The following is a 57,671-nucleotide window of genomic DNA, read 5'->3' on the forward strand; positions in this document are numbered from 1 at the left end:
CAGGTGGATTTCAGCGATGTCTATTTTGAGGCCGGCCAATCCCTGCTGGTGAAGAAGGGCAGCCCGATCACGGGTCTGGAAAGCCTGAACAAGGATACGAAGGTGCTCACGGTAAAAGGCTCCACGTCCGCGCAAAATATCCGCGAGAAAGCGCCTGACGCGGTTATTCTCGAATTCGAGAATTATCAGGATGCCTTCACCGCGCTCAAAGCCGGACAGGGGGATGCCCTGACCACCGACAATTCCATCCTGCTCGGCATGCAGCAGCAGGACCCGAGCTTCGAGCTGGTCGGCGGCAACTTTACCGATGAGCCGTACGGCATGGCGATCAAGAAAGGAAACCCGGAATTCGTGAAGACCGTCAACGAGCTGTTGAAGGAGCTGAAGGACAGCGGCGAATACGACAAACTGTATGAGCAATGGATGGGCGTAAAGCCGGAATAACCGCCGCAAGACTTGGCCTGGCCGGGCCGAAGGAGGCTTGCCCCTAACCGGGAGCCATCACGGTTTCCTCCCAGAATGGCCCGGCCTTCATTCGACCGGCCGAACGATCATCATCCCCATTGGAGGTGAAGCCTTGTGACCTTGTGGGATTTCAACATTCTGGTCGAGCATTGGGATCAATTCATGGCCGGCCTGGGCCAGACCATTCTCGCCAGCCTGCTGGGACTGATCGGCAGCTTGGTGCTGGGCACCTTCATCGCCATTATGCGGATTGCTCCATTCCGCGTCTTGAAGGCGATCGGCACCATTTATGTCGAGTTTATCCGCAATATCCCGCTCCTCGTGGTTGTCTTTTTCTTTTTCCTGGGCCTGCCCGCCCTCGGCATACCGGTCGACCCGTTCACCTCGGGCACGCTCGGGCTGATGGTGTATACGGCTGCCTTCATCGCCGAAGCCATTCGGGCAGGCATTCAGGCGGTACCGTCAGGGCAGTCGGAAGCGGCTCGCTCCTCCGGGCTGAGTTATATCCAGAATATGCGCTACATCATTCTTCCGCAGGCGGTCAAAATCGTACTGCCGGCCATCGGCAACCAATTGATCAACCTGGTCAAAAACTCCTCGGTCCTGGGCGTTATCGCCGGTCTCGACCTGATGTATTATGCCGATCTCATAAACCTGAGCACCTTCAAAGGCATACCCGTCTATACGTTTGTAGCCCTGTTCTACCTGCTTCTGACCGTTCCGCTCAGTCTCGCGGTCCACTATATGGAGCGACGATTCGCGAGAAGCAATTGATGTTACGTTCGAAGTTTGCCTAATATACAGGAGGTGGCATGAGATGGATTTTATCGGTGCATACTCCTGGCCAAACCTGCGATATCTCCTTCAAGGCTTTTGGATCACGGTGCAGGTTGCCGGCTTATCCATTATATTCAGCTTCATCATCGGAACCGTGCTCGGGACCGTGAGGTATACGAAGACCCCCTTCCTGTCGAGGACCACGGCTTTTTTGGTGGATATTATCCGCAATCTGCCGCTGCTGCTGATCATATTCTTCATCGGCATGGTGCTGCCCCAGACCGGGATTCGAATCCCGACCTTCTGGGCGGCTGTTGTCGGACTGAGCATTTTTGAAGGGGCCATGATCGCCGAGATCGTCCGCAGCGGCCTCGTATCGGTGGATAAAGGCCAAATCGAAGCGGCCCGGGCCTCGGGCCTCTCTTATATGCAGACACTGCGGCACGTCATTCTTCCGCTGGCGCTGCGCCGGATGTCCCCGCCCATGGTGAGCCAGTTCATCTCGCTCATTAAAGACACGTCGCTCGCCGTGATCATTTCGCTGCCTGAGCTGATGCGCAACGTGCAAATCCTAAGCGGTTCCAGCTATTCCTATGTCATCCCGGCCCTTGTCTTCGCATCCTTGCTGTACTTTACGCTGAATTATCTGCTGTCCATCATCGCCAAGCGGCTGGAAGCAAGGCAGATATAGCCCCTGCTAAGCGTTTGGCAACTTTCTGCATGGACTGCCACCATCATGTTACAAAAAGGGCGCCTGCCCGCCATACGCGTGTACGTCCAATCTGCTCCGCAGCCAATTATGGCTTGCGGGGTATTTGCCGTTTCTGCAGCATCCAGCCCCCTGCGCATTCTAAACCAGGCTCTCCCCCTCCCATCCATTCTTGGGCAAGCACCTGCAACAATGGCGATACTCTCCTCGTCTAAATACATAATCATCCCGAAAGGAGACGCCGATATGAAAAAAGGCTTTCTCGCCATGATGGCTCTTTCCCTTACGATTGGACTATGGCTTGGCACAGATCACTCCACGGCATCCGCCTTGTCATGCGCGGAGCCTCGCAAGGTTACCGAGGAGTTAAAAACCTCGGATGCGGTATTCAGGGGCACGTTGGCCTCATCCCACCCTAAAGCCGATATATCCAAAAGCAAATATGTATTCCAGGTTTCCGAGTGGTGGAAGGGAGAATCGGATGCCCCTGCCGTTACCCTATATTCCAATGGCTGGGAATCCTTTGAAACAGGCAAGGAATATATCGTGTTCGCCGACAAAAGCGGGCAAAAGCTCAAACCCCATCTATGCGGGAATACAGGTCCTTCCTCATCCGTTGAAGTAACTTCCCTGGGAGAAGGCATCCAGCCCGAGAAGCCCGCTTCATCAGCCGAAAGCCCAAGGCCGGGCGGCATTCTGGCAGGTTTGATTGAACTCATTCGTTTCCTGCAGGGCAAATATTAATCCTGCCGGCAACCGGCGTTCTGCTTAAGGCTGCCTGAAAGCACCTGCCCGCTCACGCGAAAAAAATACAACCATTCTCCATGTCATCCGTATAACACGTAAAAGAACTGCGTTTTACACGACAGGAGGATGAGAAATGATCAAACGATTATTGCTGATTTCACTTGTACTGGGAGTTCTCTCCGGATGTTCCTTGGTGGACAGCGTGAACAATTCCTTGGATTATACGAAGGAAGCAACGACCTTTATCAATGAAGCTTCCCAATTTGCCGAGTCCATCCCGGAGCTCGCCCAGCAGGCAGCCACTAATACGGATGCCAAGGAAACGCTGACCCAGCAACTCGAAGCGATGAAAACCCGGATCTCGGAGTTTAACGGCATCGAGGCCCCTGCCTTTGCGCAGACGATCCATGAACAGCTGGTCGGATTAAACGACACGCTGCTGACCGACATCAACGGTTATATGGATCAAATCCAGAACGGAGTGACCGACTTCCAGAATTCCAACATCGTTCAAACCGTCAATAAAATTAACGAAACGATGGATATGCTCCAAAATCTCCAGCCATAATCATGCAATTCCTTGCCGACAGCATAGCAGCCCTGCTCTTCAGGAGCAGGGCTGCTATGCTTGCTTCGTTATGTATGTGTTTCGTTCCTCACTCAAAAAAGGATTCCAGATTGGCGGTAAGCGTCTGCTTTACGACATAACGCGTCCCGTCTTGGCTTGGGGCCATAATCCAGGATGTCCCTTGATAGCCTGCTTCATCCCGAGGGTCCCAGGCCACAATGAACTGCCAACCGTCGCCGAAGCGTTCATCGTATTCTTGGCTGTAACCGTCTGCGATATTCTCGCGCGAAACCGATTCGATGGACATATGCTGAACGCTTTCAAAAGATTTCATCCATTCCGTAAATTCCACCATGTCCCGGTCATACTGACCTGAGAAATATCCCTCGCCCCCGCCCGATATCGCGTGAAAGGTTTCTGCATCCTCCGCCTGCGCTGCCTGATACAGCAAGGAAACGGTCTGCACCGGGTTCCATACGGGCTGCTTCGCTTTCGCGGCAAAGAATGCCCTGTCTTCAGCGGTATGCTGGATTTCTACCGCGATAAGCTCTTCCATCGTCGCTTCCCTTCCAAGCTCGTAAGCCCCCGGATAAACCGTGGATTGCTCCACCACTTTAAGCCCATCCGCGAACGCCGTCACAAACCACAGATTCTGATCGCCCTGGCTGAGCTCCTCCAGTACGATTTCGGCCTGGCTCCCGTACGTAAGGGATAATAACCGGCTGCTTACCTCATCCAGCCCTTCTTTATCAAACACCTTGAAGCGTTCCGCTCTCACTTCACGTTTGCCCGCCTCTTCGAACAGCACCTTCAGCATGGCGGGGGACATTCGGACGCTCGGAATGTCGGCATGACGGAAATACGAAGCGGAATCGTTAGCCTGAAGCGATTCGTACATGTCGAGAACCGCTTTGACGGGATCGCGATTAGACTCTCCCTTCGGCTGCTCAGCCTCTTGCTTGACCTGGCGATGGTCCGGATCTTCCTGCGGGAATGCCGTACGCAAACTCTCCTTAGCCGCCGACGGCATTTCCGCTGGTTTCGCGGCTTCCCCTGCTCCCGGTGCGGTGACAGTCGATGGCGCTGTCTGAACGGCTATCGGCGCCTCCTTCGCGCAAGCTGTCAGCATCATCATGATGACGGCCAGAACCACGAGCTGTCCATTCCGCCGATATGGCCGCTTCCCCCTTTTCATTTCGTTCACCCCCGTTATATAACGAAAAACCGGTATAACACCGACACCGACCTCTTTATATTCATCATCGTCATTATGGAGTGGAATGTTTATCATGGACATAAAAAAAGCTCCCGCCAGGTTTAAAAACCTGTTCGAGAGCTTCTGTTCCTATCTTGCATCCCTTAAAATCGGTTATAGCTCACAAATTCCAATACCGGCTTGCGGTAGCCGCGGGGACGCGGTTTGCGCGCATCCTCCTTGCCGATCGCGATCAGCATGGCGGGCACATAAGCGTCCGGAATGTTCAGTTCCTTCTGCAGGGCATCGGGGTCAAATCCGATCATCGGGCAGGTATCCCATCCCTTGTCCTTGGCCACCATCATCAATAACATCGCGGATAGGCTGGCATTCCGAATGGCTTCATCCCTCATAAAGGTTTCTCCGCCCGCTTCATAAAAGCTCGTGACCGATTCAACCGTCATGTCATATTCAAGCTTGTCGATCACGCCCAAATTCAGAAAGCCCTCGTTCATTCTTCCGATATCCTCGTAGGCCTGCTTATTCCCCAGCACCACGATGACGGCCGACGCGGTGAGTATCTTATGCTGCTTGTTGGCGGCTTCGTAAACTGTGTGCTTGATATCGGGATCCTTAACCACCACATAGTGCGTATGCTGTAAATTAAAAGCCGAAGGAGCATATTTAACCTCATTAAAGATATCGTTCAAATCCTGATCCGGGATTTCAATCCCTTCCATAAACAGATTAGCCGACCTCCGGCTCTTAATTAATGCTGTCAGATCACTCATATCTGCACGCCCCCATCATGATTAGTTAAAGATTACCGCATCGAGCGAATATGCGCCTGCACCCGTGAGTGCCAATGCAACGGCCACTGCGATCAACAGCAAATTATACTCGTATCCATTCGCTGTGGACCAATACCCGTTCCGGCCATGCACCTTCACGATTGCGCCCAGCATCGTCAGCGTGATCAGCGCTGCGCCGAGCACCGTGAGAAATCCGGCTGCCAGCAGCAGCCCGCCAACCAGCTCCATCAGACCTGACAACACCGCGATCGCAACGCCGGGCTTAATGCCCACCGATTCCATCCAGCCGCCGGTCCCTTTCGGCCCGTAACCGCCAAACCACCCAAACAGCTTCTGCGCGCCGTGCGCCATGAACGATAACCCAACCACCAAACGAAGTATCAACAATCCAATATCTATAGCCATTTTATACGCCTCCATATTCATGTTCATTATTTATAGAAATTCATCGACACGATCCATCGATATCTTAATATAAAGATATATAGGTGTAGAATGATTAACCTGGTTTACTTCGCTAACGTTTATGCACTTTATACTTACTCCTTTCAATCGACTAACTTTTATATAGTCACTTAACTTAATATTAAGATATATGATGCGGGCTCTCCTGTCAACCGTTATTTTTAAATACACGCTCAAAAAAAAGACCCGCCAAGTGGCGGATCCCCTGAATATATGAGCGGCTGCCGCGATGGAGCCTCATTACGACGGCCGATTACTCGGCCAGCTTCTTGATTTCACTGTCGGTCAGCGCCTTGCTGTACATCCGCACCTCATCCAAGCTTCCGTTAAAGTAAGGATCGGCCGCGAACCGGCTTTTCCCTAAATAAGCTTCCGTTGTCAGCAGCCCGCTTGGATTCAGCTTCATGTGATCGCCCGAGGCAACCATTTGTCCGTTCACGTATAATTTGCCCGTATCCCCCTGAAGGGTCACGGCTATATGCGTCCACGCATTCACCGGAAGCGGCGCGCTGCCAAGGAGGCTCTGGTCTCCGCCGCTGCCGTGAATCGTAAACTGAAGGACGCCGGCGTGCTGGGATGGCGTCAGGAACATATGCCTGGCAAGCCCGCTGCCGGCATCCAGCACCCGCTGCCACGGGGCTCCTCCCTTCCAGTATACCCAGGCCGCAAAGGTGAAGTCCTCTGTATCGGTGACCCGATTCGGCAGTTCAATATAGCCGTCCGAGCCGTTAAAGTCCATGCCGCCTCCCTGCCGGCTCTTCTCATTCCACCGGACTCCGCCAAGGACCTTTCCATGAAATCCGTTTTCCGAGACGTCGAACGCCGCGCCTTCTTTATTCTCGCTGAACGGATAGCTCAGCAGAAGCGGCCCTGCCGACTGCTGCAGCACGGTTACGTCAAACGCTTTGGCAGCCTTTGCTTTACCGCTCGTAATCTGAGCGGTCAGCGTAACCCTCGCGTCCCCCGCCCCGGCAGCAGGACGATTCAGCTTTCCCTCCGCCGATATGACTTCGGGATGAGAGGAGGTCCAGCGAATGACGGCGCCTCCGGAAGCCTCGGACGGCAAAGCCAGATCGTAGAAAACTTCGCTCACATCCCCGAGGGAAAGGTCTCTCTTCACGGCATCCACGAGTTCCCTGTCGCTGCGATCAAGCTGACGCGCGCCCCACACCGCGGTACCGTCCGCCGAAAGGGCCGTAAAGGTCATCGTCTGCCGCTTCGCTTCGGGGTCCCATTGCGGAGTCATTACGCCTTTATAACGCTTTCCATCCAGCGTAAGCGTCACATCCCGCTTTCCGCTGATCTTCCAAGCCCCCTCGGCTGCACCTGTTACTTTGCCGTTCTTATGAAGCTCGATCGGCACCGATTCTTTGACGACGGACGAAATATCTTTCCCGTGTTGGATCAGCTTATAGTCTCCGTCCGCATCTTTCGGCGTGATTTTCTTAGCCTCCTTGGCCTCCTCGCCTGCATAACGGTATGGAGCCGATACCGGCCAGCCGTCCTGATTCATATACAACTCATGCACCCGGATCTCATGCTCTTCCCCGCGCTGCGGGAAGCGGCTGTGAAAAATAAGGAATGTTCGTTTGCTCCTCTCATCGTAATAGACGGAGTTATGGCCAGGCGACACGGCCCCGGTGCCGATCCCCGTTCCCGGATCGCCGACCAGGCGCTTGAACAAGTAGTTCCCCATCAGCTTCACGCCATACGGCTCAATCGAACGGTCGTCAAAAAGCGGAAGGGAAGGATCGGCCTTCACCTCTCTCATATCGTTGCCCTCCGCATCGTAGAAAGGACCATCCGGGTTTTTGGATCGGACCACCCGCATATTGTAGCCGCCAACCGCATCCAACCCCCCGTACGACAGGTATAGGTAGTAATAGTCCGTGGCCGGGTGATAAACCATGTAAGGCCCTTCGATCCGGCTGTGATTGCCTCCCAGCAGCTTCTTCCCGTATCCTTGCCCAGGCAGCGGTTTTCCGGTCTTGGGATCCATCTCCATAATGAAAATGCCGCCGGAATAGGAGCCGTATACCATCCACAGCTGGCCGTTCTTATCGAAGAACACATCCGGATCGACGACATTCGGGTGCTTTGTTGCATCGTAGATGGTTCCATCCTCACTGATCTCGTCCCACATGCCGGATTTCAGAATGATGCCGGTGTCCTTATACGGGCCTTCGATTCGATCGGCAACGGCGATCCCCATGGCGGATCGCGGGGAATCCCCTTTGCAGGCGTTATAGTACATATAGAATTTACCGTCTGCCAGCTGAATCACGTCGGCCGCCCACAATGTGTCGCTTTGCGCCCATTCCAGCGTTTCTCTCAATTCCTCCGTTACGTTCGGAATCAGCGGATTGCCGGTCGCGACCCCGGACGCGACCATGTCCCAGCTCATCAAGTCCTTCGATTTGGCCGCGGCCAGATGGGAACCGAACACATAGTAGGTATCCCCTGTTTTGATCACGGACGGATCGTGCACGGAAGCCTCCCGGAAGACCGGTGCCTTCTCCCCCTTCTTCAGCGGAGCCGCTTCCGCGTACACGTCAGGAACGCCGGCCGCAGGTCCTTGGCCTGCCGTACTTAAGCCTCCTGCCATTAACATTGCGGCAATTCCTGCGGCAGCCGTCTTACGCAGCATGTTCTTGTTCATACGATTCTCCCTCGCCTCGATTTTTTGTAAACCCTTTCATAAATAAAAAAACAAGATGTCCATTATGGCGATACCTCTGGCTGTTTAATTTAGTATAATATAAAACATTTTATATTTGATAAGATATTAACACTGAGCCTTATGAAATATCAATGCTAATTCTTCATGTTTTTCTCCATAAATTAATTAATGGTAGGAAAGACCCAAAAAAACCTGATCCAACACGGATCAGGTTTTTGTTTTATGTTTATATAAAGTTAAAGGGCGTTATGCGTTAATATGTCCACCAATTTCCCGACATGACCATCATCGAGAACAGCTTGATGCTCTCCTCATAATATCCCTCTGCCGATGCGTTCGCCGTATAATTCCATACCGAATTCAGCCAGCTCTGGTGACTGGACGAAGTCATCGCGCTTACGCCGAACGGTGCATAGAACGCTCCGCTGTTATAAGTCACCAGCGCGGTCCCGTTCAGATTATACCCTGCCTTGATATTGGCAGGATTGCTGTTTGCAGCCGACTTAATGAACGTGTTCATTTTATTCAATTGATTCAGCGCGCGCGTATCGCCGGTCATCAGATAGTCGGTCGTAATCCGCCATGGAGTCCGGGCCGAGTTGTAGTAATATTTTCCGTCGTTCGCCCCCTCCAGGAATCCCGCTGCCGCTGGCTGATAATTGCCGCCCGACATGACGACGAAATCCGGAAGCAAACCGGTATTGGAGCTGTAACCGTTATAGATGGAGTTGATGATCGTATAGGTTTTGTTAATGACGTTATCCCAACGGGCATCGCCGGTAGCCGCACGGAACGCCTTCATATGGTTCAGCATGAAATCCGATGGCCGCGTGGCGGTATTGTAGTTGCCGCTGGTAGCCCAATCGCCCAAACGCAGCGTCCATTGCGACTGATTGACGTCATTGCTCATGATGGCATTGATGATATCCTTCGCGGCCTGCAGGTAATTGATCGATCCGCTGCTTCCCCACTGCTTGTCCGCAAGCAGGAGTGCGTAAGCAATATCCATATCGCCGTCCGTTGCCGAGTTGGCCCCCTCTATATTCTGGAAGCTGCTGTTCTGTTTCCACGCCATCAGATACGGATTGTTATCACTCGGATGCGCCTTGTAATAGCGATATAACCCATCGAAATACGACTGCGCATTACTGTCGTATCCCGCCATCAGAACGGTGAAAATCATTCCGTAACCGTGAGCCTCGGATACCGTCTCGCCCGCGGAATTGTATTTGACGTAATATTGCCCGGTTGCAGCCGGCTTCAGAAAAGACCCTTTCCAGCTGTTCCATTTGCTCTTGACCGCATTGTCCATCGCGGTCTGCGTTACGTTGTTCGGCTTAATCGAACCGCTCGTATAGGACGTATGCTGGGGAAAGGGCTTGTTGGCCGCCAGGGACAACCCGGCCGGCAAGATCAGCAGAACAGCGCAGAAAAGCGCCGCCGACTTACGGATAATCGAATTTCGGAATACTTTCATCAACGTTTCGCTCCTTTGGTTTTCGGATTGGAAAGCCATGACCGCTACAGCCTGGTAAACCGGTTTCGGTATAAACCACCACCCTTCCCATGATCGATGGAAACGAGGAGACTGCCCGTATGTAAAGTACCACGAAGTAAGCTGATGCCCGATATGCAACTGCCTCCATATATAAAGAGGTAGGATCCATATCTACTACAAGTATAATAGAATTGTATATTATTGTAAATTAATAGTTTGCCGGTCATGATTCGTCTACCAGCACGAATAGCCGTCTTTCCGCAAGCAGTATCCCACTGCCCGGAAAGACGGCTATCGTTATTTCGGTAGGCATTCCCCTTATTTCCGACAAGACGTCAAACGGCATGAACGGACGGCCATGACCGTTCGATCCCCTGTTCCGTCAATCGCCGCTGAAAAGCTTCCAAGTGGTCCGGGGTATTCCGTACTTCCCGCGGCTTCAGTCCATGCTCTATGCAGTAAGCGGCTAAAAAACCGGCTGCCTCGCCGATGTTCCATTCCACAGGATGCAGACGATAACACCCATTCGTGATATGCGTCGTGCCGATATTCTTGCAGGCTGCCAGCACATTGGCTACCCGTACCGGAATCAGGCTCCCCATCGGAATTTGGAAGGGCAGGCTCGAAATATCGATATACGTCCGCAATCCCGTGCTTGGATGCAGATCGATACGGTAGCAGCCGATGCCAACGGAATCGTGGAACGTCTCCGCCCGCCCGTCCGGACGGCATTCGGCGGCAATATGCTGCTCCTTCACGGTAAATTCGGCGCGGATCCGGCGGGATTCACGGATATAAGGGGCTTTTGCCAAGCCATCTTTCGTTCCCATCACGTCCGGCCGAAGCCGGAGTCCGGGATACCCCTTTCCTCCATCGGGCCGCGGGGCTTCCGTCTGCATCCAATAGAGCAGGGACAAACTCAGCTGCCTGGATTCCTCCAAATGCCGTTCCCGCTCTTCCGGGCCGACATCGATAATGGAGCCGAGCCAATAATCGTTCTGCGGCCAGTTCACGACCGTGACGCTGCTGTCAAACAACCCGCCTTCGAAATGCTTCGGATTCAGGATCTGCCGGTATTTCCACAGGGAAAACGATCGGCCGTCCGGAAATAAGCTGTAGGTGACCGGCTCCAGCGTATGCGGTACTAGCCCCGTCCAGCTCAGCATGGCATCGGGCCAGAAATCCGCCCGGTAGCTCTTCCAGAAATCGTACCGAATCGGCTTCGGGATGGTATGATCCTCGCCCTCCCGGTAATCCATCGCGAAGCACCAAGTGAAAGCCTGCATGTCCGCCCGGTCCGCCGGACCGGATAATGCATGCGGTTCACCGGTCTCTTCCGCCGACTCGGAACCCGTCACGTATTCGATGCCGGCCAGCGGAAGCAAATCCCCTTCCTCGGTAGCATCGAGGAAAAATGCGCCGGTCAGCTTGACGATGTCGCCGGATCTGCTGTCCCGCAGCCGGACGGATGTTACCTGATCCCCGCCGGACTCCGCTTCCATCAGCGCATGCTCCGTAAGGATCGTTAACCTTCCGCTGTGCACGTAAGGTGCCAGCATCCCCTGCAGCACGGCCAGCGCCGCTCTCGGCTCATGGGCAATGCCGCTGACCAGTGCGCTGCCTGGATTCAGATAACGCTCTTGCCGCGATTCGGCCCGGAGCGGAAATAACTCCTTATAATAATCGCGGATCCGATTCCGGAATTCACGGTAGCTGGCCGTGCAGCCAAACTGCTCGATCCAGGGATGCTCGTCGGGCGGTACGCCCTGACTTGTAATCTGGCCGCCGAGCCAATCGCTCTCTTCGGTCATAATCACGCGTTTTCCCGCCTTCGCCGCCGCAAGCGCAGCGGCACAGCCGCCGAGTCCTCCGCCCAGAATGATGATATCCGCCTCTATATGATTCTGCATATGCACCGCACCTCGATATCGCTGTATTCTAGTCGGCCTTGGCACCAACCGTCTCATGATCGTATTTGAATATCGTTCCGAGCGTCGTTGACCCGGGGCCGTACCGCTCATAAGCCTTGCCCGCCTCATCTACGGGAACCACATGGGAGATCAGCGGTTTGATCGAGATTCTCCCTTCGGCCAGCAAACGAATATATTCCGCAATGTTGCGGCCTTCCGTCCAGCGCACAAAGCCGATCGGATAATCCGTATTGTTGAGTTCATAGCTTGCGTCGTACCGGCCCGGACCGCCGGCCCGCGATATGAGCACCTGCGCTTCCTTGCCAAACATCAGCCCTCTGGAGTAGGTTGTAGACAAATCGCCGACGATGACGATTTTCCCCTTATCCCGAATCCATCCCATTGACGCGTTGATAAGCTCTTCACCGGGACCGCTTGCGCACAGGATGACGCTGTCGGCTCCATGTCCGCCCGTCATCCGCCCAACCTGCTCCTCAAGCTGCTCCTTGTTATCATAAGCATAGGCAATATGCTGCCTCATCCCCTGCACCCGCTCCGGGTTCAGGTCAAATCCCGCAACGGGGCAAGCCGCCGCATGCGCGATCTGGGCAATGATCTGCCCCAGGATGCCCAGCCCGACCACCACGGCCGATTCGCCGAAGCGCAGATCCGCAACCCGCAGGGCATGGATCGCAATCGCTCCCAGCCCCGCAAAAGCGGCTTCCTGCGGATCCACCCCGTCCGGGACGATGGCCGTCAGGTTCGAAGGCACGGTAAGCCACTGGGCATGGCGCACGTAAGGTGCTCCATAGCAGGCCACCCGTTGACCCACGGCAAGCCCCTTCACGCCTTCACCCAAGTCTTCGACGATACCCACCGCGCTGTAACCCATAATGACTTTTTGATCCGAAGCCTTTCGTATAAAGATCATTTCCGTACCCGGACTGACCGCCGAGTATTCGGTGCGAATCCGCACATGACCCGCCGGCAATTCCGCCGGCCTCTCGATATGATCAACGATCACGTTTCCATGAATCGTGGCAACAGCCTTCATATGGACCCTCCTGCTCCACCTTATTTTCCTGATGCTTTCCGATATTCGCTCGGCGAGACGCCGCTGTATTTCTTAAAGGTCGTCGTAAATGTGGAAGAGTTCGAATACCCTGTTTTCTCTCCGATTTCCGCAATGCTGAGGTCCGTGTTCCGCAGATATTCACGCGCATGCGATAATCGGACTTTGTTCAAGTACTCCACGTAATTGACGCCGAATGTTTTCTTGAAATAATTGGAGAAGTATTTCGAGCTGGTATCCAGCACTTCGGCCATATGATCCAAATAGAGGTTCTCCATGTAATGCAGTTCGATGTATTGGGAGATGAATGCGGGATTCAGCTTGCTTCGCGGATCGTGGTTCCGCGTATTGGCCACCACGCGCATCACTTCCATCAGCGCCTTCTGAATCTCTTCATAGGTGAAGGCTTGATCGACCTTGCGGATGAAATCACTCTCCAGCCGGAACAGCTCGTTGCGGTCAACGGACGGCGAATCCGCCTGCTTCATGACGAGGAAGAACATGCTCTTCGCAATATGCACCATCTGATGGTGATGGATGCGAAGATCCGCATTCTGCTGGAAAATATCGCTCACGATCTGCAGTCCCTCATCCACCTTGCCGCTTAGCATGCAGTTGCTCAGCTTCTCGATCTTCTGAAGCGGATAATAAATATCCGGGACGTACCGAATCTGCTCCGCATCGACCATGTCCGTGTCCGCATTCACATTCCGGTACAACCGCCCATCCTTAATATTCCGGTATGCTTCGGAGCAATTGCTGATTTTGGATTCGTACGTTCGGCTAACGCAGCCCCACACCGTGAACGTATCATGATAATCCTCGTTGCACCGCCTAACATACTCCTCGAATTTCCTGACCAGCTTCTTGCGCTCGGACGGCTGATCCAGACCGATTAACGCTAGGAATTTCAGTTCTTCGACATGATAAACCACCACATGTCCATAGCGCTCCTCCAGGCCGCCCCGGATCTGAGACGTCAGCTCTTCCAGGACAAAATCCGACTTGGCCGCCCCCTTGCCGGCAGGCTGCAAATACACGGCCGCCATCATGAAATGCCGGCACTGGAAGAAATGCGTGTAGTGCTTCTGCATCTGCATTTCCTGCTCGCGCGAATGGTGATGGCCGTCCAGCGTTTGCAGGAACACGCTTCGGCGGATATCCTCATCCACCAGATCCATCTGCTTCTTGAGGGATTCGTTCTCCCGCTGCACCTTGACGATGCCGCTCTGGATTTTCACGAAATCATTCCCTCGAAGAGAACTTCCCCCGAGCAGCTGCACGATGTTCTTCACCGGCCGGTACAGATAAATGCTGAGCAGCACCGACAGCATGACGTTTAACGCAATCGCCCCGTACATAATCCACGTATTGGCATCGGTGACGGAATCGATATTTTGAAACTTGTACGGCATTTTATTGATATATATAAATCCGTTATAGTCCGATTTGTAGAAATTGTACTCAAAATCGTCGTGCGTGAGGGAGGCTTCCTGCGACGGGTTAAAGTACACGTCGTTCAGAATGCCCACCAGATCCAGATCCTTCTCGGTGCTCAAGATGACGTTCCGGTTCGCATCCAGCACGATGAGCGAGGCCCCGGGAATCATGGAATTCAAATCGACCCCCTTAAGCAGCCGGTTCACGTTAATCAGGATCATCAGGTTTTTGTTCGACATTCTGACCTTGTTGCCGTCTACGGCAATCATCAGGTTCCGGCCGTACCCGCTGCTCTGATCCGCATAAACCTCCGCTGGAAAAACCGTGAGCTCGTGCTCCGATCGGGTAAACGTCTTCCAGAACATCGAGTTGAACTTCTGGGATTTATACCGCCTGTCAAACAATGCGTCCAGATTGCTGGTTCCGCGTGTCGTAATGGCCAAATCGTGATTGTCGAACGAAATGACCACATCTTCCACGATATCCACGTTGGATACGATGCTGGTGACGCTGTCCTGCAGAGAGATGACTTTCTCCATGTCAAGTTTGCCGTTATCCAGCTGCATCCGGTCCGAAGGAAGCGCATGAATGTTAAAAATCAAATTGTTAATGGAGGAGAAACTGGTATCAAACGACTGAATAATATTTCTGATCACCATCCGGTTGTTCTCGCTCACCTTGTCGTAAATTCCGGTAATGGAATTCTTGTACACGATGTAATTGAATATGAACATGATGCCGATGACCAGTTGCAGAGCGAAGAAAATCTGGAGCAAGCCTCTGTTGGCGATCAATCGATTCATACGGATTCACCTCTCTTGGATGTCATCCCTTCATATTCAACATGATAGCCCCCGGCACCTTCCCATCACCCCTTTTCGGAACCGAGCATGACCCCTTTGGCAAAATACTTCTGGGCAAACGGATAGATCAGCAGCACCGGAATCATCGACAACACGATCGTTGCGTTCTTCATGGCCTGCGGAGCAAGCGCCGACGCATCCACCAGGCTCGGATTGCTTCCGTTCTCGCTGAAAATCAGCATATCCCGAAGCACGACCTGAAGCGGGTACATATTCGCGTCGTTCAGGTAAATCAGCGGGATAAAGAAGCTGTTCCAATGGCCCATGAAATAAAACAATCCGATCGAGGCCAGCGCCGGTTTGGACAGCGGAAGCACAATCTGGAACAGGATGCGGTACTCGGAAGCGCCGTCGACGACGGCTGCCTCGCGCAGGGATTCCGACATGTTCTCGTAGAAGCTTTTGAGGATTAATAACTCAAAGGTCCAGATCGCATTCGGAAGCACGAGTGCCCATACGCTGTCCAGAAGGCCAAGCTCGGATACGATCAGGTAGTTCGGAATGATCCCCGGGTTCAGGAACATGGTCATGATGATTGCCAACAGGAAAAACTTGCGTCCGAAGAAATTTTTGCGAGCGAGCGGATAAGCCGCTACCGCCGTAAGCAGCAGGTTAATGGCCGTACCGAGCGCTGTATAAAAAATCGTGTTCAGATAGGCGCGCGGCACCCGGTCGTCGTTCAGCACCTGGGCATAAGCGTCGAGATTAAAACCCTTGGGAAACAAGGTGACATTCCCTTGCACCACTTCGGAGGTCGCGCTGAGGGAAACGGCGGTGATATAGACGACGGGGTACACGGTAATAATGGCAAGGCATGTCAGAATCAGCGTGTTGATAATGCCGAATAACGAGATGTTTCGAAGGCTGAATCGTTTGTTGTTTACCATAGTCCGCTACCTCCCAGTCGCTTGCTGAAGTAGTTGGAGGACAGCAGCAATATCATGGCGACAACGGCTTCGAACAAGCCTACGGCCGCGCCATAGCTATAATTGCTCTCCAGAAGGCCTTTCCGGTAGACATAAGTCGAGAATACGTCCGCCACCTCGTAAGTCATCGGATTGTAAAGCAGCAATACCTTTTCGTATCCGATCCGAAGCATCGATCCGGTCTTCAAGACAAACATGATAATAATCGTTGGAAGAATGGCGGGAATCGTGATTTTAAAAATCATGTGGCGCCTTTTGGCACCATCCACCTTAGCCGCTTCGTAAAGCGACGGGCTGATCCCTGCAATCGCAGCCATATAGATGATGGCTTCATAACCGACGGTTGCCCAGATATCCGATGAAACATAGATGGTTCTAAACCAGCTCGGCTCAATGAGAAAATACGTCTTCTCGAAACCTAACGCCGCGATCAGCTGGTTAATGATCCCCTGATTGGGCGACAGGAAGTCGATAATCATGCTGCTTATAATGACCACGGACAGGAACGAAGGCAGATAGCTGAGCGTTTGAACCGACTTTTTGAACCATTTCACTCTGACCTCGTTAAGGAGAATCGCCAGAATGATGGGAAAAGGAAAGCCGAAAATCAGATTGTATACGCCAAGAAGGAGCGTATTCTTGAACAGCAGCCAGAAATCCGGACTGCCGAAAAATTTCTCGAAATGCTTGAGCCCTACCCATTCGCTCTCCATGATGCCGGTAAATACGCTGTAGTCCTTGAAGGCAATGATCAAGCCGTACAGGGGCCCGTATCGGAAAATAACGTAAAACAACAGGCACGGGATAAACAGAATCAACAGCTGTCTGTCCCGCTTCATATGCTGAAAGGCCGAAACCATTCTTCTCCCAAACCCGCCGCGGGGTTTGGCGAGATTTGTCTCTGTCCCTGCACTTGACATGGTGTTCCCTCCTTAAGATGATGAGCAGCACCCGAGCGTCGTACCCGGATGCCGCCATCACTCTTATTTCTTCTGCGAATTATTTCGTGGCTTCATCCAATCTCTTCTGGGCTGCGTTGAAAATATCGACGATCTGCTTGGCTCCCTGCTTCTCAGCCTGCGCCTGCCATTGCTGCCACTGCGCATCGCCGTAGTTTTTGTTGAGAATGTATTTCGCGTTAAATTCATCCGCCAATTTCTTCAGGGAGGTTTGGATTTCCGCAATCTTTGCGGTTTCGTCATCCGTAAAGTTCACGACCGGATCCAGCGGCTCGAATTTATTGCCGTTCAGGAGCTTATCCTGAGCCTCCTGCTCCTTCTCCGTATAGTTGAAGTACACGCTGCGCTTGTCGGAATTGACATACAATCCTTGCAGCCACAGGCCATAGCGGTCCTCCAGCACGCTGATATCCACCAGCGGCACGTCGGTCAGCTCCGGATAGACGGCTTTATCGCCTTCCATCTTGAACGTCTCGCCTTCCACGCCCATCGTCACCAGCGTGGCGCCGGACGGGCTCGTCAGGTAATCGAGCAGCTTCAGGGAAGCTTCCTTGTTGTCGTTGTTGGCTACCGCGATGCTGAAGCCGTTCGTGATGCTCTCGATCGTCTTGCCGTTGCCGGTCGGTCCGACCGGATTGCCGTATCGCAGGTCATAATTCGGATTTTGGTCCTTGACCTGGTTGTAGAACAGGTCCAAACGTCCGATCCAGTCATAGGTGACAAAGGATTTATTGCCTGACGTCATTTTCGCCGTCCAGGAATCGTCGGTGTCCGTCATGAATTCCGGATCGAGGAGCCCCTCGTTGTACAGCTTCTTCATGAAATCGAGCATTTCTTTGTGCTCAGGCTGTATGGTCGCGTACTTCCATACCTTGGCCGTCTCGTCGTAATACGTCGGATAGTTGGCTCCGCCGATTCCCCAGCCGAAGGCCCAATCGCGGAAAATGTTCTCTTTCGTTTTCGAGGCGTAAGGATAGGAATCCGGATAGGCTTCCTTCAACTTTTTGAGGGCCTGATAGAATTCGTCGGTATTCGTCCATTCCTTGATGCCCAGCTCATCGAAGATGTCTTTGCGGTACAGGAAGCCGTGGTTCACGTCACGGTTGATGTTTGCAACCGGCCAGGTATAGATGTTGCCGGATTCGTCTCCGTAGGACGGAATGACCCAAGGATTCTCGTCCACATACATTCTTTTGAAGTTCGGCAGCATGTCGACATATTCGTTAATGGCAACGACCGCTTTCTGCTTGCCGATCTTCTTCAGCTCCGGAGGCGTCAATCCGTGGATGATGTCCGGGAGCTTGCCGGATGCAACGGTTACTTTCAGCTTGTCTTGAAACGTAGCCGAAGAATAGGGTTGGAAATTCACTTTGATGCCGGTACGCTTCTCGATCTCCTTGGCAAGCAAGGAATCGTTCAGGTTGGTCTTCTCGCTGACGACCATCCAATTGATCGTTGTCGGTTTATCGACCAGCGGAAGCGCGAGACCGCCAGTATCCCCATATTGATCCGGATCTGCCGGTGCCGTTGGAGGTGCTGTTTCTCCGTCCGTTCCGGGAGCTGCCTCTTTATTTCCTCCGCTGCATGCGGCCAAGATTGAAATGATTAATGTGAACACGAGTGCCATACGAAACCATTTTTTTGTCATTTGCGTTCCTCCTCTAAATCCATCATTTGAATGCGGCTGACTGAATCTGTGCGATCGCTACTCTACCCCCGTCATTTCTTCTCATCCGTGTGTCTGCTTACTCATCCGGTCTACGTTTGTAAATCAAGATGCTTCCTATCATGCCTCCTTGTTGACGAAGATCCCGGCCTGTCGCAGGAATATTCTAAAATGATCGGGCATCCGCTGCCGAGGGTCCGGCACGGAATTTTCTACCCATCCACATCATAAAAACGCTTCCACGATTCGTAAAGAAGCGTATTTCTGTGAGATGGCGTTTTTTCTTCTTCAAGCGGGCGAAATGCCGAAAACCCGCATAACATCGGGCTTTTTGAGCATGTGGAAAATGCTAAAGCGGTAGAAATAGATAAAAAAATAGAGGGATTTCATCACGAAATCCCTCACGGAAGATGTTAAATTTCTTCTCTTCCCCATCGTATATTCATGAAGCAGAACGTCATCGGCGATCCATCAAAACGGGTGTGAATCCAATCACTCGTTTCCGTCCTTCTTCGCTTTGACACCCTTCTCCCGCAATTTCTTGCCTTCCTTGCCGTATAGATCCTTCAGGATTTTCTTGCCGGTCGGCGTCTGCGCAAGTCCGCCCTTCGCCGTTTCCCTGTGCTTGGACGGCATGGCCGTGCCAACCTCCAGCATCACGTCGATCACTTCGTCGGATGGAATGACGCTGCGCACGCCGGCAAGCGCCATATCCGATGCCGCCAGCGCCGTCACGGCGCCGAAGCCGTTGCGCACGATGCAAGGAATCTCGACAAGCCCGCCCACCGGGTCGCAGATAAGTCCCAAGGAATTCTTTAGCGCAAGCCCGACGGCGTGAACGGCCTGCTCCGGCGTCCCTCCCCGCAGCTCCGTCAAAGCGCCTGCCGCCATACCGATAGCTGAGCCGACTTCAGCTTGGCAGCCGCCCTCCGCACCGGAAATAAACGAGTTGTTGGCAATGACGTAGCCGATCGCGCCAGCGATGAACAGCCCCATCACCAAATGCTCGTCTTCCCAGCCGAAGCGTTCCTGCGTGCTGACGAACACCCCGGGAATAATGCCGCATGAGCCCGCCGTCGGCGTCGCCACGATGCGCCCCATGGAGGCATTCACCTCGGACACGGACAGGGCGTAGGCCAGCGCCGTGCAAGCGTCGGTACCAAGCGCGGGTACCCCGGTGCTCATATATTGATGAACGCGCACGGCATCGCCGCCGGTCAGGCCGCTTTTGGAAGGGACGGGTTCATGGATTCCCCGGTGCACCGCTTCCTTCATGATGCCGTAGTAATCGGCCATTTGCTTGAACGTCTCGTCCCGGCTTTTCCCCGTTTCCTTGATCTGTTCATTCAGCATCAGCTGGCCGATCGTCACCTGATCCTCCCGGCAGCATGCAATGATCTGCTCCAGCGTAGAAAACTTCATGACTGCGCCTCCTCTACTGTCAAATCCGCGATGACGACCCGATGCACGCTCGGCAGTCCTTCGATATGCTTCATCAATTCGGCCGGAACCGCTTCGTCCGACTCCACCACCGTCATGGCATCGCCGCCCCTTCCCTTGCGGTCCACGTCCATATAGGCAATGTTGACGCCGCCGGCCTCCAGGAGCCGGGTGATATGCGCGACCATGCCCGGCGTATCGTCATGAAAGACCAGCAGCACCGGATAATTCATCGTAAACTTGACGTCGAAACCGTTCACGCGCAGCATTTCCACGCTGCCTCCGCCAATGGAAGCGCCCGCAATGACATCGGTATGATCGCCGTCGGTCAGCCTCAGCTCCACGGTATTCGGGTGAAAGGCCACATTCTGTGCCGTCTTGAAGGTAAGTTCAATGCCTGCCGCTTCGGCAAGCTCGATCGAATTCCGGATGCGCATATCGTCCGTGGCAAAATCAAGCAGCCCGCCGACGACAGCCAGATCGGTGCCGTGGCCGCGGTAGGTTTCGGCAAAAGATCCATAGAACACAATTTCCGCCTGATCGGGGAATGCTCCAAATATGCGCCGCGCGGCTCTTCCGATCCGCACGGCCCCAGCGGTATGGGAGCTGGAAGGCCCCACCATGCTGGGCCCAATAATAGAAAACACATCTTTAAACCGCATGCGCGATTCCCCACTTTCGACTATTCTGCCCTCATTGTATCAGTCTGCCAGCCAACTTTCCAAGTGCTCCCGAATAAAATCGTCATCGTTTAAATGGGGATAATCCCGGTAGACCCGATCTATCTCTTCCGATTGTCCGGGAGACAGCGTTTCATGCGGATTCAGGCACCATGTGCCTAGCAGCAGCCCCTGTCTGCGGAGCACCTCATGAATGCCCGGGATGCAGCCCGCAAACTGATGGGCGGGATCGAAGAAGGCCGCATTGGAGTCGGTAATCTCGACGTTGCGCGTCAGCCATTCCTTCCCGAACTGCTCCTGCTTGCGCGCCTCTTTGATTTCCTCCAGCAGCTCCACCGCTTTCCTGGTCCAGACCGCCCAGTGACCGAGCAGACCGCCGACGATAGGCTTGGCGACCGGCGTTCCGTCCACCTGGAATCGATAGGTCGTCAGCAAATCGTTGACGATGTTATCGTCATTCCCCGTATAGAGCGCAATATCGTCTCTGCGGCTCGAATAACAGACGGCACGAACGACGTCAATCGTCTGATAGCGGTTGAAGGGGGCCATCTTGATCGCTACGATATTCGGAATTTCTGCGAAGGCACGCCAGAATTCGAAGGAGAAGATGTTGCCGCCAACCGATGGCTGAAGATAGAACCCGATCACCGGCATTCTCTGCGCGATCTCTTCCGTGCGCTTCAGAATATCCTCTTCGCTCCAGCCGCTTAACCCGCCCATGCTGAGCAGGACGGCATCATAGCCGAGCCTGCGGGCGATCTCCGTTTCCTCCACGGCTTGCTCCGTGGGGCCGCACACGCCGGCCACCATCAAGAAGGGGCGGTCAAGCTCCGCCCTGCGGACCTCTTCCGCCGCGAGCCGCAGCACCGGTTCATACAAGTCGATGCCTTTATCGCGGATCTCGAATTGGGTAGAGTGAACGCCAACCGCCACACCGCCCGCACCGGATGCGGCGTAATAGCGGGTCAATGCCCGCTGGCGGCGTTCGTCCAGCTTCCGGTTCTCGTCCAAAGCCAGCGGATGCGCCGGTATGACGAGCCCTTCGTGAAGAGCTTTCAGCTTCTCGGGGGCCAACCTCTGCATTGCAGGAATCTGTCCGCTCATTAGAATTTCCCCTTTCTCTCTTGGAAGTGTGTCGGCTTGTTCCAGCTCTGGCCGCCGGATTGCACCCATGCTGCCGTCCAATCCAGCATCTGCAGCAGCGACACCTTCGGATAACCGAAGAGCTGGTGGGATTTCGAGGCGTTGTTCAGGAGTGCGGTCTCGGATTCCGTACCTGTAAAGGTCACTTCCTTGCCCATCCGTGCCGCCAATTCCTGTGCCGCCCAGCGGATCGACATCGTCTCCGGTCCGGTAATGTTGATGATTTCGGGAGGCGAGCTGCAATGCAGGAGCGAACGGAGCGCCATCTCGTTGGCATCCCCTTGCCATATGATATTCGCATGCCCCATCGCCAGGTGAATCGGCCGGTCCTCATGGATCGATCTGGCAAGCTCATGCAGAACGCCGTACCGCATATCGATGGCGTAATTCAGACGGTAGATTGCCATCGGCGTACCATTCTGGTGGGAGAAATATTCAAAGACGCGCTCTCTGCCGAGACAGGATTGCGCATATTCCCCGACCGGCTCCGGCGCAACGGATTCGTTGACTCCGCCGCTGCCCACCGGCGAGAACGGATACACATTCCCCGATGAGAACACCACCATGCGGGATTGCTTGAATTTCTCGGCCACCCGGCCCGGCAAATACGAGTTCATCGCCCAAGTAAAATATTCGCGGCCGGTCGTGCCGAATTTGTTGCCGGCCATATAGATCACGTTTGGAGCCTCGGGCAGCTGCTGCAGCTCCCCGTCGTTCAGCAGGTCGCACGAAATCGTCTGTACGCCCGCCTCCTCCAGCTCGCGCCTGGCCTCCTGGTTCGAGAACCGGGATACGCCGATGATCCGTTTGCCGCCACCGCCTTCGCGCACGGCGTTGGCGGCCAGCCTTGCAAGGCTGGGCCCCATTTTTCCGCCGACGCCAAGCACCAGGATATCCCCTTCCAAAGACGCCAAATCGGCAACAAGCTGTGCTGAAGGCTCCGCCAGCTTCGCTTCTAATGCTGCAACGGTTAACATGAACAATCTCCTCCTCCGATTGATGATTCTTCTTCATCATACGGCCCCGTTTGATATAAAGACAAATCTTTAAATCGTCTTTAAATAAACGACACACAAAAAAAGCCCCCTGATGTCAGGGAGCAAACGAAACGTTCAGCACAATATATCGAAGCACGAAGAAGGCAGCGATAAAAAGGGAAGCCAGTCCGAGCAGCGTAAAAATGAAGATTTTCTCTAAGCGGGAAAACGGGGCTCTCGTTCGCTTCAAGTCCATCACCTCATCTTCCATTATAGGAAACGCCTGATATCTTATTCCAAAAAGGTGAATCGGAAGATTTGCCTCGGCCTTCCTCTCGGCACCTTCTCGATCCCCGAAATCTCCACCAACCCGTTGTCGGTCCAAAGCTGAAGCAGCCGATGCGCGCTGCGGACGGTAATGTCCAGCAGGTGGGCGAGCTCATGTACCTTGTATTCGTATTTACCCGAACGGGCGCGCTGGTTCAGCAGCTTGCTCAAATAGGCGCTCGTCATGCCCGCATCCTCTGCTCGCTTGATCAGCCCTGCATCCGTAAAAGACAGCACCTCCAGCACGGGATCGGCCATCTCCAGCGGCCCTATCAGCGTACCATCCTCACGCACGATAAAACAGGCGTTGCCGCCAACCTCCTTGGACTTCCGCATCGCGATGCGCGCATGGGTTCCGGCCATACTGGCCGACCTGCCGAATCCCATGCCGATGCTGAGCGAAATGCCGTAGGTTTTGTTCACGTCTTTGGCCAAGGGAATCGTTTTGTAACCTCCGGTTTCCCGTTCGAAGATGCCGCGCGTCGTGAAAAACAGATACTCGTCCCCGCCCAGATGGGTCAGATAACCATCCAGGGATTCCACATAATCGAGCACCATCCGGTGAATATCGAGCTTCAGCTTCTGCACCTCATGCTCATTGTTCCGTCTCAGCGCCTGCGTGCCGAAATCGTCTATATTTATCATCCCGACCACAATCTGGCCTTCCCAGCTGCGGCGGGATGCCGTGGACAGCAGGGCTCGCTCCAGCGATACCACGATATCCTGATCGGAAGGAAGCAGCCATTCATTGGGTATTCCGAGCCGCGTCAGTTCTTGGGCCACGGATTCCACGCCCGTGAATGCAACAGAGCAACCGCCGGATTCGTATTGATGGCGATGAAACGCGATCAGGCTGCTCTTCGGGGCGTAAGCCGGCCCGTCGTAGACGACAGCCTGTACAGCAGGGATGCCCAGATCCTTCATGGTCCGAACCACCATCGTCTCGGTTAGGGTGTCCACCGATATGCCTCCATCCAGTCGTTCCTGCTGTCCGGCATGGAACAGCGCTTTATATAAACCCGCGTCCGTGACGGGAACGTAATGTACAGGGATCTTGACCTGACCGAGCTCCTTCACCTTGCGCTGGGACAACGGATCCGAGAGGAACAACACTTCGACTTCGCTCCCGATCCGCTCCGCCAGTGCAGGCGCTTCGTCTTCATCCTGGAAAACCAGCGGCGCAGGGTCAAAGGAAGGAAAGGTTTCAATGACCTTCATGATCTTGTCAACGATCGTCCGGGTTCCGATAATACCGATGCGGATTTGCTGGACAGGGGGGCGGGTCCGCTCCGTCATGATGCCTTCACTCCCATCTTTCCCATTTCCGAGAAGCCGTGCATGAGCAGGCCGGTACGGATACCTAAATCATACCCGCTATCGAAAATTTGGCAAGCGGAAGCTGGACTCCCCCTAAACAGGCCCCTGCCATTTCACAGCAAAAAAGAGCCGTAACGGCTCTTTTCAGGATTGCTTCGCACCATTTATACGGCAGGGCGAAGCTGTTGTCCTTGAGACTACCAGCCCAGATCCAGGATTTTTCCCGTATCCGCATAGGTCTTCAAAATGCTCATGACCATCCACCAGCTGTCCGCCGCCTTGGCGCGAGACGGATGATCGGGCGTGTACTGATCATTGACGAGCGTCAGCTTGGTACAGTTCCCTACCGGCTCGAGGGTGAACGTGATGCGGGACTCCAGTTCCTCATGGTTCGCATAATACGACGGACCGGGATGCTCGGACAGGCTCAGCACCTTTTGCGGCTCATAAGCCAGAACATTCCCGTAAACATGAACCGTCTCCTCCCCGTCATTCCCCGGGCCTACATAAGCGAAAGGCTCTCCAACTCGGAAGGAAGACCTCAGCTCGCTCCCGAAAAAGGTAGCTCGAGTCCCCTCCGGCGAAATCAAGACTTCCCATACCTTCTCCGGCGAGGCTCCGATATAAAACTCATATTGCAGCGGCTCCATGCAGTTTCCTCCTACCTTCTATATAATGCGCAGGAAGACCGGCTTGTCCTCCTGTGATAAGATGATGTTATCAAGCAGCCGCAATCCAAGTATTGTAAAAATGCGACGGGTTGCTTCCCGCGAACATGGCGTGCAGCAATCAAGTCCCGTACGAGGACCGTGCCGTGCCAAATCAAGCCTGCTGCGGAATTATCGGAGGTGGTTATGTCATGATACGGCGTTCTGATCAGCCCAGCCTCGGCATCTTGAACATGAGAAAAGCCGGAGAGAAATTCCAGCTCTTGCGCGTCCCTCCGTCGGAGGACCTTTCCCATTTCATCAAGCATTACTGGATCATTCATTGGGATTTAACCGGCCAGGAGCCCCATCAGCAGGATGTCGTTCCCAACCCTTGTGCCAATCTGGTCGTTCAATCCCGTCGGACCGCTTTTTACGGCGTATCGAGCACGAGACATTCCCACCATCTGGCGGGCAGGGGGCAAGTATTCGGCGTCAAATTCAGACCCGGCGGATTCCATCCGTTCGCGAACATGGCCATGGACCGTCTAACGGATTCCTCCATAGGCACCATGGAGATTCTCCAGGTTGAGCCTCAAGTGCTGGAAGACCAGCTATTGACTGCAGAGCAGCCGGATCACAAGGTCCACCGCATGGAGGAGCTCTTTCGCCGCATACTGCCCGACAAAGATGAATCGATTGAACGAATCAACGCGATCGTGGATGAGATTCATCGAAACCGCGACATCCTCCGGGTGGAACAGCTTAGCGATGGGTTCCGGATGAGCCCGAGATCGCTTCAACGTCTATTCAAGTCATACGTCGGGGTGAGCCCCAAATGGGTCATCCGCCTGTACCGGCTGCAGAATGCCGCCGAGATGCTCGAAGGCCCCGATCATCAGGATATGCTGAAATTAGCCATGGACATGGGGTATTATGACCAATCGCATTTTATACGGGATTTCAAAGCGGTGATCGGTAAGACGCCGGAAGTTTATGTTAGGGAACGATAAATCTAAGGGAGGTAACAGCATGTTTACGATACAGGCGATCGGAACGATCCATAACGAAAGAAAGGCGATTCAGGATGATTACTGGGGGGATGTCATCTCGAAGATCAAGCTGGGCGAAGAATGGAATGAAAGCTCCCTGGATGGGATTGAGACGTTCAGCCACCTTGAAATCATTTATGTCTTCCATCTCGTCCAGGATGACAGCATCCAATACACGGCGAGACATCCGCGAAATAATCCGAGCTTTCCCAAGGTCGGTATCTTCGCCCAGCGCGGCAAGAACCGTCCCAACAAGCTAGGAGCCACCATAGTGGAGCTGGTAAGCAGAGAGGGCAGGTCCGTTTTCGTTAAAGGGCTGGATGCCGTAGACGGGACTCCCGTCGTTGATATCAAGCCTGTCATGAAAGAATTTTTGCCGAAGACAAAGACCAAGCAGCCCCAATGGGCTACGGACATCATGTCCCGTTACTGGGAATAATGATTAAGATTCTTCATAATTACCAAAAAACAGCGCTGCCGCCTGTCCTTTGAGGTTCAGGGACCGGCCTAAGCCAGCGCTGTTTCTGTTGATCCGCATCATGCTGCATAACCTTAATGGTTAATCAGATTAATTAGAAAGGCTCTGACCCGAGACCGGCAGACGGATCTCAACCGATGTTCCCCGCTCTTCCTCGCTCCGGATGACGATCCGGCCATTGTGGCTCTCCATGATGCGGTGAACGATCATGATGCCCAGCCCATTGCCGTCCGGCTTGGTGGTATGGAAGGGTTCCCCAATCCGCCGAAGCACGTCCTCCGTCATGCCGGAGCCGTTATCCGTAAAGGTCACGCGCTGATATTCATCCTCCACATCCATCTGAATGTGAATGTTTCCGCCATACGGCAGGGCCTCCATCGCATTTTTCAAGATATTGAGAAAAACTTGCTTGATCTGGTTCCGGTCGCATAGAATCGTTGCATTCCGGCCGAAACATTGAGTCATCTTTATGCCGCCAAGGCTTGCCTGAATGGCAAACAAATGAAGCACTTCCTCCAGAATCTCGCCGCAATTCTCAAGCTTAAACACAGCCGCCTGGGGCTTGCCCAGGATCATGAATTCCCCTACCATCAGATTGGCCCGCTCCAGCTCGGACATGATCAGGTCATAGTGCCGGAGAGCGGCATCCTTATTGGCCAGCTGAAGCATTCCTTTTACCGTCGTGAGGGGATTGCGGACTTCATGGGCGATGCTGACGGCAACCTGGCCGGCAAACACCAGCTTCTCCGTATTCCGCAGCACTTCCTCCGTACGCTTCATCTCCGTAATGTCGCGCAGGGAGCCCACGACCCGCATAAGCTGCCCTTCCCGGTCAGACACCGGCTGAACATCCAGGATATAGTGGTGCATGCTTCCGAATAACTCAAGGGACAGCTCTTCTCCTATGCAAATCTCCTGTCCGTGTATCACCCGCTCATAATACTCGCCAATCGGCTTGATGCCGAACACCGGGCGGCCCACGTATTTCGTCCGGTCACGGTCACCGGCATCCGGGGACAGCAGGCTTACGCTGGTTTCGTTCATCTGCAGGATCTGGCCCTCCGCATCGGTGATGATCACGCCGTAATGCTTCGTTCCCAGCAGCACCTGGTTCAAGGTTTGCAGCTGCGTGTTCTGTTTGCGGGTCACCATCTCCCGTTCCAGGGAATCGGCCATCGTGCAGAGCAAGGCATATAAATGCGGGTGAACAAACTCCTTGTTCGTCATTAGGGAGATCGTCCCTATGATCGCCTTCCCGTCTTCGCCGTGAAAGGGAGCCGAATAACAGGCCATGCGGTGAAGAATGTGATGAAAATGATCTTCTCCTATCAACGTAAACGGCCGTTTGTACCGAAGGCACAGATCTATCGAGCTGGGGCCGTCTTCTTGGGAATACCCGCTGCCCTCCATGATGCCCAAATAACGGGCCGTTTCTATGATGGTCGGGTCCCCCTCCATATCAAGAATGAAGCCCTCGTTATCCGTCATCGTAATCACGACAGGGTTCCCGGATCCGGAGGAAAGGAATTTATTCACGAAGACTTGGATCACTTCGATATATTCGTTATATTTGGCACGCCTTGCAGCCAGTGCTTCAGCATTCAATCGATAAGTATGTGTTGGAAGAAGCTCCGGGTTCATCCCCTTGTCTATACACTGCTGCTTTGCTTGTTGAATGATCTCCTGATCGGTTATCACACCAAATCGATTGTTCAAAATCACATACCCCTTTTTATCATACTGCCACTTTCATGTCACATATGTTTATTCTAACACTTTTATCGGCAAATGGAGCCCAACCGTAAACTTAATGAGCATGCGAATATGCAGCCTTCATCTTATCATGGGAAAGAGCTCTATATCTCCCTCCTTTTTATGTAACTATTTACAGGAAATATCCGTTTAGACTATAAAGGAGATGAGAATCCATGTTCAAACGTCATGCAGCTTATTACGGCTTCGCTCTTGCTCTTCTGATTCTTGTAACAGCCTGTTCGAGCACCTCATCCAAAGCGCCGGCTTCGTCGCCCTCCGAAACTGCGAAGAGTGCAGTGACGGACCATGAAAGTCCGGCGGAGCGCGTATTATCATTGTTCGAAGGAGAGGACATGAGTGCCGAGGATAAAGCCACGAACATGCTGGCTCACTTGGAGGGCATGGACTGGAAGGAATATAACCGCCTGAGCAGCGGCAAAACGCTGGAAACGCTGGAGCTGCTGTATACCCACCGGTCCCTCATCCAGCCCGAGCATTATACGAGCCTGTTCCTCGCAACAACGAATCTCGACGGTGCCTCTGCCGAGCAATATGCCGCCATCGTCGGTGAATTGTTTACGAAAGACAGGGAGGGCGTGGTGCAGGCACTTGCTGATTTGGGTGACGAAGCAAGTAAGCAAAGCGTCATCTCAAGCATAGCGTACCATCTCGGTTACCAGGATGTTGCCCAAGTGAAACAAGAAATCCATCAGTGGCAAACGAACAAGGTGCTACATGATGCCGAGAAGGACGTCATCGCCTCCCTTATAGCGGCACTCGACAATCCATAAATGCAAAAATAGAGCTGACCCCGAATGGAATCGGGGTCAGCTCTATCACTCGTTATCGTTAAAGACATCCTTATTGATTCAACAGGAACTCTTCTCCCGCAATGCCCGGCGATGTCATGTGGTAAGGATCCAGAATGACCAGAATCTGCTCCTCTGTCAAAAGCCCCTGTTCCAGGATGATCTCCTTGATGCTTTGACCTGTCTTCTGCGCTTCCTTTACCAGCCTGGAGGCTACGTCATAGCCCAAATGCGGGTTCAATGCCGTAATGATGCCATAGCTGTTATCCACGAAGTATTTGCAGCGTTCCTTATTGGCTGTAAGATCAACCATCAGATTCTTGTAGAACACGTCCATGCCGTTCTTCAGGATTTTCAGGGAGTGCATCAGATTGTTGGCGGCGACCGGAACCATGACGTTAAGCTCGAATTGCCCGGCTTCGCAAGCCAAACTGATCGTATGGTCATTGCCGATGACCTGGAACGACACCTGGTTCATGACCTCCGCCATCACGGGATTGACCTTGCCCGGCATGATCGACGAGCCCGGCTGTCTCGGAGGCACGTTCAGCTCGTTCAAGCCGGCTCTCGGTCCGGAAGCCATCAGGCGGATGTCGTTGCACATTTTCGAGAAGTTCACCGCACACACTTTGAGCGCAGCCGACAATTCCATGTAAGCATCCGTGTTCTGGGTGGCATCCACCAAATCCTCGGCTTGCTTCAGGGAGAAACCTGTCTGCTCAATCAAATGCTGGACGACGCTCTGCATATAGTCCGGCGTTGCATTTAATCCCGTGCCTACGGCCGTCGCGCCCATATTGACAACCAATAACCCTTGCGCTGCCCGCTCGATGCGGTGGATGTCCCTTGTCAGCACGTTGGCATAAGCCCCGAACTCTTGTCCAAGCCGGATCGGTACCGCATCCTGCAGATGCGTGCGTCCCATCTTGATGACATCGTCGAATTCCTTGGCCTTGTCCTGAATGCCGGCGACCAAGGTCCGGAACACGCCAAGGAGATCCTGGGTCAGACGGTACGACGCAATGCGGATCGCCGTCGGAATGGCATCGTTCGTGGATTGCGACATATTGACATGATTATTAGGATTGCAGTAGAAATACTCGGCCTTCTGTTTTCCCAAAATCTCCAGCGCCCGGTTCGCCAATACCTCATTCATGTTCATATTGATCGAAGTGCCCGCCCCGCCCTGAATGGAATCGACAATGAATTCGGAACGGAGATTCCCTGCGATGATCTCGTCTGCCGCCTCTATAATGGCGCTGCCTATCTTTTTCGGCAGCAGGCCAAGTTCCATATTAGCCAGCGCGGCCGCTTTCTTTACTTCTCCGAGAGCCGAGATGAGCTCGGCATGAATGGGCACCCCGCTGATCGGAAAATTCTCTACCGCCCGGACCGTATTGATGCCGTAATAGGCATCTGCAGGAAGCTGCTTTTCCCCCAGAAAATCTTTCTCCACTCGATACTGCATATCCATGGACAACATCACCATCGCCTTTTGATTATTTTGTATCATGCTTGTCACCTGTTATCATCCAGCTTGCCCGGATATATACAGAATTCTGCCTACTAACTTGAAATCCTCTATAGCTTACGCGTTTTGTTAGGGAATATTGAATAATATGTGTGATTGCGCAAAAAATGAGGCTTTCTCTAAGTATAATTACCCAGAAAAAGCCCCTCTTACCCCAAACGGCTTGATTTCCATTGACGTCCGTCACGATGGATGGTTACAAACTCTAAGCCATGGAGGTCTTCCTATGCACCGGGAAGCCTAACGAAATCACAGCGCCTCCCTCTTGGCGATTCCCCGCCGTGATCAGGCCCCCGCAGCGCTCCACGATGGCCCGGGCAATCGCCAAACCGAGTCCCGTCTCCCCGTTCTTGCCCTTCACAAACCGATGGAACAGATAAGGCAGCAGCTCCTCGGAGATCCCTTCGCCGTCATCGGATACGGTGAGCACCACCCGACCTTTTTGGAGACCGGCTTGAATGTAAATATGCTTGCTTGCATGCCTCGCCCCGTTCGAAACGATGTTCAGCAGCGCCTGCAGCAGCTTATCCCGGTCGGCATACACCGTTAACGATTCGTTATCCCCGTACGAAAGATGCACGAACAGCCCTTTTTTCACCAGAACCGGATTGATCCTCTCGATCGTTTCCTCTACAAGCTCTTTCATATTGACTTCTGCGGCCTTGAAAATATCATCTTCGCTGTCCAGCTTGGCCAGCAGCGTCATCTCGGTCACGATATTTCTCATCCGGCCGCTCTCGCTCATAATGATATCGAGCCCTTTGCGAATATCCTCCCCTTCGAATATGCCGTCCCGGATTCCCTCCGCATATCCGGATATGGACATGAGCGGCGACTTCAGCTCGTGCGAAGCATTCTGGAAAAATTGTTTCTGCACATGATTGTACCGCTCCAGCTCACCGGCCATTTCGTAGACGGACTCTGCCACGGCGCCGAGCTCCCCGCTTGCCGACACGCGCCGGACTTCGGAGAATTGGCGCTCCTTCACCTTCTTCAATTCTTCCCGCAGATGCATCAGCGGCTTAATCAGCCGCTTGGTGATGAATAGGCTTAAGATCACCATGACCACGGCCCCTGCGCCGAATACGAGCATCAAGCGCCCCAGCAGCGCTTGCTCAATCGCCTTGATTTTGCTCACTGGCGTAATCAGCGTCATCGTCCCTTGGGGAACCGCCGTAACCTCGGTTAGGAATTGCCCGTCCACCGATGAGGATTTAAACGAAGCTATGCTATCGGGTCTGGCTGCTGCTATGCCCATGTACTGGGCGGTAGGGGTTACAGGAGTCGAGCGAACTATATTCCCTTGGCTGTCCTGAATAATAACGCCTACCTCGGCAACCTGCGCAGAGGCAAACCCGCTAACGGTCAAAGGCTCGCTCTCGATAGGGATGCTCTGTGCAGCCGCTGTTTCCAGCTTTGCCGTTAGCGCCGCCCCAATGGACTGCATGTCCTTTCTTTGCGTGCCGATAAAGTGGTCCAGCAGCACATAATGAATGACGACGGCCGTCACGGACAGCACGAGTATAAGCGACAAAGCGAACGCAAGATTGATCTGATGGACCAGCTTCATATCGATGATTCCTCCCCATCCGTTCTCATTCGGTATCCATGTCCCCATATGGCCTCGATCGGCAGCTGCTCCACTTTCTTGCGCAGCCGTTTAATGAGATGGTCAACCGCCCGGTCGCTCCCAAAATAATCGTCCCCCCATACGGAGGTCAGCAGTTCGTCCCTGGTAAACGCACGGTTCGGATGCTCGGCAAACACTCTCAGCATCTCGAATTCTTTGTTGGTCATATCCACTTCTTCCCCGTTCCAGAACACGCGCCTCTCCTCCAGCAGTAACTGAAGCCGCCCATTGCTAAGCTCCGGGGAAGCGGCCGCAAGCCGCGGGACATTCTCCGCTCGGTTGAATTTGTACCAACGGCTCAGCTGCCGTTTGATTCGGGCGACCAGCTCGCGAGGGCTGAACGGCTTGACCATATAGTCGTCGCTTCCCAGCTCAAGCCCCAATATTTTATCCACCTCGCTGTCCTTGGCCGAGATCATGATGATCGGGACCTCGGCTTCCGCGCGGATCCGCCGACACAATTCGAAACCGTCCATGCCGGGCAGCATAATATCGAGCACCCACATATCCGGCGGATTCGTTCTCCACATGTCCCAGCCTTCCTCCGCCGTGCCAAGGCCCACCGTCCGGTAACCCTCCTTGCGCAAATAAGCCTCCACCAAATTTCGTATATGCAAATCGTCATCCACAACGGCGATGAGATAGGTTTGGTTCATATCATTACCTCCGAGCTTCATCTCCTCTTTAGTATACCAATCGGCACAAAGCGAATGGGGAATGCCATTGTTTTTCCACAAATACACCAATGTTCTGCCAATGCTGATTCGTACACTGGGTACTGTAAGACAAACCAACCCCGATAAGGAGTGTTAATACGATGAAACACAAACTATTTGGCAAGCTCGCCCTATCCGCTGCCCTTCTTGGAACAGCAGCTCTTCCCGTCCATGCCTCGGGTGCCGAAACCCCAGCCGTTGCACCGAACCAAACAGGTAAAAGCGCGCCCGTTGCTACCACGGCAACCATTTCCGTTATGCCGAATCCGTTGGAATTGGCTGAAAAATACGCGCCGGAAACGGTTCAAGACTGGAAGGATACGCTGGCGAAATACGGGAAGCTTGCCGGAACCGAGGGAACCTTCTTTTTCTCGGAGGCCGCGGCTGTCACTGCAGATAACGGCAAGGTAAAGCCGATCGCGGCAGAAGGCGAATTCGGAATATCCATTGCCGTGAAGGCTGTCCCGGCTGAAGCTGTCAAGGGATTCGTGGACAGTGGCGATATCAAGGATATACAGATTACCAAGATCAAGGAGCTTGCCCCTCTCGAAAGTACCGCCATCAAAGCAGGGGAAGCCGTGAAAACTGATGCCGGCACCGGGAGACACGACGTGATCCGTTTCGAGACAGCCAGCGTGAAGGCAGTGAAGCTCAGCGATGCAGAAAGTTTGGAAGTGAAGATCGACGATGAGGATCTGGCGTTTATCCATGCCAGAATCGACCTCTTCAAAGCGATGGATTCCAAGGACGCCGATGCCATTAAAAAAGCGCTGGCGAAACTGCTGGACCAATACAAGGCACAGATTGCCAAGCTGGAAGCTGAAGCGAAGTAACGTCGATGCGAGACCGTACATGACAGTGCGAGCCCAGCGTACTTAACCGAAAACAAGCCCTGCCGGTGCCGCGGCAGGGCTTGTTTTTAGCATAGGCTTACGTTTTTTTGGCCATTGTCTTCATCAGTTTCACCGCCGAGCGCACGCGGGGACGCTTCAAATGCTCCTCCACGTAGCGGTAATCCGTCAGGATCACCTTGGCATCCCGCAAACCGTAAGCAAAATCATCATCAAACAGCAGGCGGTACTCCCATACCCGCTTCTCCCAATTCGGAATATTCGCCAGCATCCATTCATCCTCCGCCCCCGGGTGAACGTACGTTTCGCTGACCCCTTCGGGGAGTCTGTACAGCTTATCGATCAGCGACTGCTTGAAGCTCTCGTAGGTCTCTCCCTCGACGACGGGAAACGGATGCGAGAGCAGATAATCCGGGATCGGCACGCCGAACGTATCGGCCAGGCTGGAGGCAAGCGCCACCGGCCGCTCGATATTCGGCAGCGTGCTGAGCAGCGGATCCTCCGGGTGAATATAGCGAAACAAGCGCGCGGGGAGGCGCCAGCGGGAAGTCTTCCACAACATCTGCGGAATAAGGCTCCGCCCCGTTTCCATCCCGTAAAGGCTGCCCATGTGGTTATCCGCATGGCTGATGCGGATGCCGGCCTTCTTCGCCAGCCGGTATTGCGCCTCCAGCTCTTTTAGCACGGCGCCCGTCTCCGCCCCCCGTTCAAACTCCTGAACCGTCCGGTATTGATGACCGCTAGCGTCATGCAACGAAGAATGACCGGTCAAGCTCTTCCACCGCAAAGCTTCGAATTCGCTCGTCAAGGTGAGATGCAGCCCCACATTGGGTTGGCGACGGCGTGCGGCCCAGGAGGCTGCCTCCTCAAAGCCGGGGGCCACGGTCATGATGGTCGCCGATGAAACTTTATTCTCCTCCAGCAGATGCCGGATCGCCTCATTCATGGCCTTGCTCTGTCCGAAATCGTCACAGTTGATGATCAGTCTTCGCTCCATGGTCATGCCCGCCTCCTATGGATTTTGAGAATTCGATTTTGGTTGCATACGACAGCACGAAGGAAATGGCCAACAGGCATAAGGGAACGACACTGATTAAGTACCGAAAGGTCGATTCCGGATCGCTTCCCGGGTTGTCACCGCTCTCATATCCGAATATCATGCCTACGACAAAAAACGCCAGGGCGGAGATCAATCCGCTGGAACGGGTAATAAACCCGCTGACCGCCGTATAAATCCCTTCTCTGCGAAGCCCTGTCCGCTCCGCATCCTCATCGATGATGTTGCCGCTAACCATGGCCGGCGTAACCAGAAATCCCGCCAGACCGAACCCTACCCCGATCCCTGCCAGAATGCCGCTCATCAGATCATAGCCAAACCACAGAGGGATGACGGATAACCCATATATCCCTAGCGACAAACGCCATGCCTTCACGCCGTCCATCCTGCGGATCATCCAGTACCACACGAACACCAAGGGGATGACGGATACAAACACGGCCGCCAGCAGAATCGACACTTGATTGTCCGGGATGCGGAGCACGTATTTTGCGTAAAAAGGGATCGTGGAGCTTATCAGCCCATTCACCGTCTGGGCAAAAGAATTGGAGATGTTGAACACCCAGAACTTCTTGTTTCGCAGCGTTTCACGAAACGCGTGGACAAGCTTGAGCGGCTCGCTTGCGCTGTACGCCTCTTCCTCGCGGACGCTCATCATGCACAGGAACATGAACACGCCGAACAGCAGCGCGTACAGAATCGCCATGTTCGAAAATCCCATGGCGTCATAGATGATCGGAGTCAGCGCAGTACCGATCAACAATGCCACCACTTGATAGCCCTGCTGGATGGCCGAGGCCTTCGCCCGGATGCGGTCTCCGCGGAACAGTTCGGGGAACAGCGCCCCATAATTGACCCATAATACGGTTGCCACGGCTTCATACAGGATAAGGGCAACCAAAAACCACATAAACAGTCCGTTCTCAGACAATCCTTCCGGCGGCGAGAACACGAGCACGAAGGTCAGCATGAAGAGCGGAATCGCCCCGAATACCCACGGCCTGCGCCGTCCCAGCCTGGTTCTGGTGCGATCGGACCAATACCCCATGAGCGGATTGTTTACCGCATCCCAGATCAGAAATACGGTTCGTGCCAGAGATGCCAGCCCTATGCCAAGACCCAAGGTATCGACGTAGAAAAAGATGTAAAAGGAGCTGAACGCCTGACTCGGAACCATCATGGCAAACATGCCCAGCGAAAATGAATACGGCGAATTCACCCAACTGCGCTTCATCCGTTTCCCTCCATCCGTCATGGACGATTTTGTTGTACAGTATTCGGCATGCGAAGGGAATATACCTGCGCAAACGAAGGCTTAGGTAATCTCGTCTATAGATTGGAGAAAAAGCCATGATCCAGACTTGGAAATGGACGTATATACATATTTTAGGCTCCGTGGTCGGAGCAGATATCGCCGATCCCAAAATCGAACATATCCATACCGCCTTTGCGATCATTGCCATCGGCTTGTTACAGAAGCTTGCCTCGATCCTGCTTGTGAAGAGCCGGCGCATCGGCAAGTGGATTACAATCGAACCGCTGATTGTCGTTAAAGACGGGCAGTTCATTTATCCGAATATGAAAAAAGCACGTTACTCCATCGATAACATTTTGCAAATGCTGCGCAAGGAACAGATCTTCGATATGGCGGAAGTCGATATGGCGGTGCTGGAGCCGAGCGGTGCCTTATCCATCCTGAAAAAGATCGAGAAGACCGCCGTCACGCTGGAGGACCTGAAGTTAAAGCGGCAGAATGTCGGCCTGTCCTACGCCGTCGTCAAAGAAGGACTCATTCAAACGATTACCCTCCAAAAATTAAACCTTACCGGAGAATGGCTGGAGACTCAGCTGGGTGAGCGGGGAATCCCCCTTGATCAAGTATTCTTCGCTTCACTCGATGAACAGAAGCGTTTAAATATCACCATTTACGATAAGGAAATTCCGCTCCCTCCCTTGTATCATTAAGGATCCCGAAAGAAGCCTGGCGCTGCCGCCAGGCTTTCTTCCCGTTCATGACTTATTGAAGAACGATTTTGATGGCATTGCCGATTGGCGGCAGACTCTTGGTTAATACCGGGCCGTAGTAGCCGATAATTTCCGCATCGTCAGCCAAGTCGCTCGTTTTCAAGGCTTTGCCGTCTTTATTCACGACAACCGTCTCGGGCGTCAGATTTAGGACGACTTCATTGGGGGATTGTTCCGTCAACCCTTTGCCCTTGATCGTTACGCGCAGGTTGCCGCCATCCGCATTGATGTCGGTGATGGCGCCGGCCGTAGCCAACTGCTCCGTTTCTTCCTTGTCGGACTTCACGCTGATTTCGTAAGCATACGTTTGAGGAGGCAGGCTCATCGTCATCGCCAGGCTGTGCACCGCTTCGATCTTCATGCCTTTTGCAAGATCCTTAAGCTCGATCTTCTTGCCTTCCGCATCGCGGATGACCGTGTTCTCATCCACGTTCAGCACGATTCCTTCGGTGCCCGTACCGTTAATATGAACGGCTTTGCGTTCTTCGTTATGGATAACTTCCGTGATGGTTCCAACCACGGTTTCCTTCTTAACCTCTTCCTCGGACGTGATGTTTACCTTCGTTCCATCAACCGCGACGTTAACCTGGAGCACTTCGCTGAAGAAGCTCGCAGGAACATACAGCGTGCCTTTTACGTTCACCGGAGCAGCGCCGAGGGACTTATACATTTTGTTAACCGCATACTGGTCTTTGCCCGTTTGCACGAGGGTCCAGATCGGCGATCCCGGTTGGGTTAGCTCCGCAGAGCGGTCCTGTTGATTCCACTCCAGTTCGAATCCGAGCGCCTCGGATACGCTGCGCAGCGGGATCATGACCTGCTTCGCGCCGGCATTCATGAATCCGGCTCCAGCCACTTCCTTGCCGTTGACCAGCACACCATAATCAATGACCGCCGAGATCACCACCGGCTTCTGTTCCTGAATGTCCCCGGTTTGGGGTGCCGCATAAGCCGCTGCGCCACCGGAAACTGCCATGGCGGCAACCATCAGCGTGGCTGCTTGCTTCTTCCATTGTTTGTTCATGTTCATCATCCTTTCTAGGTGCCTTAGATTATCATGTACAACTATACTGACGGGCGTATCTGCCAAATGTTGCATTGAAATCCAAAGTCCAAGGGCCGAACATAAACCAAAAAGCCGTTCCGGGCGGCTTTTCCAAGCTCCCGAAACGGCTTTTGCACTGTGCATGAATATATCATTTAGCGTTGTATAAATAGCGGGTCCACAAAGCTTCGGCAATACTCCTCCGCAATCTGTTCCGCGCTGTATCCCATATCGCGCATGTACAGAATAATATCGGCCCGCGGCAGGGATGCAAGCATCACGGAGGTGAACAGAGGATCCAGGGGCATCAGTTCCCCCTGCTCCGCCGCAAGCTCCAGCAGACGCTTGATCTGTGAGCGCAAATACGTGAAGGGCGGGTTCTCGCACATAATATTCTTGGATTCCTCCAGACGGTCAGAGGTCAGCATCACCCTGAGCCACTCCAAATCCTCGTTGAAATGCAGAATCACCTTCGTCATTACCGTCCGAAGCTGGTGTGCTACCGTTTCGCCTTCGCTATTGCGAAGATAAACGTCCAGCCCTTCCATAAACCGGTCGATCTTGGCTTCCATCAGCGTGAAGCAAATCTTGCTCTTGCTGGGATACCGGCGGTATAGGGTGCCTTGACCGATCCCCGCCGTTTTGGCCACCTGATGCATGGAGACGTCCTCGACTCCGTATTTGTTAAATAAGGCCTGAGCCGTATCCAAAATCTTTTGACCCAACTCGTCATTCTCTTTCGGCAATGCACGCATCCCTTTCTAATTAAACAAACGGGAACCTTATGCGGCAGACTGTTTTTCTTCAACGGGTGAAGACGTACGTTTAACAAATAAGCCCAGCACGAAAGCGATGATTGCAAGAACAAGTCCGATTACGAAAGCATTATGAAGACCGGCAACCATGCTTTGCACCGGATTGAGATCCCCGGTTGTTTCAACGTAATTTTTAGCACCTGCAGTCATGATGCTGATAAAGAGCGCCATACCGACAGCTCCCGCCACCTGCTGCAGCGTATTCATGATCGCCGTTCCGTGCGGATACAGCAAGCGCGGCAGCTGGTTCAAAGCCGTGGTTTGGGCCGGCATCATAACCATTGAAATCCCTATCATCATCATAACATGAAGGAAGATGACATAACCACCCGTCCATGCAGCGTCGATGCGCGAAAACAGGAAGATGGCGATGCTCAGCAGCGCCAAGCCGGGAATAATCAGAACGCGCGGTCCGAATTTATCGAACAGTTTCCCTGTAATCGGCGCCATCAATCCGTTGATGATCCCGCCCGGCATCATGACCAGACCCGCCGATAGCGCAGTCAAACCCAGAGCGTTCTGCAGGAACAGCGGCAGCATGATCATGGTGGAGAACATGCTCATCATAAGTACCAGCATCAGCACGGTCACGAGGGAGAACATCGGAAATTTGAAGGTACGCAGATCCAGCATCGGTTCCTCCATCTTCAGCTGGCGCCATACGAAGAGCAGCAAGCTGATAGCCCCGGCCGTAATGCACCATATGACCTTCGGATCAGACCAGGTACCTTCGCCGGCACTGCTGAATCCATATACGATTCCCCCGAAACCGATGGTAGACAGAATAATCGAAATGTAATCGACTTTCGGCTTGGTCAGTTCCGATACGTTCTTCAGGAACACCGCGGCAAACACGATGGAGAACGCAGCAAGCGGAATGACCAGGTAGAACAACCAGCGCCAGTTCAGCGCATCCACGATCAAACCGGAAAGCGTCGGCCCGATCGCCGGTGCCGTCATGATGACCAGACCGATCATTCCCATTGCGGCTCCGCGATTCTGAGGCGGATAAATGCTAAGTATGGTGTTCATCAGAACCGGCAGCATAAGCCCCGTTCCGACGGCTTGCAGAATACGGCCTACCAGCAGCACCCCGAATACCGGCGAGAAGCCGCATATAATCGTACCTATCAGGAATAGCGACATAGCGCCAATAAACATCTGTCTTGTCGTGAACCAAAGCTGCAGCAGCGCCGTGACCGGCACCAGAATACCGACAACCAGCATGTAAGATGTGGAAAGCCACTGCACCGTCGACTCCCCAATGCCAAACTGCTCCATCAAGCTTGGGAAAGCGATGTTCAGCAATGTCTCATTCAAGATGGACACGAACGCTCCGATAATCAGTGCGGCAACGATCGGCCCTCTTTTTATTTTACTTAAATCAATCTTGGCCGAACTTGGCCCCACTCCCATATCCAAGACCTTATCCTCCCTGTCTTTTGTCTATACGGACAATTGTCCGGTAACGCGTTTTTTATTCTAACGGACAATTGTCCGCAGGTCAACTGAAAATTTTCATTAAATTTTCAAATTCGTCCGCCCAGATGAAGCCCGCGGCGTTTTCCGCTGCCATAAGCAGCTGAAGCAAGCAGGATTCGGCCATTCATAATAAAAGGATCCGCCCCAATCGAGACTAGGGCAGATCCTTTTCTATGCACATTTCGACTTTAGGTTCGCTTTGCCCCGAAAGACCCTTGGCATTTCCTAAATGCAAGTGTCCTAATAGGTCACTCCGCTGCGCGCAAGTCAGTCCCTGAAAACGCTAAGCATTCAGTGCAATCTTTTCTTTGTACACTTTGGCCCAGCCTTCCAAGTTGTTCGTTACGATCCAGAGTTCAGGATACTGGGCAAGGGATGCCAATACCGCCTCGTCATCCGGCGTCCAGACGATGAGCTGAATCCCCCGCTTGCGCGCTTCCTCCATAAACGAAGGGGTCACGTATACATATTTGACGGACACATAGCGAGCGCCGATCTGTTCCAGATAAGGAAAGACCGATGGCGTCGCCCCGTAAATCACAAGCCCCAGCTCGATGTCAGGATCAAGGGAACGGGCCCGTTCAATCGAATAATGATCGAAGGAGGTCAGGAATACCTGCTTCTCCATGCCCGTATCCTTGATCACGTCAATAACCTTCTGTTCCAAACCGGGGTAAGCGTCCCCCATCTGCTTCAGCTCGATGTCAACGATCATCCGATCCTTGGCAAAAAGCAGCGCTTCCTCCAGCGTGGGGATGACTTCCCCCCGGCCTGCATCCAGCTTGCGTATTTCCTCCAGCGTGAAGGCATTGATCGCTCCGGTTCCGTCGGTCGTCCGGTTAACCGTGGGATCGTGAATCACGACAGGCACGCCGTCCTTCGTCAGCTGGACATCCAGCTCCAGGTGCGAGAAGCTAAGCTCCAGCGCTTTCCGAAAGCCCAGCATCGTGTTCTCCGGATATTTGAGCGGATACCCTCGATGGGCCAATCCACGTACTTCCATGTGCCATTCCCTCCATATATAAGTCGATTGACGGCCTCGATCACACTGCCACCGCAAGAGGACGGACTAACGCAATCGAAATGCCGTTTGCAGCTCTATAGGTTTGTTCGCCGCGGGCTTCCCGATCCCTGCTGCGCACAGCAAGAATTAGCTTGATGTCCTTCGCTCGAACAAAGAGACGGTATGGCGGTGTATCCTTGCCCACCGTCTCCACACCGTCCTGAATTCCGCATCATATGGTGTATGCGGTTATTTAAACGTCGAGTTCGCCATCGCGGCCACGATATGCTTCTGCATCACCGTAAAGACCAGCACGATCGGGATGATCGCCATGACGCTGGACGCCATAATGACGTTGAAGAACATCGCTTCATTCCCGGCGATGGAATCCCGCAGCATCGCAATACCGACCGTAAGCACGCGCATGTCGTTGTTGTTGGTCATGATCAGCGGCCAGAAATACGAGTTCCAGGACGAGATGAAGATCAACACGCCCATGGTGACGATCGTCGGCATCGCCATCGGGAACAATAGCTTGTACAGAATGGAGAATCGGCCGGCTCCATCCACGCGCGCCGCTTCCAGCACGTCGTTGTTAATCGATTTGAACGCCTGCCGGAGCAGGAATATCGCATAGGCGGACGCCCCGTGAGGCACGATGAGCGCCCAGAAGGTATTCAACCAATCGAGCTTGGACATCATGACGTACACGGGAACGAAAATTACCTGTTCCGGCACGATCAACGCGGCAAGCACCAACAGAAACAGCGCGTCCCGTCCCCAGAACTTCCCCTTCGCGAATGCATAAGCGGCCATGAGCGCCACGTTCAACTGCAAAATAATGGTTCCGACCGCCATGAGCAAGGTATTGCCGAAGAACCGCGCGTAAGGGATAACCCGGAAGGCTTCGGCAAAGTTCTGCCAGGCAAAGGTTTCAGGCCAGAATGTAGGAACGGCCATCCGCATCTCAGACTGCGTCTTGAGCGCGCTGATCAGCAGCCAGTACACCGGAAAGAACATGACGAGGGTCACGATCACGGCCCCGATTACGCGGAGCGTCATTATGGTCTTTCGGTTCTTGGCGGATCCAGCCATATAATTATCCTTCATAGTGCACCTTCTTCCTGCTGACCACCCATTGTACCAATGTTAACAGCAATATGATGACGAACAGAATCATGACAAGCGCCGAGGCTCTTCCCGTTTTGAATTCATCAAAGGCCATCGTATAGATCCAGTACACGATCGCATTCGTTGCCTTGAGCGGACCGCCGCCCGTCATGACGTCGATCGACTGGAATACCTGCATGGAGGAGATAAAGCTGGTGATGACCAGAAACAGGGTCATCGGCGACAAGAGCGGCAGCGTAATGTTGCGGAACTGCCGGAACTTGCTGGCCCCATCAATGGAGGCCGCCTCGTAATACTCGGCCGGAATTCCGCGCATGCCTGCAATAAAGAGGATCATCGCAAACCCGACGCCCTTCCAGACCGAAACGGCAACCAGCGCCGGCAATGCCGTCGAAGGGTTGGTCAGCCATTCGACCGGCTCCATGCCGAACCAGGAAACAATGGAATTCAGTAACCCGTATTGTCCATTGTAAATCCATGTAAATACCATGGCCGCGACTACCATCGAGATGTAATAGGGCATAAAAACGACGCCGCGCAAGAAACCGAACAACCTTGACGATGACACGTTGAGCAGCAAGGCCAGCAGCAGCCCGATGACAAGCGTGAATACAACGTCCATGACGGTATACAAGAACGTGACCTTCAAGGAGTGATAGAAATCCGAGTTCGACAGCAAGCGCGTATAGTTATCGACGCCCACGAATTTCTTCACGGGACGGGTCATGTTCCAATTCGTGAAGCTGATGTAGATGGAATAACCCAGCGGATAATACAGGAACACGCCCATAAACAGCAAGGCCGGAACTGCGAACGAGAAGTCCTTCCACTTCTCGATCAACGTATGAGACATCCGTTTAGAGACCGAAGCGGTCGCCCGATCGGACGCCGCCTTGGTCATTGCTTTATTGGTCTCCATAGGCATCACTCATAGTCAGCCAGAATATCGTTGATCTTCTTGGCTGCATCCTGCATAAGTGGTATAGGATCTTTTTTGTTCAATACCATTTCCCCGATGACTTCTTTGTAGACTTCGCTGAATTCAGGATAAGCCGGATGCTGCAGACGCGGCGTTACTTCGTCGAAGTGCTCGTATACCGCTCTATACTGCGGCCATCTTTCGAAATATTGATCGCCTTCTTCAGACTCGATTGCGGATTTTCTTGTCGGCAGGTATCCTACGGATTCAGCCCACTTAATGTTATGCTCCGCCGAAGTCATGAACTCGATGAATTTCCAAGCCGCTTCTTTCTCCAGATCCTCGGCGCCGTCCATCATGACGATCCCCGCGCCGCCAATATTGGAGGTCCGCACTTTATCTCCAGGGATAAAGGATACGCCAACCTCAAAGTCCGCATTCTCGCGGTACATCTTGAGCAAAGCCGATGAATGCTGAACCATGGCGATTTCGCCGTTCAGGAACATCTGGCGCATATTGTCGGAAGCTCCTTTACCGAAGCCCATATGCATGCTGCCTTCATTTTGCCATTTGTAGAAATTCTGGAGGTACCGGAGAGAATCCTCGGTCTCGACAGCGGAAGCACTCAGGTCCTCCGTCAGGATTTGTCCGCCGCCGTTAATGTTCCACGGATCGTAGTACCACGTATCCCAGCCTGGAACGGAGAAGGCATAACGGGTCGTTTTGTCGCCTTCTTTTTTCGTTACCTTCGCATTAAAGTCATCGATCTCATCCCACTTCTGCGGCGGCTCTACACCCAGCTCGTCCAGCATCGTTTTGTTGTATACAAACACGCTGGTACTGACGATCAGAGGGAATCCATATTGCTTGCCATTGAATGCATATGCATTCAGCATCCCTTTGGCGAAATCGTCCATCTTCACTTCATCGCGCTTAATCCATGGGCCCAAATCAGAGAACACTCCGCTGTCCGCAAAGTTTGGCAAGGACGCAACCTCGACATTCGTAACAGCCGGCACGTCATTCGCAGCCACTGCAGCCGATAATTTTTTGTGAAGATCAGGATAACCGCCTTGGAACACCGGCTCAACCGTGATATGAGGGTATTTCTTCTGGAATTCGGCAATCATGTAGTTCAAGCCTTCAAGCTGGGCATCCGCGTGGGCATGCCAGTATTGGATTTTAACGGGTGTCGTGTCGTTCTTCATATCCATCGAAGCGGCTTCCACGTCATCCAGCGAAACCTCTCCTCCGGCGCTTTCACTTCCACCGCCGCCTCCGCAAGCCGTGGTAATCACCATAAATATGGTCAATAACATTAACAACCATGATTTCTTTTTCATAGATGATCTGTTGTCCCCTTTCGAATCTATTCATCATTCATCATCCAAAATTACCGTCGATCCACTTCATCGAATGCCGGTTGGAACGGCACGCGGATCCCATAGGAACGGGTGAATCCCCATCCAAACAGCCCGCCTATCCCTTAAAAAGCGCACAAAAATAGAGACGTCAAAAGAGCGCAACCTAAGAGCCACCACCTCCTATAAAAGCTAAAGTAGCTGCTACTCGGGTTATCTCATCGTCTCCACCCCTAGCAAATATGTAATTGTGGTTAATCCGTCATTCCTACGGAGACCGTTACGTCCAAAAACGCGTGTCTCCCGTAGATACGAGGTCTGCGCCATTTGCCAGCGCCTCGTCGATTTCTTCTTCGCTTCGTAAAAAACCTCCCACTATGAGCGGACAGTGAATCTCCTTCTTCAGATCGCGGATGACACGAGGCATAAGTCCCGGCATCAATTCCACTTCGTCCGGACGTGCTTGTCCGATCATCTTCACTGCGGTTCCCAAAGCTGTCGTATCGATCGCAAACACGCGCTGTATCGAGCTGATGCCTGCTTGGCGCGAAGCCAATACCGTATTCGTCTTCGTCGTAATGATCCCGTCGATCTTGTACGAATCCGCCAAATACTGCACTGCCGAATTATCCCGGCCGATGCCGCTTACCATTTCCAGATGGACAAACACTTTTTTGCCTGAGGAGTGCAGTCGGTTTACGATATCCCTTAGTTTCATGATGTCGCCTGTCATCAGGTTCACCCGTTCCACCGCGCTGTTCACAGCCGCATCGATCTGTTCCAGCTTGGTAATCGAAGCAATAACGGGAAGACGGCGACTCCCTTGATCTGTCATAAGTGCGTGTCCTCCTTATTATGAACACCTCTTATGATAGAGCTATAAGATCATGCGAGTATTAACGATATGTAAAATCTGTGTTAACGGCCCGCTTCTAGGCTCCTGCATAATGAATACGCTTTCTATTCGGTTAACAACAGATTCTGCTATATCCCTGGTTTGGTGGATTCCCTCCTAGATTCAGGATCATGCCGTCCTGCGAAGTCTTGGATAGCGCTTTCATAATAACTTGTCGAGCTATTTAGTTTCTATCATAGAGGAATTATTTAGCTTGAGTCTATAGCGAAATTTGTTTTATTTTGTCGAATTTAAAAGAATGTCAGCTCAATGTAATATATATCATGGCAGGAAGCTCGTTTTTATGATCGTACTGCGATTACCATCTGCAGGATTCGGGAGGAAGGAATGCCATGACCTCGAAGCTTCAATCGCCCGTTTCTATGACTCAAATGCACGGCTGCTCATAGGAAACGGAACGCGCTGCAGGCCGCCATGGATAAGCCGGCGGCCTGCGCACGTCGTGTGGCTAAACCTCTTTTCCTATATTCTTGCCACCTTCAAAAGATAACGACGCTTGTCCCACCCGCCGCGTGTAATGATGGCTTACGCACGAGGCACCGAGGCGGCTTCCAGATCACGGGCTGTGCGGAGGTTTGGACGCAGGGATCAGCGGGACTCATTTGCTCAGCAAGTGCACGATCATCTTGAGGGTTTCTGCCCTTGATGCCATACTGTCCGGACGGAAGGTGTCATCGCTGTAGCCGTTCACAAAGTCCAATTGGACCGCCTTCAGGATAGACTCTCTGGACCAGTCCGGTATCTCGCTCGCATCCTTAAAGGAGAGCCCATCATCGTATCCAGGCAGCGGGCCATGCACATACTCGTAAGCACGGGTCATCATCGCAGCCAGCTCGGCACGGCTGACCGGACTGTACGGATCAAAGACACTTTCGCTCCGTCCACTGACGATGCCTGAAGCATAAGCCGCCGCCACATCCGCGGCATACCACCGGTCGGCGGGAATGTCATGGAATGGAGGGGAGGCCAGGCCGGGCTTCAGCTGCAAGGAACGGGCAAGCATGGAGGCCGCCTCTGCACGGCTGATCCGACGCTCGGGCGCGAAGGTCGTCTCCGAGCTTCCATTCACCAAGGAAGCCGCAACCGCACCTTCAATAAAAGGCGCCGCCCAGTAATCCTCCGGTACATCCGTGAACGTCATCTCGGATTCCAGCGTTTCATAAACAGCTTTCGCTATTTCCTGTACTACCGGATTTCCGATAGCCTGGGCTTCGTCAAAACGGCTGGTCGTCGTGACTTCGGTCAGTACCGAAATGGCGATTTCCCGGCCTGGCACGAGAAAATATCCGGCATCATGGGTCACGTTCGCATTCTCCCCGGTTTTATGGGCAATCGGTGCATCGGGGAGGGCTGCTCCGAACTTGGTGTCCACCTCCTGGGCTTTCATCCAGTCGATGATCTGATCACGGGAGTTATCGGACAAGAATGAACCTGAATGAATGTAGGCAAGCAGATGGACCAAATCCTCCGCGTCGATATAGTTGTCCTGCTCCGGCGTAGGCGCAGCCGCGAACATTTTCCGTCCCAAATGCATGACATCCAGACCGAGTTCATCCATCAGATTCTGGACCTCATCCAATCCGACCACGTCAATCAGCACGTTCGTCGCCGTATTATCCGATTGGGTGATCATCAGCCTGGCCAAACGTTCGATGGTGACATCCTGCGGAAAAGTTTCCTTTTGCAAGGAGCCGGTTCCGCCTACGACATCTTCCTTCTCAACCTTAACCGTCTCTTCCAGGGTCAGTTTGCCTGCGTCCACTTCCTTCATCAAGCCCGATACAAGCGCCATCTTGATGGTGCTGGCAGGCATATAGGATTGGCGGGATCCCAGAAGCAGCTCCCGGTCGCCGGGTTTGCCGCTTAGATCCTTCAAGCCTACGGAAACCCTGATCCCCTTGTCCTCAGCTTCTCGAATAATGGGATTTACGGCTAACAACAGGGCCGGCCACGTATCCGCCGATACGGCTTCAGCCGGGGCCGGGGTGTCCATCAAGAAGTTATACACTGCCTTGGCCGCACGCTGTACGACCGGGTTGCCCAGTTCCTGGGCTTTGCCCGCATCCTCAGGCTTAGTGACCTTCGTTAATACGGTGACGGCAGCTTCGCGTCCGGGGACGAGGAAATATCCGATGTCATGGCTGACATCGCCCAGTTCCCCGGTTTTGTGAGCAATCGGTTTACCCGGCAGCGCCGCGCCGAATTTGGTCTTCACTTCCTGCGCCTTCATCCAGGCCAGGATCTGATCCCGCGATTTGGCGGTTAAGATCTCGCCGGCATAGATTCTCTCAAGGAGCGTCAGGAGCTCCTCCCCATCCACATAATTATCAGCAGCAGGGGATTTTGCGGGCGTCATCATTTTCCGACCTAACTGCATGGTTTCAAATCCCTGTTCCTCAATGAAAGCGTTAATGCGCTCGAACCCGAGGAGATCAATCAGGGCATTGGTTGCCGTATTGTCGGATTGCGTAATCATCAGTCGCGCTAAAGACTCGATTGTGATATCCAGAGGGAATTTTCCGTCCTTGAGCGAACCGGCTCCGCCTACAACCTGTTCCGGTTGAACCTGAATAGTCTGCTCCAGCGCATACTTCCCTGCTTCGATGTCCTGCATCAGCGCTGTTACGATGGCGATCTTGATCGTGCTGGCAGCATAGTATACATCCGATGATCCCACCTGGATCTTCCCGCCGCCGTATGTACCGCTAAGATCTTGAATGCCGACAGACAGCTCGATGCCATCTTCTGCTGCGGCTTTTACAATAGGCCGAAGAACGGATTCCAACCGGTCCAGGCTGCCGTTTTGCGTTCCGGCTGCCCAAGCCTTGGGGACTTGCCCCAAGGAGATAAACCAAGTCGTCGTGAATAAGATAAATGCAAGCGTGCTCTTGAAAAGGACTCCGGTTAATCTGGACATGCTAATCACTCCTCATAATTTTGTGTAATATATAATTACATAATAACTCTTTAATCGACTATAATTATAGTCCAATGTAGGGTATATTTACATAAATTAAATGTATTCAACAAAAATATTATGAGTATAGCCGTATTATGTCAGTTATAGTAACATAAATTTCTAGTTTCATTATAGAAATATAAAAACCCGAATTCCGGAAGCGGAATTCGGGTCGATGAATATAGAGAGCACTAGCTATTCGAACAAAGGAACCTTCGGGTCCTTCCCGTTACAGTGAACCAGCATCGCGTGCAGCTGCCCCCTGTGGTGATACAGGTGCGCCACGATTTCGAGCAGCCATTCGTACCTCGAATAGGTGACGCCCCAATAAGAGGTCATCTCCTGATGAAGCTCCTCTTCCGTCATTTCTCGGAACGCCTGCTCCAGATATGAATAGTTGCTCAATAACTCCGCCTGTATGTCCTTCAGGTTATTTAACGACACGCCTGCGTAATAGGCGCTCATCTCCTCTTGGGTGGCTCCTCCGGATATATGAAAATCGGCCCGGCAGATGACGGCGATATGCTTGAGCAGCTCTCCGACCGAATGTTTGCCTTCCGTCGGCTTGACGAGCAAATCCCGTTCATCCAGCTTATCGATAATCGCGACAACCGAGACGACAGCCACCTCGATCTGATGTAGGGCATATGTACAATAGGAATTCATAGGTTCTCTCCAATCCGGTATGTATACAGTAATCTGTTCAAAATCACCTCATTATTATAGAACATACGTTCCTGATATTTCAACAAAAAAAACAACCTGACCCTTAAGCACTAAGAGACAGGTTGTTCAAAAGCAAATCTTGTATAAGATCAGCTAACCAGGTCAAATCCGGTTGTATTCTCAAGCACTTCCACATGAAACGCGCTGCCGTCAGCCTTACGCACAACGCTTACCGACAGGTGCCCGCTTCCGATCGCAATCCGTTCGGCCTTCAGTTCGTTCATCCCTTCCGGAAGGAACGGGGACAACGCGATTTCCTTCTTCGCCGCGTTCGGATACAATCCGAGCATCGCCTGCAGGAAGACGATCGAGGTTCCCGCCGCCCAAGCCTGCGGCGAACAGGTTGTCGGGTACGGAACGGGATGGCCCAGCTTCGCATCATGACCGCAGAACAGCTCCGGCAAACGCTGGTATTCAAAATGCGCGGATGCCTGGAGCAGGCCGGAAATCACCTTGCTTGCCTCAGCTTTGAATCCTTGCTTGCCGAGACCCAGCAGGATCATGGCATTGTCATGCGGCCATACGCTCCCATTGTGATAGCTCACCGGATAGTAGCCGGTGGAGCCAGTACTCATCGTGCGGATGCCGTATCCATTGAACATGTCGCTTCTAAGCATCCGCTCGGCTTGCGCCTTCGAGCGGCTCTCTTCCGGCAATCCGCTCATGAGCAGATGCCCGGGATTCGAGGTTACGCTGCGTACCTGGCGTTGATCCTTATCCAGCGCAATGGCGTAACACTGCTCATCCTCCATCCAGAAGGCCGCTTCAAAACGGACGCGAAGCTCCTCGGCTTCCGTTTCCAGCTTGCGGGCCAGTTCCGGCTCGCCCAGCTCCGCGAAGACGGGTACCAGCGATTGCTTCGCTTGATACACGTAACCCTGAACCTCCGACAGCGCGATCGGCGATTCCGCATACTCGCCGTTCTCATGGATGATCGAGTTGGCGGAATCCTTCCAGCCCTGGTTCGGGAAGCCTTTCTCGGCTTCCTGCTTGTAGGCCATGAAGCCGGAGCCCGCTTCGAGCGCGGCATCGATATAATCCAGTGCCCGCAGCACGTTCGGCTTGAGCTCCTCCGCTAAGGAGAGATCGCCCGTCCAGCGGTAATACTCGCCGATCAGCGCCAGGAACAGCGGCGTGGAATCGATGGTGCCGTAGTACGGCGAGAACGGGGACTGGTTCGTCGTGACCAGCTCTCCATAGCGGATCTCATGCATGATTTTGCCCGGCTGCTCATCCCGCCAAGGGTCCGTCTTCTCGCCTTGATAAGCCGCCAGCGTTCTCAAGGTTCCTTTGGCAAGCTGCGGGTTCGCCGGAAGCATGAACAGCGCCGTGATCAAGCTGTCTCTGCCGAACGGAACCGCGAACCACGGCAATCCGGCTACCGTTGTATCGCCGAAGCCTGCATCCGTCGTCAGCATGCGCAGATCCTGCAATCCTCTCTGGTACAAGCCGCTGAACAGCGCGGAATCCGACTGGAGCTGCGAACTGTTTCCGTACCAAGCTTCGTACGAGGCTTCGAGTTTCTTCAGCCCCTCTTCATAAGTCAGCGTCTCTGCTGCGGGTTGCCGCTCCGTCATCGGCGTGACAAAGAACGTAATCACCTTCTGCTCTTTGGCTTTCAGGGACAAGGAGAACGAAACCGTGCCGGTATCATCCGCTTTGCCGCCGTCCGCATCCCAGGCAATGCGCGTCTGCCTTCTCAGCTTGTCGGCGCCGACGTAGGCCAGCGTCATCTCTTGATCGCCTGTCCGAATCCCTTCCATTTTGCCGACTTCGCCCGTACGGTATTTACGGACCAGGAACATATCCTGAAAATCCGCATCGAAGGAAACCCCGAACTCGATATTCGAATCGGTCACAAAGTAATTGGTCAGCGTACAGCGCTCATACAGGACGCCATCATAGATGAAGCGTTCCCGAAGCACTTCGATCGCCCCTTCATCCTTGGCATCCTTCATCAGGCGGAAGGAGGCCACATAGCTTTTATCCCCCGTGGAGGACAGAAGCGAAGGCTTCTCGCCATCGATGAACAGCTCCATACGGCTCAGAAAACGCGTATCCTTCGTATACAAACCATGGCCCTGATCGTCCCCCTGGACGATATCTCCGTTAAGCCCGGTCAGAAAAAACACGTTTCCTTCTTTAATTACGCGGTAGTCCATGCATAAATCCCCCTTTATTCAACAACCTCAAGCTCAGCCTGCAGTCCTTCCTCCGAATGCGGTCCGACCCAGACATGGAACTTTCCGGGCTCTACCGTAAATTCAAGCCTTTCATCCAGCAGTCCCAATTCTTCACGTCCCAGCGTAAAATGTACCTCACGGCTTTCACCAGGCTGCAGCCGCACCTTGGAAAATCCCTTCAGCTCTTTGACCGGCCGGGTCGAGCTTGCCACCAAGTCGCGGATGTAGAGCTGCGCGGTTTCCTCGCCGGCTCTGGATCCCGTATTCGTGATGCTCACGGATACACGGACGGATTCGTCCCGGCCGATCTGATGCCGATCCAGCTGCAGATCCGTATATTCGAACGTTGTATAACTGAGGCCGTACCCGAACGGATACAGCGGAGAATCGTCGCAATCGATATAATCTTCGTACAGATGGGGCCGCCCGGTATTCTTCCGGTTGTAATACATCGGAATTTGGCCCGTCGCGCGCGGAACGGTAACCGGCAGGCGACCGCTCGGATTGTACTTGCCCGTCAGCACGTCTACAAGCGCTAGGCCTGTGGCGGTTCCCAAATGCCAAGCTTCCACCACGGCATCGGCTTGCTCATGCAGCCATGGAGTCGCAAGCGGACGGCCATTCATCAGCACGGCGACGATCGGCGTGTCAGTCTGACGCTTCAGCTCCCGAATCAGGTGCTCCTGGCAGGATGGAAGCGTAATGGACGTCACATTGTAGTGCTCGCCGGTCATCGCTTCGGATTCGCCGACAACGACCACGGCGACATCGCACTGCTTGGCAAGCTGAACGGCACGCTCGACTCCGCCGTCCAGCTCCTCCAGAATGCCGCTGCCCTGCTCGTAGAACACCTCGGCCTTCGGTGCGATTTCCGATTGAAAAGCATCCCGCACCGTGACAACGTCCTCATCCCGGCCTTTCCAAGCCCAGCAGCCCATTGAATTATGGCGATCATCGGCCAGCGGCCCGATCAGGGCCAGCTTCCTGTGCTTGCCGGTATCCAGCGGCAACATCCCGACGCGATTCTGCAGGAGCACGATCGATTTCCGGGCGCTGTCCCTGGCCTGGGCCAGGTGTGCCGCTGGAATGGGTCGCCCTTTCAGCAGATCTCCGGCTTCTTCGTCTTCATCGCTTACATACGGGTTCTCGAACAATCCGAGGCGGAATTTCACCCTCAAAATGCGAAGCACCGCGTCATCCAACAGCTGAAGCAGCTCGGGGTTATCCTGGACCAGCGCCTCCAGATGATCGAGATAGACGCCGGAATGCATGTCCATGTCGACGCCGGCGTTCAGTCCCTTCCGCGCGGAATCCTTCCGGTCCTCCGCATAGCCATGGTAGATCAGCTCTTCGATCGACTCCCAGTCGCTGACCACCATGCCGTCAAAGCCCCACTCCCGCTTCAATATATCCCGCAGCAGATAGCGGCTCCCGGAAGCGGGTACCCCGTTGAGTTCGCTGAAAGCACTCATCACCGACAGAGCGCCTGCCCGAATCCCGTGCTCGAACGGCGGCAGCACGGTTTCCCGCAGCGTCCGCTCCGACATGTCCGTCGTATCATAGTCCCGGCCGCCTTCAATCCAGCCATAACCGGCAAAATGCTTCACGCATGCCGCTACGGTCGGGTTGCCGTCCCCGTTCGGACTTTGAAATCCTCTTACCTTCGCGGCAGCAGCCAGGGAGGACAGATAGGCATCCTCCCCCGTGCTCTCCGCGATGCGGCCCCACCGGGGGTCGCGCGTCACGTCCACCATCGGGGCAAAAGTCCAGCGGATGCCTTCCGCTGCCGCTTCTTCTGCCGCAATGCGGGCGTTCTCCTCCATCCCGTCGAGATCCCAGCTGGCGGCTTCGCCGAGCGGAATCGGAAAGATGGTGCGAAAACCGTGAATGACGTCATCCCCGATGAGAAGAGGAATCCCCAGCCGCGTTTCCTCCACGGCCAGCCGCTGGAGCTCGTTGATTTTTTTCGGACCATGCACATTCAACAGCGACCCGATCTTGCCTTCGGCAACCAGCTTCAGCTCCCGCTCCTCGCACCGGCCGTACTGAACCGTTTGACCGATCTTCTCGGCCAAGGTCATCTGCGCGAGAAGGTCCTTCGCACGCTGTTCCACGTTATCCATGTCTAATCCCTCCCGATGCTTCTATATCAGCCTTTGACGCCTGCGTTCGAAATCCCCTCGATATATTGGCGCTGGAACAGGAAGAAGAACAGGATGATCGGCAGCGTGGACAGCACGACCCCCGCCATGATCATCGGCGTATTCTCGAAGAACATATCCTTCACGCTGTTCAGGCCGACCACCAGCACATACATTTCCGGCGTATTCGCCAGCGTGCTCGGAACGAGGTAACTGTTCCAGGTTCCGGCAAATGCAAGGATCGACATCGTAATCAGCGATGAGCGGGCCAGGGGATACACGATCCGCCAGAAAGCGCCCATCTTCGTCAAGCCATCCATCCGCGCAGCCTCCAGGAACTCGTTCGGAACCGAGATGAAGAACTGGCGGAGCATGAAGATGTACAAGCCTTGATAGAGGAAGGGCACCGTCAATCCCCAGAACGTGTTCAGCCATCCGAGCTGCGCCACGTTCACGTATACCGGGATCAGGATCATATGGTACGGCACCATCATGGTGGCCACGACGATCCAATATATCAGTCCTTTTCCCTTGAAATTCAGCTTGGCCAGCGCAAAGCCGGCCATCGGGTTAATGATCAGGTTCCCGATGACAACGACGCCGGTCATGATCACGGTGTTCATGAACCATCTCGGCACGTTGTACGCATCGTTCGTGAAGAAGATTTTGAAGTTCTCGAACGTCCAGTTGGCCGGCGACGTCAGGGTATTGACATGGCGCATCGGGATGACGGACGTATAGATGGTATAGAGAAAAGGAAGGGCGAATAAGAGCCCCAGGATGATCGTGCCGATGTACAGAAACGGCCGACCTTTATTCGTTCGGGTCAACATTACTCTCACTCCTTCTCATCCAGGAATTTTTTTTGCAGGTACGTAATCAGCATGATGATCATGAAGAACAGCACCACCGCCGCGCTTCCGTATCCAATGTTCATGTAACGGATCCCGTGCTGGTAGAAATACGTTACCACCGTGCTGGTAGCGCCGGCCGGCGAGCCGAGCGCGCCATAACGGGAAATCGCGGCAATTTGGTCGTAGATCTGGAAACCGGCGATCGTCGACACCGACACGATGAAGAACGTGATCGGCTTCAGGAACGGCACCGTAATGTAGCGGAATTTGTTCCACTTGGACGCCCCGTCGATCTCGCCCGCTTCATACAGATCCTTCGGAATTTCCTGCAGGCCCGACAAGTACACAATCATGGTGAAGCCGGCTTGCTGGAAGATAAACAGAATACATACGAATAAGAGCGCATAGCTGGTATCCGCAAACCAAGTCACGTTCCCGAAGCCTAAAGCTCCGAAAAATTTCGTCAGGAAGGTGCCCTGCTTGAAGAGCATCATGAAGACGGTCGTGATCGCGATCTGCGAGGTAATATACGGAATGAAGAACACGGTCCGGAATATCCCCTTGCCCTTCAGCTTCTGGTTCACCAGGATCGCCAAGAGCAGACCGAGCAGGGTCTGAATCGGAATCGAGATGACCACGATTTCCAGGGAGTGAAGCAGCGCCCGGAAGAATTCTTTATCTTGCAGAATGGTGACATAGTTTTCGAGGCCGATGAATTTGGCCTGGTCCAGGGCAGCAAAGTTCGCATCCTGAAAACTTCTTACGAAAGACTGGATGAATGGATACAGAAACCACCATGCCCACAAAATCAAAAAGGGCAGCGTAAACAACCAGCCCAGCGTCTTATCGGAGTCTGCCAGCGAACGGAACCAGGATTGCCTGGTCTTGTTCCCTTTCATATCAGCGTGCTTGCTGCTGTAATCGGACATAAGTTATCCCCCGCTTCCAAACTTAAATTGGTTGGTTCATGAGAAACCCCCACAAAGTGGTGTGAACAAAGGCTCCCGCTCCCTGAGAACAAGGAGCGGGAGCGGGTGTTGCCTCTTTCTTATTTGAACTGGCTTTGAATGTCGTCGAGAATTTGCTGAGCCGTTTTACCGGAGCCGCCCAGAATCAGGCCTTCCAATTCTTTCACGAGCTCATCCGTAAAGCGCTTGGTATCCGTTGGATACCCATAGTCCGTGCTGTACTCCAGCGCAGGCTGCAGCGCCTTGAATTCAGGGTTCTTCTCGAAATACTGCTCGGACAGCGAGGATACGGCCGGATTGAAGCCGAGCTCCATGAATGCGGTTTGCGTATCGTCGTTGGTCATGTAATAAGCAGCCTTCAGCGCAGCTTCTTTGTTCTTCGCGTCTTTCAATACCATGTAAGCGTCAGAGCTCATGGTGCTTCCGTTCGTCGTTCCTTTCGGAACCGGAATGGCCACCATTTTCAGGTCCGGATTCGCATCCTTCAGGTACCCTTTGTACCAGTAACCGCCTGTACTCATAGCGCCCTGCCCATTGCTGAATACTTCGCCGTCCCAGCCGAAGCCGAGCGATTTCGGCGTAACCGCCAGTCCTTGGTCATACATGTCGATGATCATTTCCAGCGCTTTGACGTTCTCTGGGGAGTTGATGGTCGCACCATTGCCCCAGCCGCCGCCGAAGCTCTTCACGTAGTTCGTGATATGGAAGGCATCCAGGTTCACGATAATGCCCTTCACATCGCCTTTGTTCAGCACTTTGGCCGCATCGATAACTTCATCCCATGTGGTTGGGTACTCGCCGAGGCCGGCATCCTTCCACATTTGCTCATTGATGAAGAACATCGCCGGCATATCGCTGTTCGGCACGCCGTACTGCTTGCCGTCCACGTTCCAGATTTTCTTCGATGTATCCGGGAAACGGCTCATGTCCACGCCCGTGGTTTGAACCAGATCGTCGATCGGCGAGAACAGCCCTTTATTGATGTACTCGTAAGCACCTTCGTTGGACATCTTGATGAAGTCGGGCGCTACGCCCGCAGCAATTTCACCCGGAAGCGTGTTCCAGAATTGCTCGCTGCTCGGATATTGTTTAATTTTTAGTTCGATCTCCGGATACTGCTCGGAGATGGTGTCAGCCGCTTTCTGATAAATCTCCAAATCCTGCGCCGTACCCCAGAATCCGAAATTCACCGTTACTTTTTCAGCAGCGTCTCCGGCTCCATTATCTGTATTGTCAGCGCTTTTACTGCCGCCGCAAGCGGTTAAACCCACAACAAGAGCCAGGCACAAAACCAGCATGGCCGAAAACTTCTTGTTCCATTTACCCATGATGCTACCCCCCACGTTTCTTTTCGTTTTACCTTACATCTTCATGATAAAGAGCCGGGACAACAAAAAAAATTAATCAAATGATGATTAATTTTTTAAAATTGACTATTTTTTTATAAATAGATTGCACTGCACGAGCGTTTTTATGAAAAATCACACTTTCTTCTCTAATATCACACTTCATCTTTCCTATATTGTTTAGGAGAAAAGCCTGTGTATTTCTGGAATACAATGGCGAAATGGGCCTGATTATTGAATCCCACCATCTCGGCAACGTCATAAATTTTGTAGCGATAGTCCTTGAGGAGCACCTTCGCCTTCTCGATCCGAAGCTCGTTAATATAATCGAACAGGCCCTGACCGACCTCTTGCTTAAACAATCGGCTGACATAATTCGGACTGACGTGGAACAAATCCCCGAACAATTTCAAGGAAAGGCTCTCCGGGTAGTGCTCCTCCGTATATTCCATAATATTGCGCGTGAGCTGGCTGAAACCTTTCAGCTCCAGATGGCTGCGATTCTTGAGCCGCTCCTCGAACAAGGCACGGTATGCGGCCGACAGCTGCCCGAACTCATGGATCTCTTCAAAGGCCGATGTTTCTTCTTGAACGTCTCCCCCGCCCGGTACGCCCGTGCCCTCTCCGATCATAAA

At 53.4% G+C, this 57,671-nt stretch carries 51 protein-coding genes (2 of these 51 cut by a window edge); 10 read left to right on the top strand and 41 right to left on the bottom strand.

The window, feature by feature from the left end:
- From RB298_RS25930 to RB298_RS25950, 5 genes are all read left to right on the top strand, one after another.
- Nucleotides 1-444, top strand: the 3' portion of a protein-coding gene (locus RB298_RS25930; protein WP_486049226.1) for a transporter substrate-binding domain-containing protein. 366 nt of this gene lie to the left of the window's left edge; 444 of the gene's 810 nt are visible here — the last part of the coding sequence; its start codon lies off the left edge, out of view; it ends in the stop codon at nucleotides 442-444.
- A gap of 141 nt (nucleotides 445-585) precedes the next feature.
- Nucleotides 586-1,239, top strand: coding sequence for an amino acid ABC transporter permease (locus tag RB298_RS25935; RefSeq protein WP_036664979.1), 654 nt, complete (start codon nucleotides 586-588; stop codon nucleotides 1,237-1,239).
- A 43-nt stretch (nucleotides 1,240-1,282) separates the two neighbouring features.
- Nucleotides 1,283-1,933, top strand: coding sequence for an amino acid ABC transporter permease (locus tag RB298_RS25940; RefSeq protein WP_009595092.1), 651 nt, complete (start codon nucleotides 1,283-1,285; stop codon nucleotides 1,931-1,933).
- 264 nt (nucleotides 1,934-2,197) lie between these two features.
- Nucleotides 2,198-2,695 (top strand): hypothetical protein, encoded by a 498-nt coding sequence (locus tag RB298_RS25945; protein WP_486049228.1) that lies wholly within the window; start codon nucleotides 2,198-2,200, stop codon nucleotides 2,693-2,695.
- Between the two features lie 136 nt (nucleotides 2,696-2,831).
- The gene (locus RB298_RS25950) at nucleotides 2,832-3,266 is read left to right on the top strand and encodes a DUF6376 family protein (protein WP_009595075.1); all 435 of its coding nucleotides are present in this window, start codon (nucleotides 2,832-2,834) and stop codon (nucleotides 3,264-3,266) included.
- Nucleotides 3,267-3,354: 88 nt separating this feature from the next.
- On the opposite strand, the gene RB298_RS25955 is transcribed toward RB298_RS25950, so the two are convergent.
- The 18 genes from RB298_RS25955 to RB298_RS26040 all read right to left on the bottom strand — a co-directional run bounded on the left by RB298_RS25955 (nucleotide 3,355) and on the right by RB298_RS26040 (nucleotide 25,286).
- Nucleotides 3,355-4,563 carry a hypothetical protein gene (locus RB298_RS25955; protein ID WP_486049230.1) on the bottom strand — a complete coding sequence of 403 codons (1,209 nt, stop codon included), beginning with the start codon at nucleotides 4,561-4,563 and terminating at the stop codon, nucleotides 3,355-3,357.
- 62 nt (nucleotides 4,564-4,625) lie between these two features.
- Nucleotides 4,626-5,252 carry a nitroreductase family protein gene (locus tag RB298_RS25960; protein WP_486049232.1) on the bottom strand — a complete coding sequence of 209 codons (627 nt, stop codon included), beginning with the start codon at nucleotides 5,250-5,252 and terminating at the stop codon, nucleotides 4,626-4,628.
- Nucleotides 5,253-5,273: 21 nt separating this feature from the next.
- Nucleotides 5,274-5,678 carry a DoxX family protein gene (locus RB298_RS25965; RefSeq protein WP_090910112.1) on the bottom strand — a complete coding sequence of 135 codons (405 nt, stop codon included), beginning with the start codon at nucleotides 5,676-5,678 and terminating at the stop codon, nucleotides 5,274-5,276.
- A gap of 313 nt (nucleotides 5,679-5,991) precedes the next feature.
- Complete coding sequence (abnB, locus tag RB298_RS25970; RefSeq protein ID WP_277747693.1) at nucleotides 5,992-8,397, bottom strand: arabinan endo-1,5-alpha-L-arabinosidase AbnB; 2,406 nt, start codon at nucleotides 8,395-8,397, stop codon at nucleotides 5,992-5,994.
- 274 nt (nucleotides 8,398-8,671) lie between these two features.
- Nucleotides 8,672-9,895, bottom strand: a complete 1,224-nt coding sequence (locus tag RB298_RS25975) for a family 8 glycosyl hydrolase (RefSeq protein WP_096774717.1) — start codon at nucleotides 9,893-9,895, stop codon at nucleotides 8,672-8,674.
- A 356-nt stretch (nucleotides 9,896-10,251) separates the two neighbouring features.
- Complete coding sequence (locus tag RB298_RS25980) at nucleotides 10,252-11,826, bottom strand: FAD-dependent oxidoreductase (protein ID WP_375121222.1); 1,575 nt, start codon at nucleotides 11,824-11,826, stop codon at nucleotides 10,252-10,254.
- A 28-nt stretch (nucleotides 11,827-11,854) separates the two neighbouring features.
- Entirely contained in the window at nucleotides 11,855-12,880 is a 1,026-nt protein-coding gene (locus tag RB298_RS25985) for a zinc-dependent alcohol dehydrogenase (RefSeq protein ID WP_096774719.1), read from the bottom strand.
- 20 nt (nucleotides 12,881-12,900) lie between these two features.
- Nucleotides 12,901-15,141 carry a helix-turn-helix domain-containing protein gene (locus RB298_RS25990; protein ID WP_486049235.1) on the bottom strand — a complete coding sequence of 747 codons (2,241 nt, stop codon included), beginning with the start codon at nucleotides 15,139-15,141 and terminating at the stop codon, nucleotides 12,901-12,903.
- Between the two features lie 65 nt (nucleotides 15,142-15,206).
- Complete coding sequence (locus RB298_RS25995) at nucleotides 15,207-16,088, bottom strand: carbohydrate ABC transporter permease (protein WP_486049236.1); 882 nt, start codon at nucleotides 16,086-16,088, stop codon at nucleotides 15,207-15,209.
- Nucleotides 16,082-17,047 (bottom strand): ABC transporter permease, encoded by a 966-nt coding sequence (locus RB298_RS26000; protein ID WP_009595687.1) that lies wholly within the window; start codon nucleotides 17,045-17,047, stop codon nucleotides 16,082-16,084. The genes RB298_RS25995 and RB298_RS26000 overlap by 7 nt, the downstream gene beginning before the upstream one ends.
- A gap of 79 nt (nucleotides 17,048-17,126) precedes the next feature.
- On the bottom strand, nucleotides 17,127-18,734 hold the full coding sequence (locus tag RB298_RS26005; RefSeq protein ID WP_192569899.1) for an ABC transporter substrate-binding protein: 1,608 nt from the start codon (nucleotides 18,732-18,734) through the stop codon (nucleotides 17,127-17,129).
- A 510-nt stretch (nucleotides 18,735-19,244) separates the two neighbouring features.
- Nucleotides 19,245-20,174: an L-serine ammonia-lyase, iron-sulfur-dependent, subunit alpha gene (sdaAA, locus tag RB298_RS26010; protein ID WP_486049238.1), complete on the bottom strand. Its 930-nt coding sequence runs from the start codon at nucleotides 20,172-20,174 to the stop codon at nucleotides 19,245-19,247.
- Entirely contained in the window at nucleotides 20,171-20,854 is a 684-nt protein-coding gene (gene sdaAB, locus RB298_RS26015; RefSeq protein WP_096774722.1) for an L-serine ammonia-lyase, iron-sulfur-dependent subunit beta, read from the bottom strand. The genes sdaAA and sdaAB overlap by 4 nt, the downstream gene beginning before the upstream one ends.
- Before the next feature lie 39 nt (nucleotides 20,855-20,893).
- The gene (locus RB298_RS26020) at nucleotides 20,894-21,976 is read right to left on the bottom strand and encodes a dihydrodipicolinate synthase family protein (RefSeq protein WP_486049240.1); all 1,083 of its coding nucleotides are present in this window, start codon (nucleotides 21,974-21,976) and stop codon (nucleotides 20,894-20,896) included.
- A complete protein-coding gene (locus RB298_RS26025) occupies nucleotides 21,976-22,992 on the bottom strand; it encodes an NAD-dependent epimerase/dehydratase family protein (RefSeq protein WP_486049242.1) in 1,017 nt (338 codons plus the stop codon). The genes RB298_RS26020 and RB298_RS26025 overlap by 1 nt, the downstream gene beginning before the upstream one ends.
- Nucleotides 22,993-23,107: 115 nt before the next feature.
- Complete coding sequence (locus RB298_RS26030; protein WP_255250561.1) at nucleotides 23,108-23,242, bottom strand: hypothetical protein; 135 nt, start codon at nucleotides 23,240-23,242, stop codon at nucleotides 23,108-23,110.
- A gap of 41 nt (nucleotides 23,243-23,283) precedes the next feature.
- Nucleotides 23,284-24,615 (bottom strand): hypothetical protein, encoded by a 1,332-nt coding sequence (locus tag RB298_RS26035; protein ID WP_213580073.1) that lies wholly within the window; start codon nucleotides 24,613-24,615, stop codon nucleotides 23,284-23,286.
- A gap of 218 nt (nucleotides 24,616-24,833) precedes the next feature.
- Nucleotides 24,834-25,286 carry an SRPBCC family protein gene (locus RB298_RS26040; protein WP_486049244.1) on the bottom strand — a complete coding sequence of 151 codons (453 nt, stop codon included), beginning with the start codon at nucleotides 25,284-25,286 and terminating at the stop codon, nucleotides 24,834-24,836.
- 209 nt (nucleotides 25,287-25,495) lie between these two features.
- On the opposite strand from RB298_RS26040, the gene RB298_RS26045 reads away from it, so the two are divergent.
- Both RB298_RS26045 and RB298_RS26050 read left to right on the top strand, forming a co-directional pair.
- Nucleotides 25,496-26,296, top strand: coding sequence for a DUF6597 domain-containing transcriptional factor (locus RB298_RS26045; RefSeq protein ID WP_486049246.1), 801 nt, complete (start codon nucleotides 25,496-25,498; stop codon nucleotides 26,294-26,296).
- 19 nt (nucleotides 26,297-26,315) lie between these two features.
- Entirely contained in the window at nucleotides 26,316-26,774 is a 459-nt protein-coding gene (locus RB298_RS26050; protein WP_096774728.1) for an SAM-dependent methyltransferase, read from the top strand.
- 129 nt (nucleotides 26,775-26,903) lie between these two features.
- Here RB298_RS26050 and RB298_RS26055 read toward each other — a convergent pair whose 3' ends face one another.
- Nucleotides 26,904-28,535, bottom strand: a complete 1,632-nt coding sequence (locus RB298_RS26055) for an ATP-binding protein (protein ID WP_486049248.1) — start codon at nucleotides 28,533-28,535, stop codon at nucleotides 26,904-26,906.
- Nucleotides 28,536-28,741: 206 nt separating this feature from the next.
- Here RB298_RS26055 and RB298_RS26060 point away from each other — a divergent pair, with 206 nt between their 5' ends.
- On the top strand, nucleotides 28,742-29,359 hold the full coding sequence (locus tag RB298_RS26060) for a hypothetical protein (RefSeq protein WP_486049250.1): 618 nt from the start codon (nucleotides 28,742-28,744) through the stop codon (nucleotides 29,357-29,359).
- 70 nt (nucleotides 29,360-29,429) lie between these two features.
- Here RB298_RS26060 and RB298_RS26065 read toward each other — a convergent pair whose 3' ends face one another.
- The 3 genes from RB298_RS26065 to RB298_RS26075 all read right to left on the bottom strand — a co-directional run bounded on the left by RB298_RS26065 (nucleotide 29,430) and on the right by RB298_RS26075 (nucleotide 33,194).
- Nucleotides 29,430-30,890, bottom strand: a complete 1,461-nt coding sequence (locus RB298_RS26065) for an aspartate ammonia-lyase (protein ID WP_486049252.1) — start codon at nucleotides 30,888-30,890, stop codon at nucleotides 29,430-29,432.
- Between the two features lie 223 nt (nucleotides 30,891-31,113).
- Nucleotides 31,114-32,478 (bottom strand): sensor histidine kinase, encoded by a 1,365-nt coding sequence (locus RB298_RS26070; RefSeq protein ID WP_192569906.1) that lies wholly within the window; start codon nucleotides 32,476-32,478, stop codon nucleotides 31,114-31,116.
- Complete coding sequence (locus tag RB298_RS26075; RefSeq protein ID WP_145040087.1) at nucleotides 32,475-33,194, bottom strand: response regulator transcription factor; 720 nt, start codon at nucleotides 33,192-33,194, stop codon at nucleotides 32,475-32,477. Before RB298_RS26075 ends, RB298_RS26070 begins: the two co-directional genes overlap by 4 nt.
- 161 nt (nucleotides 33,195-33,355) lie before the next feature.
- Between RB298_RS26075 and RB298_RS26080 the strand changes: the two genes are divergently transcribed.
- Nucleotides 33,356-34,087: a hypothetical protein gene (locus RB298_RS26080; protein WP_486049253.1), complete on the top strand. Its 732-nt coding sequence runs from the start codon at nucleotides 33,356-33,358 to the stop codon at nucleotides 34,085-34,087.
- 97 nt (nucleotides 34,088-34,184) lie between these two features.
- Here the strand turns inward: RB298_RS26080 and RB298_RS26085 are convergent, their stop codons facing one another.
- Nucleotides 34,185-35,108 (bottom strand): polysaccharide deacetylase family protein, encoded by a 924-nt coding sequence (locus RB298_RS26085; protein ID WP_213580066.1) that lies wholly within the window; start codon nucleotides 35,106-35,108, stop codon nucleotides 34,185-34,187.
- Nucleotides 35,074-36,396, bottom strand: a complete 1,323-nt coding sequence (locus RB298_RS26090) for an MFS transporter (RefSeq protein WP_096774734.1) — start codon at nucleotides 36,394-36,396, stop codon at nucleotides 35,074-35,076. Before RB298_RS26090 ends, RB298_RS26085 begins: the two co-directional genes overlap by 35 nt.
- A 116-nt stretch (nucleotides 36,397-36,512) precedes the next feature.
- Between RB298_RS26090 and RB298_RS26095 the strand changes: the two genes are divergently transcribed.
- Nucleotides 36,513-37,127, top strand: a complete 615-nt coding sequence (locus RB298_RS26095) for a DUF421 domain-containing protein (RefSeq protein ID WP_486049255.1) — start codon at nucleotides 36,513-36,515, stop codon at nucleotides 37,125-37,127.
- 52 nt (nucleotides 37,128-37,179) lie between these two features.
- On the opposite strand, the gene RB298_RS26100 is transcribed toward RB298_RS26095, so the two are convergent.
- The 17 genes from RB298_RS26100 to RB298_RS26180 form a co-directional block, all read right to left on the bottom strand.
- Nucleotides 37,180-38,211 carry a copper amine oxidase N-terminal domain-containing protein gene (locus RB298_RS26100; protein ID WP_486049257.1) on the bottom strand — a complete coding sequence of 344 codons (1,032 nt, stop codon included), beginning with the start codon at nucleotides 38,209-38,211 and terminating at the stop codon, nucleotides 37,180-37,182.
- 176 nt (nucleotides 38,212-38,387) lie between these two features.
- On the bottom strand, nucleotides 38,388-38,987 hold the full coding sequence (locus RB298_RS26105; RefSeq protein ID WP_420030501.1) for a TetR/AcrR family transcriptional regulator: 600 nt from the start codon (nucleotides 38,985-38,987) through the stop codon (nucleotides 38,388-38,390).
- A gap of 27 nt (nucleotides 38,988-39,014) precedes the next feature.
- On the bottom strand, nucleotides 39,015-40,463 hold the full coding sequence (locus tag RB298_RS26110; protein ID WP_374705892.1) for an MDR family MFS transporter: 1,449 nt from the start codon (nucleotides 40,461-40,463) through the stop codon (nucleotides 39,015-39,017).
- 349 nt (nucleotides 40,464-40,812) lie between these two features.
- Nucleotides 40,813-41,532: a glycerophosphodiester phosphodiesterase gene (locus RB298_RS26115; protein ID WP_486049259.1), complete on the bottom strand. Its 720-nt coding sequence runs from the start codon at nucleotides 41,530-41,532 to the stop codon at nucleotides 40,813-40,815.
- Between the two features lie 40 nt (nucleotides 41,533-41,572).
- The gene (locus tag RB298_RS26120; RefSeq protein WP_375121233.1) at nucleotides 41,573-41,737 is read right to left on the bottom strand and encodes a hypothetical protein; all 165 of its coding nucleotides are present in this window, start codon (nucleotides 41,735-41,737) and stop codon (nucleotides 41,573-41,575) included.
- Nucleotides 41,738-41,781: 44 nt separating this feature from the next.
- On the bottom strand, nucleotides 41,782-42,642 hold the full coding sequence (locus RB298_RS26125) for a carbohydrate ABC transporter permease (RefSeq protein WP_009593684.1): 861 nt from the start codon (nucleotides 42,640-42,642) through the stop codon (nucleotides 41,782-41,784).
- Entirely contained in the window at nucleotides 42,632-43,588 is a 957-nt protein-coding gene (locus RB298_RS26130; protein WP_036672924.1) for a carbohydrate ABC transporter permease, read from the bottom strand. The genes RB298_RS26125 and RB298_RS26130 overlap by 11 nt, the downstream gene beginning before the upstream one ends.
- Nucleotides 43,588-44,925: an ABC transporter substrate-binding protein gene (locus RB298_RS26135; protein WP_096774740.1), complete on the bottom strand. Its 1,338-nt coding sequence runs from the start codon at nucleotides 44,923-44,925 to the stop codon at nucleotides 43,588-43,590. The genes RB298_RS26130 and RB298_RS26135 overlap by 1 nt, the downstream gene beginning before the upstream one ends.
- Before the next feature lie 298 nt (nucleotides 44,926-45,223).
- A complete protein-coding gene (locus tag RB298_RS26140) occupies nucleotides 45,224-45,778 on the bottom strand; it encodes a glycerol-3-phosphate responsive antiterminator (RefSeq protein WP_012818698.1) in 555 nt (184 codons plus the stop codon).
- 679 nt (nucleotides 45,779-46,457) lie between these two features.
- The gene (locus RB298_RS26145; protein ID WP_486049262.1) at nucleotides 46,458-48,776 is read right to left on the bottom strand and encodes a serine hydrolase; all 2,319 of its coding nucleotides are present in this window, start codon (nucleotides 48,774-48,776) and stop codon (nucleotides 46,458-46,460) included.
- 237 nt (nucleotides 48,777-49,013) lie between these two features.
- Nucleotides 49,014-49,484, bottom strand: coding sequence for a DinB family protein (locus tag RB298_RS26150; RefSeq protein ID WP_096774742.1), 471 nt, complete (start codon nucleotides 49,482-49,484; stop codon nucleotides 49,014-49,016).
- Between the two features lie 149 nt (nucleotides 49,485-49,633).
- Entirely contained in the window at nucleotides 49,634-51,706 is a 2,073-nt protein-coding gene (locus tag RB298_RS26155) for an amylo-alpha-1,6-glucosidase (protein WP_277747676.1), read from the bottom strand.
- A 14-nt stretch (nucleotides 51,707-51,720) separates the two neighbouring features.
- The gene (gene bglX / locus RB298_RS26160) at nucleotides 51,721-53,850 is read right to left on the bottom strand and encodes a beta-glucosidase BglX (protein WP_486049264.1); all 2,130 of its coding nucleotides are present in this window, start codon (nucleotides 53,848-53,850) and stop codon (nucleotides 51,721-51,723) included.
- A 26-nt stretch (nucleotides 53,851-53,876) separates the two neighbouring features.
- Complete coding sequence (locus tag RB298_RS26165; RefSeq protein ID WP_009593690.1) at nucleotides 53,877-54,701, bottom strand: carbohydrate ABC transporter permease; 825 nt, start codon at nucleotides 54,699-54,701, stop codon at nucleotides 53,877-53,879.
- 5 nt (nucleotides 54,702-54,706) lie between these two features.
- The gene (locus tag RB298_RS26170; RefSeq protein WP_486049266.1) at nucleotides 54,707-55,651 is read right to left on the bottom strand and encodes a carbohydrate ABC transporter permease; all 945 of its coding nucleotides are present in this window, start codon (nucleotides 55,649-55,651) and stop codon (nucleotides 54,707-54,709) included.
- Between the two features lie 119 nt (nucleotides 55,652-55,770).
- Complete coding sequence (locus tag RB298_RS26175) at nucleotides 55,771-57,018, bottom strand: ABC transporter substrate-binding protein (protein WP_277747672.1); 1,248 nt, start codon at nucleotides 57,016-57,018, stop codon at nucleotides 55,771-55,773.
- Between the two features lie 173 nt (nucleotides 57,019-57,191).
- A protein-coding gene (locus RB298_RS26180) for a response regulator (RefSeq protein ID WP_486049268.1) crosses the window boundary here: on the bottom strand, nucleotides 57,192-57,671 show its end. The gene runs 1,077 nt beyond the window's last position; the window shows 480 of its 1,557 coding nt (coding positions 1,078-1,557); its start codon lies beyond the right edge, outside the window — the gene reads right to left on this strand; it ends in the stop codon at nucleotides 57,192-57,194.

Source organism: Priestia sp. BR_2, assembly GCF_041954005.1.
Classification (GTDB): Bacteria; Bacillota; Bacilli; order Paenibacillales; family Paenibacillaceae; genus Paenibacillus_AQ; species Paenibacillus_AQ lautus_A.

Excerpts from the sequence above, each read along its gene's own strand:
- RB298_RS26105 (WP_420030501.1), bottom strand. The coding sequence starts at position 38,987 with ATGCGTGCATTGCCGAAAGAGAATGACGAGTTGGGTCAAAAGATTTTG.
- RB298_RS26130 (WP_036672924.1), bottom strand. The coding sequence starts at position 43,588 with ATGCCTATGGAGACCAATAAAGCAATGACCAAGGCGGCGTCCGATCGG.
- RB298_RS26135 (WP_096774740.1), bottom strand. The coding sequence starts at position 44,925 with ATGAAAAAGAAATCATGGTTGTTAATGTTATTGACCATATTTATGGTG.
- RB298_RS25990 (WP_486049235.1), bottom strand. The coding sequence starts at position 15,141 with ATGAATCGATTGATCGCCAACAGAGGCTTGCTCCAGATTTTCTTCGCT.
- RB298_RS26060 (WP_486049250.1), top strand. The coding sequence starts at position 28,742 with ATGTTCAAACGTCATGCAGCTTATTACGGCTTCGCTCTTGCTCTTCTG.
- RB298_RS26095 (WP_486049255.1), top strand. The coding sequence starts at position 36,513 with ATGATCCAGACTTGGAAATGGACGTATATACATATTTTAGGCTCCGTG.
- RB298_RS25950 (WP_009595075.1), top strand. The coding sequence starts at position 2,832 with ATGATCAAACGATTATTGCTGATTTCACTTGTACTGGGAGTTCTCTCC.
- RB298_RS26155 (WP_277747676.1), bottom strand. The coding sequence starts at position 51,706 with ATGGACTACCGCGTAATTAAAGAAGGAAACGTGTTTTTTCTGACCGGG.
- RB298_RS25985 (WP_096774719.1), bottom strand. The coding sequence starts at position 12,880 with ATGAAGGCTGTTGCCACGATTCATGGAAACGTGATCGTTGATCATATC.
- sdaAA (WP_486049238.1), bottom strand. The coding sequence starts at position 20,174 with ATGAAGTTTTCTACGCTGGAGCAGATCATTGCATGCTGCCGGGAGGAT.
- RB298_RS26020 (WP_486049240.1), bottom strand. The coding sequence starts at position 21,976 with ATGAGCGGACAGATTCCTGCAATGCAGAGGTTGGCCCCCGAGAAGCTG.
- RB298_RS26175 (WP_277747672.1), bottom strand. The coding sequence starts at position 57,018 with ATGGGTAAATGGAACAAGAAGTTTTCGGCCATGCTGGTTTTGTGCCTG.
- RB298_RS25955 (WP_486049230.1), bottom strand. The coding sequence starts at position 4,563 with ATGTCCATGATAAACATTCCACTCCATAATGACGATGATGAATATAAA.
- RB298_RS25940 (WP_009595092.1), top strand. The coding sequence starts at position 1,283 with ATGGATTTTATCGGTGCATACTCCTGGCCAAACCTGCGATATCTCCTT.
- RB298_RS26000 (WP_009595687.1), bottom strand. The coding sequence starts at position 17,047 with ATGTCAAGTGCAGGGACAGAGACAAATCTCGCCAAACCCCGCGGCGGG.
- RB298_RS26075 (WP_145040087.1), bottom strand. The coding sequence starts at position 33,194 with ATGAACCAAACCTATCTCATCGCCGTTGTGGATGACGATTTGCATATA.
- RB298_RS26035 (WP_213580073.1), bottom strand. The coding sequence starts at position 24,615 with ATGACGGAGCGGACCCGCCCCCCTGTCCAGCAAATCCGCATCGGTATT.
- RB298_RS25975 (WP_096774717.1), bottom strand. The coding sequence starts at position 9,895 with ATGAAAGTATTCCGAAATTCGATTATCCGTAAGTCGGCGGCGCTTTTC.
- RB298_RS26145 (WP_486049262.1), bottom strand. The coding sequence starts at position 48,776 with ATGTCCAGATTAACCGGAGTCCTTTTCAAGAGCACGCTTGCATTTATC.
- RB298_RS26150 (WP_096774742.1), bottom strand. The coding sequence starts at position 49,484 with ATGAATTCCTATTGTACATATGCCCTACATCAGATCGAGGTGGCTGTC.
- RB298_RS25960 (WP_486049232.1), bottom strand. The coding sequence starts at position 5,252 with ATGAGTGATCTGACAGCATTAATTAAGAGCCGGAGGTCGGCTAATCTG.
- RB298_RS26045 (WP_486049246.1), top strand. The coding sequence starts at position 25,496 with ATGATACGGCGTTCTGATCAGCCCAGCCTCGGCATCTTGAACATGAGA.
- RB298_RS26170 (WP_486049266.1), bottom strand. The coding sequence starts at position 55,651 with ATGTCCGATTACAGCAGCAAGCACGCTGATATGAAAGGGAACAAGACC.
- RB298_RS26040 (WP_486049244.1), bottom strand. The coding sequence starts at position 25,286 with ATGGAGCCGCTGCAATATGAGTTTTATATCGGAGCCTCGCCGGAGAAG.
- RB298_RS26165 (WP_009593690.1), bottom strand. The coding sequence starts at position 54,701 with ATGTTGACCCGAACGAATAAAGGTCGGCCGTTTCTGTACATCGGCACG.
- RB298_RS25995 (WP_486049236.1), bottom strand. The coding sequence starts at position 16,088 with ATGGTAAACAACAAACGATTCAGCCTTCGAAACATCTCGTTATTCGGC.
- RB298_RS25945 (WP_486049228.1), top strand. The coding sequence starts at position 2,198 with ATGAAAAAAGGCTTTCTCGCCATGATGGCTCTTTCCCTTACGATTGGA.
- RB298_RS25980 (WP_375121222.1), bottom strand. The coding sequence starts at position 11,826 with ATGCAGAATCATATAGAGGCGGATATCATCATTCTGGGCGGAGGACTC.
- RB298_RS26125 (WP_009593684.1), bottom strand. The coding sequence starts at position 42,642 with ATGAAGGATAATTATATGGCTGGATCCGCCAAGAACCGAAAGACCATA.
- RB298_RS25965 (WP_090910112.1), bottom strand. The coding sequence starts at position 5,678 with ATGGCTATAGATATTGGATTGTTGATACTTCGTTTGGTGGTTGGGTTA.
- bglX (WP_486049264.1), bottom strand. The coding sequence starts at position 53,850 with ATGGATAACGTGGAACAGCGTGCGAAGGACCTTCTCGCGCAGATGACC.
- RB298_RS26070 (WP_192569906.1), bottom strand. The coding sequence starts at position 32,478 with ATGAAGCTGGTCCATCAGATCAATCTTGCGTTCGCTTTGTCGCTTATA.
- RB298_RS26085 (WP_213580066.1), bottom strand. The coding sequence starts at position 35,108 with ATGACCATGGAGCGAAGACTGATCATCAACTGTGACGATTTCGGACAG.
- RB298_RS26140 (WP_012818698.1), bottom strand. The coding sequence starts at position 45,778 with ATGACAGATCAAGGGAGTCGCCGTCTTCCCGTTATTGCTTCGATTACC.
- RB298_RS26090 (WP_096774734.1), bottom strand. The coding sequence starts at position 36,396 with ATGAAGCGCAGTTGGGTGAATTCGCCGTATTCATTTTCGCTGGGCATG.
- RB298_RS26025 (WP_486049242.1), bottom strand. The coding sequence starts at position 22,992 with ATGTTAACCGTTGCAGCATTAGAAGCGAAGCTGGCGGAGCCTTCAGCA.
- RB298_RS26115 (WP_486049259.1), bottom strand. The coding sequence starts at position 41,532 with ATGGAAGTACGTGGATTGGCCCATCGAGGGTATCCGCTCAAATATCCG.
- abnB (WP_277747693.1), bottom strand. The coding sequence starts at position 8,397 with ATGAACAAGAACATGCTGCGTAAGACGGCTGCCGCAGGAATTGCCGCA.
- RB298_RS26005 (WP_192569899.1), bottom strand. The coding sequence starts at position 18,734 with ATGACAAAAAAATGGTTTCGTATGGCACTCGTGTTCACATTAATCATT.
- sdaAB (WP_096774722.1), bottom strand. The coding sequence starts at position 20,854 with ATGCGGTTTAAAGATGTGTTTTCTATTATTGGGCCCAGCATGGTGGGG.
- RB298_RS26080 (WP_486049253.1), top strand. The coding sequence starts at position 33,356 with ATGAAACACAAACTATTTGGCAAGCTCGCCCTATCCGCTGCCCTTCTT.
- RB298_RS26110 (WP_374705892.1), bottom strand. The coding sequence starts at position 40,463 with ATGGGAGTGGGGCCAAGTTCGGCCAAGATTGATTTAAGTAAAATAAAA.
- RB298_RS26065 (WP_486049252.1), bottom strand. The coding sequence starts at position 30,890 with ATGATACAAAATAATCAAAAGGCGATGGTGATGTTGTCCATGGATATG.
- RB298_RS26050 (WP_096774728.1), top strand. The coding sequence starts at position 26,316 with ATGTTTACGATACAGGCGATCGGAACGATCCATAACGAAAGAAAGGCG.
- RB298_RS26100 (WP_486049257.1), bottom strand. The coding sequence starts at position 38,211 with ATGAACAAACAATGGAAGAAGCAAGCAGCCACGCTGATGGTTGCCGCC.